The 43,848-nt window shown below is 30.9% G+C and carries 29 protein-coding genes, 1 tRNA gene and 2 riboswitches (1 of these 32 cut by a window edge); of the genes, 2 read left to right on the forward strand and 28 right to left on the reverse strand.

The features are described 5' to 3' along the window. The 28 genes from ACY2RW_RS11330 to ACY2RW_RS11465 form a co-directional block, all read right to left on the reverse strand. Positions 1 to 685: the 5' portion of a prephenate dehydratase gene (locus tag ACY2RW_RS11330; protein WP_490122843.1), read on the reverse strand. It extends 143 nt beyond the left edge of the window; 685 of the gene's 828 nt are visible here — the first part of the coding sequence; the start codon lies at positions 683 to 685; its stop codon lies beyond the left edge, outside the window. Between the two features lie 302 nt (positions 686 to 987). Beyond that, positions 988 to 2,484 (reverse strand): aminotransferase class V-fold PLP-dependent enzyme, encoded by a 1,497-nt coding sequence (locus ACY2RW_RS11335; protein WP_490122844.1) that lies wholly within the window; start codon positions 2,482 to 2,484, stop codon positions 988 to 990. A 49-nt stretch (positions 2,485 to 2,533) separates the two neighbouring features. Then, entirely contained in the window at positions 2,534 to 4,564 is a 2,031-nt protein-coding gene (locus ACY2RW_RS11340) for a protein-disulfide reductase DsbD family protein (protein WP_490122845.1), read from the reverse strand. 92 nt (positions 4,565 to 4,656) lie between these two features. Beyond that, entirely contained in the window at positions 4,657 to 6,939 is a 2,283-nt protein-coding gene (tamL, locus tag ACY2RW_RS11345; RefSeq protein WP_490122871.1) for a translocation and assembly module lipoprotein TamL, read from the reverse strand. After that, positions 6,939 to 8,762: a translocation/assembly module TamB domain-containing protein gene (locus ACY2RW_RS11350; RefSeq protein WP_490122846.1), complete on the reverse strand. Its 1,824-nt coding sequence runs from the start codon at positions 8,760 to 8,762 to the stop codon at positions 6,939 to 6,941. Before ACY2RW_RS11350 ends, tamL begins: the two co-directional genes overlap by 1 nt. A gap of 255 nt (positions 8,763 to 9,017) precedes the next feature. Then, entirely contained in the window at positions 9,018 to 11,402 is a 2,385-nt protein-coding gene (locus ACY2RW_RS11355; RefSeq protein ID WP_490122847.1) for a hypothetical protein, read from the reverse strand. Positions 11,403 to 12,126: 724 nt separating this feature from the next. Further along, a tRNA-Asp gene (locus ACY2RW_RS11360) sits at positions 12,127 to 12,200 on the reverse strand. Positions 12,201 to 12,262: 62 nt separating this feature from the next. Then, positions 12,263 to 13,183, reverse strand: coding sequence for a DUF58 domain-containing protein (locus tag ACY2RW_RS11365; RefSeq protein WP_490122848.1), 921 nt, complete (start codon positions 13,181 to 13,183; stop codon positions 12,263 to 12,265). A 1-nt stretch (position 13,184) separates the two neighbouring features. Next, positions 13,185 to 15,743 carry a M1 family metallopeptidase gene (locus tag ACY2RW_RS11370; RefSeq protein ID WP_490122849.1) on the reverse strand — a complete coding sequence of 853 codons (2,559 nt, stop codon included), beginning with the start codon at positions 15,741 to 15,743 and terminating at the stop codon, positions 13,185 to 13,187. Between the two features lie 245 nt (positions 15,744 to 15,988). Continuing rightward, positions 15,989 to 16,306, reverse strand: coding sequence for a thioredoxin (trxA, locus tag ACY2RW_RS11375; protein WP_490122850.1), 318 nt, complete (start codon positions 16,304 to 16,306; stop codon positions 15,989 to 15,991). Positions 16,307 to 16,484: 178 nt separating this feature from the next. Further along, on the reverse strand, positions 16,485 to 17,441 hold the full coding sequence (metF, locus tag ACY2RW_RS11380; RefSeq protein ID WP_490122851.1) for a methylenetetrahydrofolate reductase [NAD(P)H]: 957 nt from the start codon (positions 17,439 to 17,441) through the stop codon (positions 16,485 to 16,487). A gap of 201 nt (positions 17,442 to 17,642) precedes the next feature. After that, positions 17,643 to 20,336 (reverse strand): methionine synthase, encoded by a 2,694-nt coding sequence (gene metH / locus ACY2RW_RS11385; RefSeq protein WP_490122872.1) that lies wholly within the window; start codon positions 20,334 to 20,336, stop codon positions 17,643 to 17,645. A 140-nt stretch (positions 20,337 to 20,476) separates the two neighbouring features. Beyond that, positions 20,477 to 21,511 carry a homocysteine S-methyltransferase family protein gene (locus ACY2RW_RS11390; RefSeq protein ID WP_490122852.1) on the reverse strand — a complete coding sequence of 345 codons (1,035 nt, stop codon included), beginning with the start codon at positions 21,509 to 21,511 and terminating at the stop codon, positions 20,477 to 20,479. A 159-nt stretch (positions 21,512 to 21,670) separates the two neighbouring features. After that, positions 21,671 to 21,793, reverse strand: a riboswitch (SAM riboswitch). A gap of 182 nt (positions 21,794 to 21,975) precedes the next feature. Next, entirely contained in the window at positions 21,976 to 22,863 is an 888-nt protein-coding gene (cysM, locus tag ACY2RW_RS11395) for a cysteine synthase CysM (RefSeq protein WP_490122853.1), read from the reverse strand. 1 nt (position 22,864) lies between these two features. Continuing rightward, positions 22,865 to 23,620 carry a serine O-acetyltransferase EpsC gene (gene epsC, locus ACY2RW_RS11400; protein WP_490122854.1) on the reverse strand — a complete coding sequence of 252 codons (756 nt, stop codon included), beginning with the start codon at positions 23,618 to 23,620 and terminating at the stop codon, positions 22,865 to 22,867. Positions 23,621 to 23,629: 9 nt separating this feature from the next. Next, on the reverse strand, positions 23,630 to 23,959 hold the full coding sequence (locus tag ACY2RW_RS11405) for a 2Fe-2S iron-sulfur cluster-binding protein (protein WP_490122855.1): 330 nt from the start codon (positions 23,957 to 23,959) through the stop codon (positions 23,630 to 23,632). A gap of 117 nt (positions 23,960 to 24,076) precedes the next feature. Then, positions 24,077 to 25,132: an NAD(P)/FAD-dependent oxidoreductase gene (locus ACY2RW_RS11410; RefSeq protein ID WP_490122856.1), complete on the reverse strand. Its 1,056-nt coding sequence runs from the start codon at positions 25,130 to 25,132 to the stop codon at positions 24,077 to 24,079. 135 nt (positions 25,133 to 25,267) lie between these two features. Then, entirely contained in the window at positions 25,268 to 25,840 is a 573-nt protein-coding gene (locus ACY2RW_RS11415) for a precorrin-2 dehydrogenase/sirohydrochlorin ferrochelatase family protein (protein ID WP_490122857.1), read from the reverse strand. A 4-nt stretch (positions 25,841 to 25,844) separates the two neighbouring features. Then, positions 25,845 to 26,615, reverse strand: coding sequence for a uroporphyrinogen-III C-methyltransferase (gene cobA, locus ACY2RW_RS11420; RefSeq protein ID WP_490122858.1), 771 nt, complete (start codon positions 26,613 to 26,615; stop codon positions 25,845 to 25,847). A 10-nt stretch (positions 26,616 to 26,625) separates the two neighbouring features. Beyond that, a complete protein-coding gene (locus ACY2RW_RS11425) occupies positions 26,626 to 28,728 on the reverse strand; it encodes a HEPN domain-containing protein (RefSeq protein WP_490122859.1) in 2,103 nt (700 codons plus the stop codon). Positions 28,729 to 28,858: 130 nt separating this feature from the next. After that, entirely contained in the window at positions 28,859 to 30,130 is a 1,272-nt protein-coding gene (locus ACY2RW_RS11430; protein ID WP_490122860.1) for a sulfate adenylyltransferase subunit 1, read from the reverse strand. 105 nt (positions 30,131 to 30,235) lie between these two features. Then, positions 30,236 to 31,141, reverse strand: a complete 906-nt coding sequence (cysD, locus tag ACY2RW_RS11435) for a sulfate adenylyltransferase subunit CysD (protein ID WP_490122861.1) — start codon at positions 31,139 to 31,141, stop codon at positions 30,236 to 30,238. A 13-nt stretch (positions 31,142 to 31,154) separates the two neighbouring features. After that, positions 31,155 to 31,781 carry a phosphoadenosine phosphosulfate reductase domain-containing protein gene (locus ACY2RW_RS11440; protein WP_490122862.1) on the reverse strand — a complete coding sequence of 209 codons (627 nt, stop codon included), beginning with the start codon at positions 31,779 to 31,781 and terminating at the stop codon, positions 31,155 to 31,157. Continuing rightward, on the reverse strand, positions 31,769 to 32,032 hold the full coding sequence (locus ACY2RW_RS11445; protein WP_490122863.1) for a DUF2061 domain-containing protein: 264 nt from the start codon (positions 32,030 to 32,032) through the stop codon (positions 31,769 to 31,771). The genes ACY2RW_RS11440 and ACY2RW_RS11445 overlap by 13 nt, the downstream gene beginning before the upstream one ends. Positions 32,033 to 32,243: 211 nt before the next feature. Then, positions 32,244 to 32,657: an RrF2 family transcriptional regulator gene (locus tag ACY2RW_RS11450; protein WP_490122864.1), complete on the reverse strand. Its 414-nt coding sequence runs from the start codon at positions 32,655 to 32,657 to the stop codon at positions 32,244 to 32,246. Between the two features lie 27 nt (positions 32,658 to 32,684). Beyond that, positions 32,685 to 33,860, reverse strand: a complete 1,176-nt coding sequence (locus ACY2RW_RS11455; RefSeq protein ID WP_490122865.1) for an O-succinylhomoserine sulfhydrylase — start codon at positions 33,858 to 33,860, stop codon at positions 32,685 to 32,687. 193 nt (positions 33,861 to 34,053) lie between these two features. After that, the gene (thrA, locus tag ACY2RW_RS11460; RefSeq protein WP_490122866.1) at positions 34,054 to 37,455 is read right to left on the reverse strand and encodes a bifunctional aspartate kinase/homoserine dehydrogenase I; all 3,402 of its coding nucleotides are present in this window, start codon (positions 37,453 to 37,455) and stop codon (positions 34,054 to 34,056) included. A 98-nt stretch (positions 37,456 to 37,553) separates the two neighbouring features. After that, a complete protein-coding gene (locus ACY2RW_RS11465; RefSeq protein ID WP_490122867.1) occupies positions 37,554 to 38,828 on the reverse strand; it encodes an O-acetylhomoserine aminocarboxypropyltransferase/cysteine synthase family protein in 1,275 nt (424 codons plus the stop codon). A gap of 119 nt (positions 38,829 to 38,947) precedes the next feature. Further along, positions 38,948 to 39,112, reverse strand: a riboswitch (SAM riboswitch). Positions 39,113 to 39,537: 425 nt separating this feature from the next. On the opposite strand from ACY2RW_RS11465, the gene metK reads away from it, so the two are divergent. Together metK and ACY2RW_RS11475 are read left to right on the forward strand one after the other, a co-directional pair. Then, positions 39,538 to 40,794 (forward strand): methionine adenosyltransferase, encoded by a 1,257-nt coding sequence (metK, locus tag ACY2RW_RS11470; protein WP_490122868.1) that lies wholly within the window; start codon positions 39,538 to 39,540, stop codon positions 40,792 to 40,794. Positions 40,795 to 41,088: 294 nt separating this feature from the next. Then, a complete protein-coding gene (locus tag ACY2RW_RS11475) occupies positions 41,089 to 43,581 on the forward strand; it encodes a zinc-dependent metalloprotease (protein WP_490122873.1) in 2,493 nt (830 codons plus the stop codon). The last annotated feature ends 267 nt before the right edge of the window (positions 43,582 to 43,848 follow it).

A 43,848-nucleotide genomic window follows, 5' to 3' on the forward strand; every position in this document is an offset into this window, starting at 1 on the left:
CTGGTAAAGATTGAATTTTAGTTAAGTTCATTTTACAATCACTCAACACATTTAAAATGGCAGCCAAACTTCCTCTTTTATGGTTCAGTTGAAATTTTAAAGATGCTTTATTTACATCTTCATTCAATATTGGTTTTTCTGTTTTTACAATTACAAAACGTGTAGAATTGTCTTTTATCGTCTGAATTTCATCTTCAACAATTACCAAATCAAAAATTTCTGCAGCTATTTTTGGTGCAATTGCAGCTATTCCTTTTAAATTTTCTTTGGAGATTCTTTTGGCAACTTCTGCAGTATCTACATCTTCTACTAATTTAATATGAGGATGTTTTTTAAAGAACTCTTTACATTGTAATAATGCCATTGGGTGAGACCAAACTTCTTTAATATTAGCTATATCTTGACCTTTTAAAGCCATTAAATGGTGATGAATATTTAAATATTCTTCTGCAATGATGTGTAAATTGTTATTATCAATCAACGCATAATTAGGAATGATAGAACCAGCAATGGTGTTTTCTAAGGCCATGACTCCATAGGTTGATGAATTATCTAACAGACTATCTACCAAAACATCAAAAGACATACATTCTTTTAACTGAATGTGGTCTCCGTAAAAGTTGCGTGCCACTTTATGATGGTTTGAGCCTTCTGCACCTTGTATGGCAATTGTTTTTTTATCCATTTTACATCAAAAAAAAAGCCTCGAAGTAAATTCGAGACTTTATATATTTTATATGTTATTTAACAGCATGATACAAAGTCTCTCCTCTTATTAAAAAAATAAAAGTAAAAATAGAAACGTGTCCAAGTTGTGTTTAACATCTTAATTCTCTTGCTTTGAGCAACAAATCTAAAGATTAAATTGATATAAACAAATTATATCTCCTCTTTTATAAAAGATTTGACAATTTGATAAAAACTTATTAGAATTTAGTTACTGGTTTATTATAATTCTCAAAAAAACCAATTTTAAAACGGTAAAGTCTAAATTTTAAACCATTCTTTTACCAACTGTTTTTCAATTGGCTCTACTGTTTTATGGTAATAATCGTTTTTAATTGGGTCATATTCATAGTCTTTAGACCATTCTTTAATATTATCTGATAATTTATGTAAAGATTCACAGATAAAATGCAACTCTTCTGATGTAATAGTTGGATGAATAGACAAACGAACCCAACCTGGTTTTTGTGTGTTGCAACCGTGTAAAATTTCGTCCTTAATTCTGTTGGAAGTTTCTTGATCTACATTTAGTAAAAAATGTCCATACGTCCCTGCACAAGAACAACCTCCTCTGGTTTGAATTCCGAATCTATCATTCAATAATTTTACGACTAAATTAAAGTGATATTTTTCGAAATAGAAAGAAAAGATACTCAACCTATCTTTATGATTCGGTGCTAAAATTTTTACTTCTGGTAAGCTTTCTAAAGTTTTAAAAACAATTGTATTAATTTCATCTTCTCTTTTTTTAATATTATCAACACCCATTTTTTCTTTCAACTGAACAGATAAAGCAATTTTAATTGTCTGTAAAAAACCTGGTGTTCCTCCATCTTCTCTGGTTTCTACATCATCAAAATAATCGTGTTCTCCCCAAGGATTTGTATAACTTACTGTACCACCTCCTGGATTATCTGGAATGGTGTTTTTATACAATTTTTTATTAAAAATTAAGACTCCAGCACTTCCTGGACCTCCTAAAAATTTATGTGGAGAAAAGAAAATAGCATCTAAATACTCCTCTTCATTTTCTGGATGCATATCAATATCTACATAAGGTGCACAACAAGCAAAATCCACAAAACACAATCCATTATATTTATGAATCATTTTGGCAACTTCATGATAAGGTGTTTTAATACCTGTTACATTAGAACAAGAAGTTATTGATGCAATTTTTATATTTCTATGCTGATGTTTTTGAATGCATTTTTCAAACTCTTTTAAGCATAACAAACCTTCATCATCACAAGGTACCACTTCTACATCTGCAATGGTTTCTAACCAAGAAGTTTGATTTGAGTGATGCTCCATGTGCGATACAAAAACAATTGGTCTTAGTTCTTCTGGAATAGTGGTGTGTTCTTTTAAGTTTTCTGCAACTTTTAATCCTAAAATTCGTTGGAATTTATTAACAACTCCAGTCATTCCAGAACCTGTTGTAATTAAAACATCATCATCTGTTGCATTAACATGTTTTTTAATAATTTTACGAGCTTCATGATAAGCCAACGTCATTGCAGCTCCAGAAGTTGAAGTTTCTGTATGTGTGTTGGCAACAAAAGGGCCAAATTGATTTAATAATTTATCTTCTATGGGCGCATATAATCTTCCGCTTGCGGTCCAATCTGTATAAATCAGTTTTTGCTCTCCATAAGGAGACTGAAAGGTTTGATTGATACCTACAATATTTTTTCTAAATTGATTAAAATATTGCTCTAAATCTGATTTTACTTTATTTTCTTTTGCTGAAATCATACTTATAAAAGATTTACAAAATCTACACTCAAAAGTAAGCATTTAAAATTTACTCTTTCTTCATATTCTTAAAAACCTCTAATCCACATTCTAAAAACTGTGCGTACTTACTTTCATCTGGTGTATAGCCAACAGCCTGATTTAAAATTTTTGTACCATCAGCATTTAATAAAACATAATATGGTTGCGAATTTGTTTTAAAGAATTGTGTTTGAAAATTTGCCCATTTATGACCGTAATTTTCTAATTTTCTTGTACCTCCATTGACTCTATTTACTAAAATTTGTTCTTCTTTTGGCAGTTGTTTTTTATCATCTACGTACAAAGAAATTAAAACATAATCGTTTCTTAAATAGTTGTCTATTTTTGCAATTGGCCAAACGTGTTCTTCCATTTTCCTGCAATTTACACACGCATAACCTGTAAAATCTAACAAAATTGGTTTGTTTACTTTTTTAGCATAAGCAATACCTGTTTTTAAATCTTTAAAGCAGTCTAAATTGTTAGGACACTCATTTGGATACAGAAAACTATAGCCAACTGGAGGTGCTAAACCACTTAATAAAGTTAAAGGCGTAAACGTATTTGTTTCTTTATTTACTCTAAAACCAGAAGCTAAATAAATAACAAAGGATGCTACTAAAATACCTCCTGCAATTCTTGAAAATGATAGTTTCTTTATTGGAGAATCGTGTGGAAACTTAATTTTACCAAATAAATACAATGCTAAACCTGCAAAAATTAAAATCCATAAAATTAAGAAAGGTTCTATTTTTAGGATATTCCAATGTGCAACTAAATCTGCATTTGATAAGAATTTAAAGGCTAAAGCTAGTTCTAAAAATCCTAAGATTACTTTTGTTGTATTTAGCCAACCTCCAGATTTTGGCAAAGCATTCATCATATTAGGAAACATTGCAAACAAAGCAAATGGCAATCCTAAAGAAACTCCAAAACCAGCCATACCTGCTGTTAATTGCCAAGCACCACCATCTGCAGTTAAAGAACCTGCTAAAAGAGAACCTAAAATTGGGCCTGTACATGAAAAAGAAACAATTGCAAGTGTTAATGCCATAAAAAAGATGCCTACAAAACCACCAGAACTTTCTGCTTCTGTTGTTTTTGAAGTCCAGCTTGATGGTAATGTTAACTCATAATAACCAAAGAATGAAAATGCGAAAAACACAAAAATGGCAAAGAAAATAACGTTGAGCCAAATGTTGGTTGAAATCTCATTAAGGATATCTGGGTTTACAGAATCTAATAAATGAAAAGGTATACTTAATATAATATAAACTGCAAAAATAAAGAAACCATATAATAATGCTTTAGATATTCCTGCACTTCTATTTTGTCCGCTTTTTTTGGTAAAAAAACTAACTGTTAAAGGTATCATAGGAAACACACAAGGAGTAAGTAAGGCTAATAAACCTCCTAAAAAACCTAATCCGAAAATGCTCCATAAAGATTTTCCTCCACTTTGAATTTCTGATGAATTTGAAATTACTTCATTTTCACATTTGATTGAAGAAAATGTTAAATCGTTTGTGTTTAAACCATAAAGTAAGTTGTTTGTAATTTTATTATCTACAACAACAACTGGAGGTGCTTTGTTTACATTAGCTGTTTGTGTTTTTCTCAATTTAAAAACCAAATCAATTTCTGTGGGAGCTAAACATTTAGTATCATCACACACCATAAATTCTACACTCCCATTTATCGTATTTACAGATTTATCAATCTTTACATTTTGTTTAAAAACGGCTTTGTCTTCAAAAAACTTTATTTCCATCCCAAAAACAGGATCATCTATAGTATGTCCTTCGTCTTCAGTAGTTTTTCCTTCTAAATTTATTTTTCCGTTAGAAACATCATACGTAAAAGTAGTAGGAACTGGGCCATCTTCTGGAACAGATTGTGAGTATAAATGCCAACCTTCTTCAATGGTTGCTTCAGATACTAAAATGTATTCTGTTTCCGAAATTTTCTCTATTGATGTAGTCCATTCTACTGGGTCTTCTATTTGTGAGAAAGCACTGGCTGTAATAAGTAGCCATAAAAGTGTGATGTATTTTTTCATAAATGAAATTAAGTGCGTCTGAAATTGTTTTCAAAGATACTTAATTCATTAAAACAGAGTTTAAAAAAGTGTAATTTTAAGATATAATTAGGTTAAAAAGAATACCCAATTGCAAAATTTAAAACGGGTTCATCAATCCTAAAATCAAAACGCTTTCCTTCTGGTAAAGCTGGGTCATGAAATGGTGCTGCTAAATCAAAACGAATTACAAAACCTTGTATATCTACTCGCAAGCCTACTCCTGCACCCATTCCTAACTGATTGATAAAATCTGATGTAAATTTATCTTGCCCATTAAATGCTGGGTTTCCTACTGAATTCCATACATTTCCTGCATCTGCAAAGACAGCTCCTTTAAAAAATGAGAATAATGGAAAACGATATTCTACATTCGCTTCTAATCGAATATTACCAGTTCTGTCAAAAAAGGAAGTTGTGTTCTGATTGGTTGTTCCATTATAAATTCCTGGCCCTAAAGATCTAATATTAAAAGCTCTTACACTATAAGGACCTCCAGAAAAATATTGTTTTACAAACGGAACTACATCTGAATTACCATAAGCATACCCATAACCAGCAAAAAATCGGGTTGCAATTGTTTGTTCTTTATTTTTTCCAAAATTAAAATGATATCTAAAATCTACATCTGCTTTTGCATATTGTGCATATTCCAACCCTAAAAACTGTTTAGGTTCTCCTGCATTTTTTTCTTTCCCAAACAAACTAATGGAGTTTCCTGCTACATCTAAAGTAGAATTTACATAAAATTGATGCATTTTGTTAGACAACATCTCATTATATGTAAATGAAAAAGTAAGTCCAGAAATAAACTGTTGTTCAAAACTTCTTTCTAAAAATGGATTGTTTTTTAGAATTTCTTCAAAATCTGCTGTTGTATTTGATAAGCGAGTGTAATTTACAGAAATTGGATTAATTTCATAAGTAATGTACCTATTTGCATTCCAAACATAACCAAACTGAGCTGTTCCAGAAAGTAGTGTGTATAATTGGCTTCTACTCAAGTAAGTTGCACTAAAACTTGTAATTGTTTTTGGTATAGAATACTCAAAAAAGTCTTCGTTAAAAGAAAAAGGGGCTATTACTCTTGGAAAAATTAATTCTGTTTTTAAACCCAATTCCAAACTACTTAACCCTGCATTATTACCAGATGCTACCTGCGTTTCGTAACCAATAGTAGAACTAACATTTAAAGTTTCTCCTCCTTTAAATAAATTTCTATTGCTAAATGTTAACCCCAAAGTAGGCACAGCAAAATTATTTGATTTTGTTACAGCTTGCAACTCAGCTCTAATTGCACGTTTTGTTAGTGGTGATAAATATATATTCGCCTCTAAAGCACCTACATTATCTTTTGCAATAGTATCTATTTCTTTATATTGGATGTTAACATACTTATATGCTCCAATTGATGACAAACGTCTTGCTGTATTTTTAGATGTTATTGGATTGTATTTTTCTCCTTCTTTTAAGGTGATAAAATCATCTAAATATTTGGGTTTGAAAAAGATTTTATCTTGATAATAATTTTTAAGCCTATAACGTAAAGATTTGTTAGAAGCAGAATCTTTTAAATTATAATTTGGATAAATATTGATGTTTTTTACAACATAAGGTATTGTTGCTTTTTGGGGTACTTTTGCTTTTAACCTTAAAAACAAATCGAATTTTTTATTTTTATACTGATTTGTATCTGCCTCAAAGATTAAAAAATTAGGGTTAAAATTATAATAACCGTCTTTTTTTAATTCTTTATCAATTCTTTCTCTCTCTAACTTTAGATTACTTAAATCAAATCGCATATTTTTACTAAATGGAGACGTTTTTGTTAGGTTTTTAATGGCTTCATAAATTGGCGAAACCATACTATCTATTTTATAGTTTGCCATTTTATATGGTGCTGGTATTTTTAATTTATATAAAACTGCAGCTCTTTTTTCTTTTTCTACAAATGAAGATGCAACTGTACTATAAAAAAAACCATTATTTTCTAACCTATTTCTTAAAATATCTTCTACTTCTAAAGGCTCTACATCCGATTGATAAACTGGTTCTTGACCAAACTTTTTATATAACCATCTATTGATAAAATTTGGATTTTCTTTTTGGTTTTTATAGTAATAGTACAATCCTAAATGCATTCCTAAAAATTTAGAATTGGGTTCTGGACGTAAAACAGTTTTTAAATTTTCTTTTAACCTGTTTACTTTTAAAACAGAAGAATCTGCTTCTAATTCTAATTTTGCGCCAGTATACAAACGCTTTCCTTCTGGAATAAATTTATTAATACTGCAAGAGTATAACGTTAATAGCGTTAGTAGTAAAAGGATATATTTATACAAAATGGGTTTCAAAATTAGTTCTTTTTCTTTTCTATACTTTTATTTATTTTCTCTTCTTTTTCTTTTATTTTTTCTTTAGCAGCTTTCTTTTTTTCTGTTTGTTTTTTGTTTTGAGCTTTAAAAATAGCATCCCAAAGCTCTCTAAATTCATTAAATTCTTGGGTAAAAACCAACGCGATTCCACTTACAATGGTTTGCCCATCAATTACATTTTCGAATTCACTTTTTCTAAATCCTTTTAAACGATACCTACCATCTTCTGTAATTTTATATTCTAGACTTACATTACCAATTAATGGAGCAGCTTCTTCTGTAGTGTTACTTCCTTGCAAATTTACATCACTACCAACTCTTACAATTAATCGCTCGTTAAATAATTTTTTCTGAGCAGTTACCCCTAATTGTGTTCTATCTGAAGCCGAAGTTCCTTGATAGTCTGTATAGCTATTTAAATCGAAATTAAGTTCTATACCAGATTTACCTAAAATTTTATCTGAAAACGCGTTTAATTGTCCAGAAACTGCATCGTTTAAATTATCTCTAGCAATGGTTGCAAAACCTCCTGCACTTCCATCACTACCAGAGTTTGGATAAAATCTATTTAACACTAATAGAGAAAATACTTGTTTATTTAACTCTTCTTCTTGTTGATTTACTTGTTGTACTCTACCATAAACTTGTCCACCAATAGCACCTCTATCTTCTTCTGGCATTGCCAAATTAAAAGAAATTTTTGGTTGCAATAAATCTCCATCAATATTTAAATATACATTAAATGGTAGCACTTGCTTAAAACGATTTTTTACAGAAGGGTCTTCATCAGAAATTTGAGCTGCCATTAAAGGTGCAGCTGTTGTTTCTATATTATAAATTGCACTTACATTTAACCTTGCATCAAAAGGATCTCCTGACCAAGAAATTTGGCCTCCAGGTGCTAAATTAAACCTTCTGTTTACTAAACCATATAAATTTAATTCGTAATGCCCATCTGCAATTTCATAAACTCCTGTTAATGTAACCCTTCCATTTGGTATCATATTAAAAATAAAATCTCCATCTCCAGAAACTTTAAAATTATCTCCTGTGGTTTCGTCTATAACAACAGTTACAGCTGCTTCTTTATTTATTTTGAGTTTGGTAAAAATATCAAACCCTCTTATAATGGCAGTTTGCTCTTCTGTTTGAGTTAAAATAGCATCTGGGTTTTCGCGGTTTACAAAAACGACTACTTCATCTCTTCTTTCTATATTTGCGTAACTTGATGGCAACACATAGGTTACATTTGTATCTGAACCAATTGTTACATTTGCAGTAAGTTTTGGTACTTGTAAGTCTCCTGTTAAATCTGCATTTGCATTAAAAGTTGCAATACCATAAAGTGTTGGATTATCTTCTTTTTTTGCATTTAATACCCTAAAATTATCTGCTTCTAATTGTAAATTAAAACTAGGGTTGATAAAACTTTCTGTTTTTATATCTCCAGAAAGCACTAACTTATTTTTCTTTGCATCTAAAACTGTGAATTTAGAGAGATATAATCCGTTATTATCTGCATTTATTTTTTCATCTTTTAAGGTAAAGGAAGTATTTAATTTGGTAATATTAAAATTGGCATTTTTAAAGTTTATATTTCCATTATACTTGGGTTTAGATGTTTTTCCTGTTACTTTAAAAGAACCCGAAAAACTACCATTAGCTTCTTTAATTTCTCCTAAAGAAAGTGTATTTAAAGCTTTCATTTTAAACTCATTTATTATTAAATCTAAGTTTAAATTTGCATCATTATTCGCAACAAAATAATCACCAGTTAAATCTAAATCTACATCACCTTCTTTCAATTTTGCATTAAAATCATATTTACTACCTCCTAAAGATTTTGCATCAATGGTTAATTTACCAAAATTAGTTTCTAAAAATTTTAGCTGATTTACATTTAAATTTGCAAGAATTCCTGTGTCTGAAAAAGGTTGTTCTAAAATAAAGTTACCATTTAAAATACCTGTTGTTAACTCTTTTTCTGGATTTAGATAATTAAAAACTTCACTAATTTTAAAATTACTGTACTCTAAAGCAATATGTTCTTTAGTTACTTTTTATAGTTGGTCTGTTATATTTATAGATTGATTGCCTTTTGATATTTTAAAATCTTTAAATAAAAGTTTGTTATTATTTTCAAAAACAACTTCATTATCAATAGGAATTGCCCAAGCTTGTTTGTTTAATATCAAATTTTCTGGGTTGACAGAAAATTTTAAACGATTACGATTACCTGTAATTTTTGCATTTACATTCATCAAGGTTTGTTCATTGTGATAACCTGAAAAATTTAAAGAAAGTTGGTTTTTGGTTTGGTTACCAGTTATTACAGTTTTTGGAACATCTAAAGGGTTTGCTTTTATATTTTTAAAGCCTAATTTAAAGTTGAAGTTTTCTTTATCCGTTTGCATTGTAAATGCCAAACTATCAATTTCATTGTCATTATAATTGATATGAGGTGCTGTAATTTTTGCGTTTAGCTTTCTTTTTGCTTCATTAAAATTAAGAGAAGCATTGATTGTATCTATATCTTTTACATTTACCAAAAATACATCTTTTAAAAGTGGAGTTTGAGCAATCTTTGCTTCAAATTTTAAGTCTACAGGGTTTTTAATGGTATCTGCAAGAACTGCATCTCTATAAAAATAACTAAAAACATGTTTTTGCAAAGACTTACTAAATGATTGAGGATCTGTATTAGATTCTAATTTTACATCAATCATTTTATTTTTTAAAGTTACAGAGGTTGTATCTTTAGCTACAAACCCTTTTGCTAAAATGGGACCTAGTAAAAAAGTTCTGTTATCGTAAACTACTGCTCCATTTTTTACATTTGCATCTATTTGATATTTTTCTAAATTTCCTTTAAAATTTAATGAAATATCCATACCCGTTTTTACATTTCTTTGCATTATGCCCAAGCCTTGCAAATTTGCTCCTATTACATCAATATCTAATTCTGCTTGTGTGTTTATGGTATCTAATTGTATAGCACTTTTTAGTTTTAAATTTAAATTATCGTCTTTATAATTAGAAGTTATCTCTCCTTTTCCGTTTCTAAAAGCACCTTTTAATTGTAAATCTTTTACATTGTAATCATTTAACTTAAATTTAGAAACTGTCGCGTTTAAAGTTGCATCCAGATTATTGAGTGTTTTTCCTTTTCCTTTAGAGCTAATTTTAATACTTAATTCTCCGAAATCATTATTTTTTAAAAGATTATTTATTTTGTAGTTTTTTATATTGATGTTGGTATTAAAGTTAATATTTTCTTTATTACTAAAAGCTCCACTTAAGGTGATTATACCTTGAGATGATTCCAATTTTAAATCTGTTGAAATTTCTTTTACACCTCCATTTATATTACCAGTTAATACCATTTCTTTTGGTAACTGAACTCCTAAACTTTCTTCATTTAAAAACTTTAAGACATCTTTTTTTATTGTTTTTGCTCTAAAATTAGGAATTTCTATCTCTAATAAATCTAAATTTGTACTATTATATATTTTACCTTCTAAAGAAATTTTAGTTGTGTTGCCCCAATTAACTGCACCTTTAGACACTGTAATTTCAGATAGCGTTCCATCTGCATACATTGTTGCTAGAATTGGCTTTTCGCTTATTTTTTTTAGGTAATTATTATTTTTTAACGTGGGTAAAAACTTTAATAGTTCATTTACATTTAATTGAATAACAGGTAAATTTACATTTACTTTTGTAGACTCAGGAACATTTATTAATTGAGAAATTGAATTGTAATTCATTTCTAAATCTCCTATAATCTTATTTTTATTTAAAGAAAATTTTAAATCGCTAATGGCTATCTTTTTTTCTGATATTTTACCATTAAACTTTAACTGATTCATATTTAATCCAGAACTTTCTTTAAAGTTAAAAGTGCTAACATTTATATTAGCTTGCTTCTCTTTGTAAAGAATATCAAATGCTTTTAAATTTAAATTCTGAACTGCTATTGCGTTTGGATTAAAAGTATTATTACTAATAGTAGTATTATTTGCTCGATAAGTTATCTGATTATTTTCTAAATCTACCTCTTTAACATTTGCTGTAAATTGTGGCCAGACAAATTTATTATTATATTGAGGTGCATTTACAGGTTTATTATTTGATATAGAGTTTACAACTACTTTGGAGTTTTTTAGCCCTAAAACATCCACATTAAAAATAGATTCTTTTAAATTAATTTGTGCATTTTCTGAATAAAAATCAGCAAGATTTAAATTTGCTAAAATATTGGCTTCTGCAGACTCATAAAAAATATCAGAATTTGTAATTTTAATATTTTTTGCACTTAAATTTGGTAAAGGAACTTCTTCTGTAGAAATAACTAAGGCTGGTTTTTGAATGTACTTTATGTTTGAATTTTTAAGTAACAAATCATTCGCATTAAAAATCATGCTTTCTAAGTCTGTGGATTTCATTTTGGCTTTTAAAAACCCTACTTTATAGCTGCTTTCAATTCCTAGAGGAACATCTTCATACACCACATTAATGTCTTTAAACTGTACACTACCTATAACAATATTTGGTGATGATTTAGATAGCGAGTCTGCCTTAACTTTATTTGAGCTTTTGGTTGCAAAAACATCCAGTAAAAATTGAAAATTAAACCCAGCAGTGGTATCTTTTCTAATAACATTTGCTCTTAAACCATTTAATTTTAAATTTTCTACACCTAATTCGGTTCCTTTGATAATTCCCCAAAGTGGGAAATCCGCTTCTAAAAATTTTGAGTAAATTAAAGTATCACCTTTTTTATCATCTAAAAAAAGTCCTTCTACTTTTAGATTTCCATCAAAAGTTAAATATGCTTTTTCAATTTCAACTTTTGTGTTTGTTTTATTTGAAATGTAACTGGTAGCTTTATTTATAATAATATTTTGTCCCCAAGAACTTCTTATAAAAAGAAGAATAAGAAGTAAAAAAATAATTAGCCAAAAAAAATGCGAAGTAGTCTTCTTAGAAAACGATATTTCTTTTTTGTTTTTTTTTGAGTAGACACGTTAGGTTATTTAGTTAGTAAAATTACAACAACAAAGATATTAGTATTAACTTTTTTAATAATAACTTTAACTTTATTGAAGTTATTTTAATTTTACGAAAAATAATTAAACAAAAAAAGCATCTCAATTGAGATGCTTTCTGCGGTCTGGACGGGACTCGAACCCGCGACCCCCTGCGTGACAGGCAGGTATTCTAACCAGCTGAACTACCAGACCGTTGCTTATAGCGGATGCAAATATAATACAGATTTTTAGATAACCAAATATAAAAATGAAATTTATTTCATTTTTTTTCGGCTTACTAAATATTTTGTGAGAATTTCATTAAATCCAGAATGAATATCTACAGGAACATAATCTATTTGATATTGTAAACATTTATTTTTCAATTCTTTAAAATAATTCCCTACAATTTCTTTATATTTTTCTTGGACGTTTTCTGCATAAACATTTATTTCTTCTCCTGTTTCTACGTCTACAAATTTTTTGGGAACCTTATCAAAATCAAAATTTAATTCTGTTTTTCCGTCAAATGTGTGAAAAAGTACAACTTCGTGTTTGTTGTATTTTAAATGACGTAATGCTTCAAAAAGTGCTTCGTCTTCTTTTGAAGTTTGAAACATATCTGTAAACAAAAAAATTAAAGAACGTCTGTGAATCTTTTCTGCAATTTCATGTAAATATTTATAGGTATTTGTAGTTGCCTCAGATTCTGAAGTTAGCAATTGTTCCAATTGATGCAACAACATTTTTCTATGTCGCTCACTTCCTTTTTCTGGAGCATAATATTCATAAGAATCTGCATAAATACTCAACCCAACTGCATCTCTTTGTCTTTTTAAAATTTCCATTAATGAAGCTGCTGCAACAGCAGAAAAACCAACTTTATTTAAATTCTCTATAGACTGTTTTTTTACTATTGGATAGTGCATGGAAGCAGAATTATCAACTATAATATGACAGTGTAAATTGGTTTCTTCTTCGTACTTTTTGGTATATAACTTTTCTGTTTTTGCGAATAATTTCCAATCTATATGTCTTGTACTTTCTCCTTTATTGTACAATTTATGTTCAGAAAACTCAACAGAAAATCCATGAAATGGACTTTTGTGCATTCCTGTTATAAAACCTTCTACCACCTGTTTAGCAAGAATGTCTAAGTTTTTTATTTCTGATAATTTTACTTCGGATAAATTCATGCTATTTTTTGATGTCTTGAGCTCTTGTTAAATTATCTGTTGTCTGCAACAATTTCTTTAACAAAATAGGATTATAATTTGGATTATCTGCTAAAAACTCTTGCAAAATAGCATTTGCTTCTTTTGACGAATAATTTCCGATAGAACTTGCCAACCATCCTTTTGGGAAGAAAATGTCACCTGTTAATTGGACTTCTTCTAGTGTTGACAAAATTGATTTTAAATGTTTAGTTGATGATTTTTGCCTTAAAGGATGATGTATATTATTTAAAGCAGTTTGCACCCAAGATTCTTTTTCTCTATTCTCTTTTTGCAATAGCGATTTCATAAATTCATCGCGTACTTTTTCATCACTTGAAAGTGATGGTAATAACCATTTAAAACGTGCTAATCTATCTGGATTTGAAATTCGTAATTGTTGTTTCTCTAAAATTTCTGATGCTTTTGGATGGTTAAAAATTGCTAATTGCATTGCTAAAGAAGTGTAATCATTTTCATTTAAAAAAAGGTTTTTAATCTTTTTCTCTTTTATCCAAATTTGATATAAGTTCTCTTTTCCTTGTTGAGAAATAGCTAAAGATTGATACAAACTAAAAAGTGTTCTTTTTATATTTTTTGGCAACTCATTTTCTAACAAATTAAAAATTGTGGTTTCTGTTTTATTCTGAATATTTTTTTGTTCTTTATCATTTAAAAAAGTCCAAAATATGTTTTGAAGTCTACCAGATAAATAGTTTGTAATTAATTCATTTTCTTCAACTTGAATAGCGTTTAAATAAACTTCATAGGCTTCTAAAGGAGAAACTTTTCCATTCAGCATATTCTCATATAAATTGATGAATTGATACCCTCTTGAAACTTCATCTTTAATATCTTTATAAGAAAAAATCTCTTCTTTGTAAATAGGAAAAACGCCATAGCCAAATCCGTTTGTGTTGTATAAAACTTGTCTTGGTTTAAAATCTTTAGTGCCAGAAGTAATATCAAAAGATTTTCCCATATTTTTGATTCCTATGATTTTTTCATAACCTCGTGCATCTATCAATTTAATTTTAAAGGATTGTGTCCAGATTTTATCAGAACCGTCTTCAGCTTTTTGATGAATCACAAACTTGGTTACATTTCCTTTTTCATTGGTTTCAATTTCTTCATAAAAAACGGGTCTTCCTGATGAGTTTACCCAAACATCACTCCAACTTTTAATATCTCCAGCAGATTTTTTAACTAAAATTGATACCAACTCATTCCAATCTGCGTTTGAGTTTTGATATGTTTTTATATATTCTTGAATTCCTTCTTGAAAAGCCTCTTTACCCAACAAATATTCCAACTGACGCATCATAATTGGTGCTTTGTTATAAATAATTCTTCCATATAAAGAACCTGCATTTTTTAAATTATCTAAATTTTGTCTGATTGCATTTGTGCCTTTTGTTCTGTCTTCAGAATAGGCACTTGGGTAGTGAGACATCATAAAACTTAAGGTGTGATTTACCTCTGCATATACAGGATTCACTATTTTATCTGCCATAAAATTGGCAAAAACTTCTTTCATCCAAACATCATTAAACCATTTCATGGTCACCAAATCTCCAAACCACATGTGTGAGGTTTCGTGCGCAATTAGTTTTGCTCTTCCTAACTTTCTATTTTGAGTTGCATTTTTATCTAAAAACAACGATGATTGTCTGTACTGAATTGCACCTACATGCTCCATTCCTCCATATTGAAAAGGTGGAATCGCTGCAAAATCCATCTTTTGAAAAGGAAATTTAACAGCTGTGTAATCTTCTAAAAAATCGATTGAATTTTGATGAATTTTAAACACTTCACCAACACTTTCATCAATCTTTTCTTTATTATTTTCTCTGTATAGAAATCGCATATCAAAGGCTCCTGGATTTTTGGTTTCTTCTGTAAATTTTCCTGCTACAAAAGAAAATAAATACGTACTCATTAAATCTGAAGTTGCAAACGTATGTTCTGTAAAACCATCAATTTCTAAGCTACTTTCTTCAAAACCACCTGCTAACACTTTCCATTCTTTTGGTGCTGTAATTCGTAGATTATATTTGGCTTTTATATCTGGTTGATCAAAACAAGGAAACAGCGTACTTGCCCTATCAGGAACTAATAATGTGTATAAAAACTCATCATTTCTGTTCAGTGATGTTTCTCCTGCATCAAAAAAGAGTTCTATGGTATTTTCTCTTAAAACTAATTTTGATTTATCAATAATTAAATGTTCTTTTTGATGATTTATTTCTGATTTTTCACCATTAATCTTAATCGATTTTAATTTTGAAGCATCTTCATTAAAATCTAAAAAAACATCATTATTTAAATCTTTTATAGTAACAATTATTTCTAATCTTGAAGAAATTGGTTTTGTTTTCTCTTTAGGGATTTTAAAGTGTAAATTATAGACAACATCTGCAATTTGTTGTTTTCTATATTTGGCTAATTCGAAAGAAATTCCTTTTTCTAATTTTAATTCTTCTTGTTTTTTTGAGCAAGAAATTAAAAAAAGGAAACAAAATAAATATAATACATTCTTCATTAGATGATTTTATTAATTAAATTCTGCAAAAGAGCAAAGTTATTCTATTTACAATCTTAAGAAATAACTTTGCCATTTCTAGTAAGGATTGAGAAAATTATATTGAGACCCTGCAAAAAGGCAGGGTTAGTTCAACTTGCAATTTTTAAAATTAGCTTTGCTAATTCTAAAAATTGAGTTTCACTAAAATAAAAAAAGGTTTGACGTTAGCCAAACCTTTATGATATTATAAAATGTTAATACTACTAAAGAGCAGCATCAATTTTACCTGTATACACATTTTTTGGAGCAACTCCTACTTGCTTGTCTACTACTTCTCCGTTTTTAAAGATTAAAACAGTTGGTATATTTCTTACTCCATATTTAGCTGCAAATTCTTGGTTAGCATCAACATCAACCTTACCTACTACTGCTTTCCCTTCATATTCTGAGTGAATTTCATCAACAATTGGCCCCACCATTCTACAAGGTCCACACCAAGCAGCCCAAAAATCTACTAATACTGGTTTGTCTGATTTTAATACTACTTCATCAAAAGTTGCGTCTGTTATTTCTAATGCCATTTTATATTTTTTAAATTGTTATCTTAAATTTTTGATATACAAAAGTAATTATTTTATTTACTTTTAGTAATCTAAAAAAATTACTTTTTACTATTAGTCTATCAATAGTTTTTATAAAGGTCTAACAAAACTTAAAATATAAATGTAGATTCTTGCCTACACAGGAATAACAAAATACTTAAAACAACTCAGAAGCTATTGCATGAATATTATCGCTTTTTCCCATAGAATAATAGTGTAAAACTGGCACACCAGCTGCTAATAGTTCTTTGGATTGTTGTATGGCAAACTCAATACCAACTTGACGAACCTCTTTATTTGTTTTACAATTTTCTACTTCATTAATTAATTCTTCTGGAATATCTATTCGAAATACCTGAGGTAATAATTGCAAGTGACGCTTTACTGCAATTGGCTTAATTCCTGGAATAATTGGTACATTTATTCCCACTTTTTTTGCAGCTTCTACAAACGCAAAATACTTTTTATTATCAAAAAACATCTGAGTTACTACATAATCTGCACCAGCATCTACTTTCTCTTTCAAACGTTTTAAATCCGTTTGTAAAGAAGGAGCTTCTAAATGTTTTTCTGGATAACCTGCAACTCCTATACAAAAATCTGCTTTATTAGACGCTTCTACAACATCGTGTAAATACTTTCCACAATTTAAATTTTGAATTTGCGAAACCAAATCTTTTGCATATTGGTTTCCTCCTTCATTTGGTGTAAAATATTTTTGATGACTCATAGCATCACCTCTTAACGCCATTACATTATCTATTCCTAAATAATGGCAATCTACCAAAACGTACTCTGTTTCCTCTTTTGTAAAACCTCCACACAACACATGTGGCACAGTATCTACGTCATATTTGTGCTTAATGGCTGCACAAATTCCCACAGTTCCTGGGCGCATTCTGGTTATTTTTCTATCTAACAAACCATTGCCTTTATCTATATAAACATATTCTTCTCTGGAAGTTGTAACATCTATAAAAGGTGGTTTAAACTCCATTAAAGGATCTATATTATTATATAAATCTTGAATGTTATTTCCTTTTTTTGGCGGAATAATTTCAAACGAAAACAATGTTTTTCCGTCTGCGTTTTTTATGTGATCTGTAATCTTCATTTATGCTGAACTTGTTTCAGTATCTAGTTTATATTTTTTATTTGTGCGTTACCTAAAGGTCGCGCTTTACGTTTTATCCCTGAAACAAGTTCAGGGGATGCCACTTCAATCGCTAACGCAACTTGTTTGCCAACGAATGTCTTTCTTTTACAAATTTATTTTTTTAAACACCTACAAGGTTTTTGAAACCTTGCAGGAGAATTAATTCGCTAAATTAGGATGCAGCCATTTTCTTGCTTTCTCTTTTGTTATTCCTTTTCTTTCTGAATAATCAGTAAGTTGGTCATCTGTAATTTTACCCAAACCAAAATATTTTGCTTCTTTGTTGGCAAAATAATACCCAGAAACTGCTGCTGCTGGCCACATTGCCAAACTTTCTGTTAAGGTTACTCCTATGTTTTCTTCTACTTTTAATAAATTCCAAATGGTTTCTTTTTCTAAATGATCTGGACATGCAGGATAACCTGGAGCTGGCCTAATTCCTTTGTAATTTTCTTTTATTAAATCATCATTGGTTAACTCTTCATCAGCAGAATACCCCCAATGTTTTGTTCTTATTTGTTTGTGTAAATACTCTGCAAATGCTTCTGCAAATCTATCTGCAATGGCTTGTGCCATTATTGCATTATAATCGTCTTCTTTGGCTTTGTAACTTTCTGCTAATTCTTGTGCTCCGAAAATACCAACACAAAATGCACCTATATAATCTGTTTTATTGGTTTCTTTTGGAGCAATAAAATCGGCTAAAGCATGGTTTGGAATTCCTTCTCTTTTCTTTAATTGCTGACGTAAAGTTCTAAAAACAACTTTATTGTTTTGAGATTTCTCGACGTTGCTCGAAATGACGTTTTTATTTCTATTTGGCTTTATTGAAACCTCAATATCATCTTCATTAATTGAATTTGCTTCAAACAAGCCAAAAACTGCTTTGGGTTTTAAAGATTGATTTGCGATAATTTCTGCAATCATTTGTTGCGCTTCTTCATACATTATAGATGCTTCTTCTCCAACAACTTTGTCTGTTAGAATGTCAGGAAATTTACCATGCAAATCCCAACTTCTAAAAAACGGACTCCAATCTATAAAAGGTAACAATTCTTTTAAACTCAATTGTTTTAAAACTTGAATTCCTAATTCGTTTGGCTTTTTAATTTCTGAAGTTTCCCAATCAATTTTATATTTACGTTTGCGAGCTTCATCAATAGAAATGTATGATTTTTCTTTACCTCGTTTTAAAAACTTGGTTCTGAATTCGTCATAATCTTTTTTTAGTTTAGCAGTATATAAATGACTTGATTTTTTGTTTAATAAATCTCCAACCACAGTTACTGCTCTACTTGCATCATTTACATGCACCACTGCATTTTTATATTGGGTATCAATCTTAACTGCTGTATGCGCTTTGGAGGTTGTTGCACCACCAATTAGCAAAGGCAACTCAAAATTTTGACGTTGCATTTCTTTGGCTAAATAGACCATTTCGTCTAAAGAAGGTGTTATTAATCCACTTAAACCAATCGCATCTACGCGTTCATCTATAGCAGTTTGAATGATTTTTTCTGGTGGAACCATAACTCCTAAATCTACAATTTCGTAATTATTACAAGCCAACACCACACTTACAATGTTTTTACCAATATCGTGCACATCACCCTTAACAGTTGCCATTAAAATTTTACCAACTGGTTCTGATTTATCGGATTTTGCTGCCTCAATAAATGGGTTTAAATACGCAACCGCTTTTTTCATTACACGCGCAGATTTCACCACTTGTGGTAAGAACATTTTACCTGCTCCAAACAAATCTCCAACCACATTCATCCCAATCATTAAATGCCCTTCAATTACTTCAATTGGTGCTGTAGCTTCTTGTCTTGCTTGCTCTACATCTTCTATAATAAACGCATCTATTCCTTTTACCAAAGCGTGGGTAATTCTGTCTTGTAACGGATTTTCTCTCCAAGATAAATCTGCTGTTTTCTCTTTTGAAGTTCCTTTTACAGTTTCTGCAAAATCAAGTAAACGTTCTGTAGCATCATCACGTCTATCTAAAATTACATCTTCTACGTACTCTAATAAATCCTTTGGAATATCATCATATACTTCTAACATTGCAGGATTTACAATTCCTATATTCATCCCATTTTGAATGGCATAATATAGAAATACTGAGTGCATTGCTTCTCTAACTGTATTGTTTCCTCTAAATGAAAATGATACATTACTCACACCTCCACTCACAGAAACGTTAGGCAAATTTTCTCTAACCCATTTTGTAGCTTCGATAAAATCGATAGCATTTTTTCTGTGTTCTTCCATTCCTGTTGCTACAGGAAAAATATTCAAATCGAAAATGATGTCTTCACTCGCAAAACCAACTTTGTTTACTAAAATATCGTAAGAACGTTTTGCAATTTCAATTCTTCGTTCGTAATTATCTGCTTGTCCAACTTCATCAAAAGCCATTACAATTACTGCTGCTCCATAACGTTTTATTTGTGTAGCTTCCCAGATGAATTTTTCTTCACCTTCTTTTAAAGAAATAGAATTTACCACACATTTACCTTGCACCACTTGTAAACCAGCTTCTATGATTTCCCATTTTGAGGAATCAATCATAATAGGCACTCTACAGATATCTGGTTCTGCAGCAATTAAGTTTAAAAAACGAACCATTGCTTCTTTTCCATCAATCAAACCATCATCCATATTAATATCGATAATTTGAGCACCACCATCTACTTGATGCCTTGCAATATCTAAGGCTTCATCAAATTTTTCTTCTTTGATTAAGCGTAAAAACTTACGCGAACCTGCAACATTTGTTCGTTCTCCAACATTGATAAAGTTGCTTTGAGACGTAATTATCAATGGTTCTAAACCAGATAATTTCATGTATTTACGCCCCTCTCCAACCTCTCCCCAAAGGGAAGAGGCTTTTGTGAAGTTCTTATTTTTATCTTTTTCGCTCATTTTAAAAATGAAGTAAGTTTAAATTGGTTTTTATGTTTTAGCTTATACAGAAAAACAGGATTTTAAAGAGTGCTGTACTTCCCTTCCCTTTGGGAAGGGATTGAGGGATGGGCTCTTGGTTTATATTTAGCAGCAATATTTGCTATCACTTTTATATGCTCTGGACTTGTACCACAACAACCTCCAATAATATTGATCAAATTTTTCTTTAAATACTCTTCTATTTGCTCTCCCATTTCTTCTGGAGTTTCATCATACTCACCAAAAGCATTTGGTAACCCTGCATTTGGATGTGCAGAAATTGCAAACTCAGTTTTATTCGCAATTGCTTCTAAATGTGGTTGTAATAAATTGGCTCCTAAAGCACAATTGAATCCAACAGATAAAAGAGGTATATGAGAAACAGAAATTAAAAAAGCTTCTGCTGTTTGCCCTGATAATGTTCTTCCTGAAGCATCAGTAATTGTTCCACTTAACATAATAGGAACTTCAATATTACGTTCTTCTTTAACTTGCTCTATCGCAAATAAAGCCGCTTTTGCATTTAAGGTATCAAAAACCGTTTCTACCAGTAATAAATCTGCACCTCCATCCAATAACGCCTCTGTTTGCTGCTTGTAGGCGATTCTTAACTCGTTAAAAGTTACTGCTCTATACCCAGGGTCATTTACATCTGGAGACATGCTTGCTGTTCTGTTTGTTGGGCCAATAGAACCTGCTACAAAACGTGGTTTGTGTGGTTCTTTTGCTGTAAATTCATTGGCAACTTCTTTGGCAATTTTTGCAGATTGATAATTTAATTCATACACCAAATCTTCCATTTGATAATCTGCCATTGCAATTGTAGTACCAGAAAACGTATTGGTTTCTACAATATCTGCGCCCACTTCAAAATACTTTCCGTGAATGGTTTTGATAGCTTCAGGCTGTGTAAGTGATAGCAAATCGTTATTACCTTGCAAAGGTGTTGGATAGTCTTTAAAGCGTTCTCCTCTAAAATCTTCTTCTGTAAATTTATATGCTTGTAGCATAGTACCCATAGCACCATCTAAAACTAAAATTCTTTCTTGTAAAGCTTTGTAAATGTTAATAGACATTTTTATTTTTTTAATACCTACAAGGTTTTTAAAACCTTGCAGGAATATTATAAATGTCATCAGGAAAAGTGAAGTGTTTTTCGCTGTTATCTTTCGAAAATAAAATTCAAAAATTGTACTTTAAAAAATTTCTCGACTGCGCTCGAAATGACAATTTTTACTTTATGTTCGTAGAATGTAGCACCTTCTTTTAAAAAGATGCTGAAATAAATTCAGCATTTGCTTTGCAAAGGGTTGCTAAGGTTTCAACGGGTCTAATCCCTCTACCTTTCGTGATAACGTATTAATAAGTTTATGAACTAAATTCGCAACAAAGTAACGAACTTTTTTTATGATTTAATAATGAATATTGATTTTCTTTAAAACTATTGTTAGAATAATAAGTTATTGATACAATTTTTCTTAATTTCTCAGAAAAATCATTCAAACTGATACTCTTTAACAGATTTTCATAAAATTGATAGTTATTCGAAGATATCTGATGATAAGTATCTATCTCCTCTATCGCAAATAATTGCAACTATAACTCCTTTGTCTATTGAATTTGCAACTTTTAAAGCTGTTGCAACAGCACCTCCACTACTCATTCCTGCAAAAATACCTTCTTCTTTTGCCAAACGAATGGTCATTTCTTTAGCTTCTTCTTCATCAACTTCTAAAATTTGGTCTATTTTATTTGCTTTAAAAATAGCTGGCAAATATTCTTGTCTCCATTTTCTAATTCCAGGAATTCTTGCTCCATCTTTAGGTTGTGCTCCAATAATTTGAATGTCTTCATTTTTTCCTTTTAAAAAATCGGAAACTCCTGTTATGGTTCCAGTAGTTCCCATAGCAGAAACAAAATGGGTAACTTGCCCCTCTGTATCTCTCCAAATTTCTGGCCCTGTTGTATTGTAATGTGCTTTAGGGTTGTCTAAATTATCAAACTGGTTTAAACGAAAATATCCTTTCTTGTATTTTAGTTTTAGTGCATAATCAATAGCACCTTCCATACCTTTGTCTGCAGGAGTTAAAATAACTTTTGCACCATAAGCACGCATTGTTTTTACTCTTTCTATAGTTGAGTTTTCTGGCATTGTAATAACCATATTTACGCCCAAAACTTTTGCCATTAATGCTAATGCAATACCTGTATTACCACTTGTAGCTTCTACTAAAGTATCTCCTTTTTTTATGTTTTTTCTTTTGATAGCTTCAGAAATCATATAGTAAGCTGCTCTGTCTTTTACACTTCCACCAGGATTATTTCCTTCTAATTTAAGCAGTAAGGTTACTCCTTCTTTTTTGAAAATATTTTGAGCTTCCACCAAAGGTGTATTTCCAACAAAATCTATGATACTTTTTGTGTTCATTTTATTTTCTTTTAGTAATAAAATTATTTGATTCTACAGTAACCACTGAGTTTTTTGAGATAGATTCTGTTATACAAACGTTCGCTCCAATAATTGAGTTTTCTCCGATAATAACATCTCCTCCTAAAATGGTTGCGTTTGCATAAATAACAACATCACTTTCTATTGTTGGGTGTCTTTTAGTAGATGCTAAACTCTTTTTTACTTGAATTCCGCCTAAAGTAACCCCTTGAAAAATCTGTACATTATCTTTAATCACAGTGGTTTCTCCAATAACAATTCCAGTAGCATGATCTATAAAAAATGACTCCCCTATTTCTGCTCCTGGATGTATATCTGTTCCTGTTAAACTGTGTGCAAACTCGCTCATTACTCTTGGTAAAACAGGAACATTTAACTTTAAGAGTTGATGACTTAACCTGTAAACCGCAATCGCATAAAAACCTGGATATGCTAAATAAACTTCTTCTAAACTTTTTGCAGCTGGATCATTTTGGTAGGCTGCTCTTGCATCTAAATCTAATTTATGTCTTATACTAATAAAATTATTCTCGAAATTATTCCATAAGTATTCTCCATTATCTACAGATAATCTATCTAAAATTTTTAAAAACTGAAGCCTTGTTTTTACTCCGCTTTCAGACAGATGAGAAGCGTCAAACAAATTGTTAATTAACTGTTTGGTAAACACTCCTACAGCATCTCTTAAACACATGCTATAGTTTTTAAAAATTATTTTTTCTTGTACTTCTTTCATCAATACAACTTATGCTTCTGGAGCCAACTCTACTTCTAATCCATCTATTTCTGGTGTCATTTGAATTTGACAACCTAATCTACTATTGTCTTCTACGTAAAATGCTTCTGCTAACATTGCATCTTCATCATCTGTCATTTCTGGCAATTCATGATCAGATTTTACATAACATTGGCATGAGGCACACATTGCCATTCCTCCACAAATACCAATGGTTCCTTCTTCTGCCAATTCGTAAGAACGGACAACTTCCATTAGATTCATTGCCATATCTGTTGGTGCAACTACCTCATGTGTTACTCCATTTCTGTCTGTTATTTTTATATTGATGTCTAGCATTATTTTGGTTGATATTTTTGGCTTCTGGTTAATAAATAGAAAAAATCTAAAATAAATTAAAAAAAATGATTGGATGAATTTGATACTAAAAACTAACAACCAAAAGCTACAAACTAATTATTGAATTGCTTTTACAACTGCTTTTGGTGCTTCTTTTCTTGTACCGTCAAAACCATCTACACCACCTACTGTTGTATATTTCATCACATACTTTTTGTCTGGAAAAATTCTTTTATAGGCACTTTGACACATTAACGTTGCTTCATGAAAACCACATAAAATCAATTTTAATTTTCCTGGATATGTATTTACGTCTCCTATAGCATAAATTCCTGGAACGTTGGTTTGATAATCTAAAGCATTGTTTACTTTAATGGCGTTTTTCTCGATTTCTAACCCCCAGTTGGCAATTGGACCTAATTTTGGTGATAGTCCAAAAAGCGGAATAAAATGGTCTGTATCTACAATAAAAGCTTCTTCTCCTTTTTTCTCTACTGCAACACCAGTAACTTTATCTGTACCAATAATCCCTTTTACTTCTGCTGGAGTTATTAAATTTATTTTACCTAAATTCTTTAATTCTTGTACTTTTTCTACAGAATCTAAAGCACCTCTAAATTCGTTTCTTCTATGAATTAAAGTTACTTCTGATGCTACGTCTGACAAGAAAATTGCCCAATCTAAAGCAGAATCTCCACCACCAGAAATTACTACTTTTTTGTTTCTGTAGATTTCTGGTTCTTTAATAATATACTCAACACCTTTATCTTCGAAATCTGCAATATTTGGAATTAGTGGTTTTCGAGGTTCAAAAGAACCTAAACCACCTGCAATTGCTACTATTTTTGCGTGGTGTTTTGTGCCTTTATTAGTGGTTACAATAAATGTACCATCATCTTGCTTATCTATAGTATCTGCTCTTTCTCCTAGTGTAAAACCAGGTTTAAATTGCTTTGTTTGCTCTAATAATTTGTCTGTTAAATCTCCTGCTAAAATTTCTGGATAAGCAGGAATATCATAAATTGGTTTTTTGGGATAAATTTCTGAACATTGACCTCCTGGTTGTGGTAATGCATCTATTAAATGACATTTTAATTTTAATAAACCTGCTTCAAAAACAGTAAATAATCCTGTTGGTCCTGCACCAATAATTAGTATGTCTGTTGTAATCATCTTGTTTATAGTACTTATATTATTTAAATTTTGTTGAGATTTCTCAACTTCGCAAAAAATACGTTTAAAATGACAAATTTTTTGTCATCTTGAGCGAAATGTAATGAAATTGAAAGATCTTTTTTTACTGTAAACTTATTCAACCAAACTTTTTGTGAATTCGTTTAGCTTTTCTACTTTTTCTTCAAAGTTTCCTTTGATGGTTTTTCTATATTTATTTAAATTCTTTACTAAATCATCAATGTTTTCTGGAATGACTTCCTCAAAAAATTGACGTAATCTTTTGGCTGTTGTTGGCGATTTTCCGTTTGTTGAAATGGCAATTTTTACATTGCCCTTGGTTACAATTCCTCCCATATAAAAATCGCAATATGGTGGATTATCTGCAACATTTACCAACTTTGCTTCTACCCTACAATCTGACCAAACTTGAACATTTACTTCAGGTACATTTGTAGTTGCTACAACAATATGTTTGCCTTGTAAATATTTTTTTTGATATACATCTTCTATTAATGTAACTTTTCCTTTTTTTGACAAATTTACAGTATCTTCTCTAAACATTGGCGAAACCATTGTTACATTTGCATCTGGACTCGATTTTAACAAAAATGTTAACTTTTCTTCTGCCACAAAACCACCACCAACAATTAAAAAATTTAGGTTTTTTGTTTTTAAAAAAATTGGATATAAGTTATTTCTTTCCATTTAATTACACCTGTAATTCTTTCGAATATTCTTGTTGCACATTTGCTAATACTGCTCTATGATTTACGACTTCACCCAAAACTATAATTGCTGGATTGCTTAATTCTTGTTTTTCAACAACCTCTAAAATAGTATTTACCGTTCCAATTCCTACTTTTTCTCTAATTGTTGTTCCATCCTGTATGATAGCTACAGGTAAATTATTTTTACCTTCTTTTTGAAATATTTTAATAATTTCTGGTAATTTTCCCATTCCCATTAACACCACAACTGTTGCATTCGATTTTGCTGCCAGAGCTACATCATTTGACAACTTATGTTCTTTGGTTGTGCCAGTAATTACCCAAAAACTTTCTGAGTTCCCACGCTTTGTTAGTGGAATATTTTGGTATGCTGGAACTGCCAAAGAAGAGGAAATACCTGGAACCATTGCTGTTTCGATACCGTAATTTGCAGCATATTCCATTTCTTCTGCACCTCTTCCAAAAATAAATGGATCTCCTCCTTTTAAACGAACTACATGTCCATTTGATTTTGCACGAGCAACAATCAATTCGTTAATTTGTTCTTGTTGATACCTGTAACAACCTCTTCTTTTTCCTACAAAAATCTGCTCTGCTTCTGGGTTGATATATGCTAATAATTCTTCGTTTACCAAAGCATCATATAAAACAACATCTGCCTTTTTTAAAACTTTAATCGCTTTTAATGTAATTAAATCTACGTCTCCTGGACCAGCACCTACTACTGTTAATTTTGGCTTTTTAAAATTCATTTTCTCTTTTTTAAATAGCCTTTTCAGCAATTGATGTTTCTACTTCTCTATACGCTCTTACTTTTTGTAAAAAATTATTTGCATCATTTATATATTTTAATGCAAACTCTTGCTTGGGTGCAAATTTATTAATTTGATAAATCAAATCCGAAAAAGAAGTTTGTAAATCTATCTTTTTTGATGAAATAAAGAACTCATCAAATTTAGATATAATATTTGCGTGTGTATTTGTTTTCTGATTTTCTGATAATAACAGCGCTTTTGCAGAATTTACAATAGATTGATATGCATAATAAATGGCTCCTGAATATACTTTGTTATTATATGCTTCTTTTGCGTTGTCTATTTTCTCTTCACTTTCAAAAAATAAAGTGGCAATTAAATCGATAACGACACCTGCACATTCTCCAACTCCAATAGCTTTTACATATTTTTGTTGTTCTCCCCAATCAATAAAATCTTCTTGCGTTAAATTGGTAACATCTTGCAAATCGTTTAAGAAATTATAGAAATACTTTTCTCCTTTTTCTTTATAATAATGTACAAATTCTTTTCCGTTTGCATTTGCTTCAAAATCATTTAAAATTCTACGCAACGCTTCAGGACCTCTTCTACTTGGTACTTTTACAACTTTATCTGCAAAAAGTGCATTTCCATTTCCTAAATTCCCTCCACCCAACAACACTTGCAATGCTGGTGCCACTAATTTATCCGGAGTTCTTACTGTCATTCCTTGGAAACCAATATTTGCCATATTGTGTTGTCCACAAGCATTCATACAACCACTAATTTTAATTACTAAATCTTGGTTTTTTAAATACTGAGGATATTCTGCAGCAATAACTCTTTCTAACTCTGCTGCAATTCCTGTACTACTTGCAATACCTAAATTACAGGTATCTGTACCTGGACAAGCTGTAATATCTACAGCCTTATTATAACCTGCTTCTACAAATCCTAATTTTTCTAATTCTTGATAGAAATAAGGTACTAATTCTTCCTTCACAAAAGGAATTACAATATTTTGACGTAAAGTTAAACGCACTTCTCCTGCTGCATAATTCTCAACTAAATCTGCCAATAATCGTGCTTTATCTGTGTAAAAATCTCCTAATAAAACTTTTATCCCAATTGCAACATAACCTTCCTGTTTTTGAGGAATGATGTTTGTTGACTTCCACAAATTAAAAGCTGCTTGGTTTTTAATAGTAACTTCTGGAGCTTCAACAGCAACTGGTTTTGAAGCCACATACCCATCAGCATCAATAGCCACAGATTTAAACTCAATTGCTTTTTGTTCTTGTTCAATTAACTCTCTAAACGCATCTAAACCAATATCTTTTACTAAGAATTTCATTCTTGCTTTGGCTCTACTTTTACGCTCACCATATCTATCAAAAATTCTTAAAACTCCTTCCATCACTGGAATGATTTTATCTGATGGTAAAAAATCATATAACATATCTGCGTGTCTTGGTTGAGAACCTAAACCTCCTGCAACCATCACTTTAAAACCTCTTACACCATCTTGAATTTTAGCAATATATCCTAAATCGTGTAAATAAGATAAGCCTGTATCTTCATCTGTAGAAGAAAAAGAAACTTTGAATTTACGCCCCATTTCTTGACAAATTGGGTTACGTAAAAAGAACTTGTACAATGCATCTGCATAAGGAGAAACATCAAAAGGCTCATTTACATCTATACCTGCAGTTTCTGATGCAGTTACGTTTCTAACCACGTTACCACAAGCTTCACGCAAAGTAACATCATCACGTTCTAATTCTGCCCACAACTCTGGAGTTCTGTTCAAATCTACATAATGAATTTGAATATCTTGACGTGTTGTAATATGCAATCTTCCTCTTGAATATTCGTCAGAAACTTCAGAAACCCTACGTAATTGATTGCTCTTTAATTTACCATAAGGTATTTTGATACGAATCATTTGAACGCCTTCTTGACGCTGACCATATACACCTCTTGCTAAACGTAAACTTCTAAATTTTTCTTCATCTATTTGTAGGTTATTGAAAGCTGCAATTTTATCTGCTAATTCAATAATATCTTTTTCTACAACTGGATTTTCTATTTCTGTTCTAAAACTTTGCATTTTCCCATCCCAACCTTCCCAAAGGGAAGGAGTTTTTACGGTTTTTTTTTAAATTAATATCTTCTTTTTTTACTTACTCTTTTTTTGAAACTTTGCAGGAATTTTGCTTTTTCATTTTTTAGCAAACAAGCTAATTCCCCCTTTGGGGGTTAGGGGGATTGATAAATCCTACACCAACTGTATTGTTTGTTTTTGGGTTGATTAAAATGAATGAACCATTTGATTTATTGTCTTTGTAGGCATCAAAAGATAAGGGTCTACTCAATTTTAATTGAATGTCTCCAATTTGGTTCAATTCTAATGCTGATGGACTTTCTTCTATTCCTGAAAAATCCGTTTTTATAATACTATTTAACTGCATAATTTTTGCTTGTGCATCATTTACACCATGTTTGATGTAATATTTTTGTGATGCTTGCAATGGCTCTTTATCCATCCAGCAAATTGTAGCATCTAATTGTTTTGCAATGGTTGGCTGTTCATCAACTTTTACTAACATATCACCTCTACTTACATTTACATTATCTGCTAATGTGATGGTTACAGAGCTTCCTCTTTTTGCTTTTTGATATTCTTTATCAAAAAAGTTGATACTTTTTATTTTTGATTTTGTTAAAGATGGTAATACTGTAACCTCATCACCTACTGCAAAATCTCCTCCATAAATCTTACCTGCATAACCTCTATAATCATGGTACTCCTCAGTTTTTGGTCTGATTACTGTTTGCACTGGAAAACGCGTTTGAGATTCATCGTTAATATCATCAGCATCTAACCTTTCCAAATGGTGCATTAAGGTTTCACCTTGATACCAATCCATATTATCAGACTTATCTACAACATTATCACCTTTTAATGCGGATAAAGGAATGAAAGTTAAATTCTGACCTTTATACTCACTTTTACTCGCTAAATACTCAATTTCTCCTTTAATTTGATTGAATTTTTCTTCTGAAAAATCAACTAAATCCATTTTATTTACAGCAATTACAACATCTTTAATTCGTAATAAATTATTGATAAAAAAGTGTCTGTACGTTTGTTCTACAACTCCATTTCTTGCATCAATTAACACAATAGAAGCTTGTGCTGTAGAAGCACCTGTAACCATATTTCTGGTATATTCTATATGTCCTGGAGTATCTGCAATAATGAAACTTTTAGAAGGTGTAGAAAAATAAATATGCGCTACATCAATAGTAATTCCTTGTTCTCTTTCTGCTACTAAACCATCTGTTGCTAAAGAAAAATCTAAATAATCAAATCCTCTTTGACTACTTTTTTCTTCTATGGCTTCTAATTTATCATCAGTTAATGATTTTGTATCGTATAAAATACGACCAATTAAGGTACTTTTACCATCATCTACACTACCTGCTGTTGCTATTTTTAATACTTTCATAATCCCATCCTAACCTTCCCAAAGAGAAGGAACTCTTGTGTGAGTATCTTTTTTTAAATTATTATTTTGATTTAACACCTACAAGGTTTTTAAAACCTTGCAGGATTAAAAATACCCTTGTTGTTTACGTTTTTCCATTGCTGCTTCAGAACGTTTATCATCTATTCTTGCACCTCTTTCAGAAATGGATGAATCTCTAATTTCTTCTACCACTTTTACAATATCTACTGCATCAGAAAGTACTGCTGCTGTACAACTCATATCTCCTACAGTTCTAAAACGCACCATTCTTTCTACCACTTCTTCCTCTTCATCTCTATACACAACTTCATCGTCTGCAGACCAAATCATTCCATCTCTAACAAATGTTTTTCTTTTGTGTGCAAAATAGATGGAAGGAATTTCAATTTTTTCATTTTCGATATATGACCAAACGTCTAATTCTGTCCAGTTAGAAATTGGAAAAACACGGACATTCTGACCTAAATCAATTCGACCATTTAACATATCGAATACCTCTGGGCGTTGGTTTTTCTCGTCCCATTGCCCAAAATCATCTCTAACAGAAAAGATTCTTTCTTTAGCTCTTGCTTTTTCTTCATCTCTTCTTGCTCCACCAATACAAGCATCAAAACCAAACTCTTCAATAGCATCTAACAACGTTTCAGTTTGCAACATATTTCTACTTGCATATCTACCAGTTTCTTCTTTTACTCTACCAGAATCGATATTGTCTTGGACATTTCTTACGATTAATTCAACCCCTAATTCTTCAACCAATCTGTCTCTAAATTCAATCGTTTCTGGAAAGTTATGACCCGTATCTATATGCATTAAAGGGAAAGGAATTTTTGCAGGATAAAACGCTTTTTGCGCCAAACGCACTAAGGTAATACTATCTTTTCCTCCAGAAAATAATAGCACTGGTTTTTCAAACTGCGCTACTACTTCTCTAAAAATATAAATGGCTTCACTTTCTAAAGCATCTACTTGTATTGTTTCTTGACTCATAATATATTGTCTTTTAGATATGTAATCCACATTCGCGGTTACTCTCTACTTTTGTTGGATCGAAATATGTAAATTCGTTTGGCAAACCTTTTTCTTCTAAATAAGCATCTAATTGTTCATCAGACCAATTGTAAAAAGGACTTACTTTAATGATGCCATCTTTACTTTGAGAAACGACATCAATACTATTTCTAAAAGCGGTTTGTCCTTTTCTTAAGTTTGTAAACCAAACATCTGGTTGATGCTCTTTCATTGCTCTTGCAAACGGCTCTAACTTTACTTGCTGTGTAAAAACAACGTGTTTTGGGTCATCTATAGATGGAACTCCTAACACAACATTTCTATGAGCCGCAGTTTGTTTTGGTGAATATAATTGGATATTTAAATCTAATGTTTTAATAATTTCTTCTGCGTGCTTATAGGTTTGTACAGTATTATAACCTGTATCACACCAAATTACTTTGATGTCTTTTTTTACCTCTGTAACTGCATTTAAAATTGCCACTTCATAAGGCCTAAAATTGGTTGTAATTACTGGGTTTTTAGAAAAAGAAATTGCCCAAGCAATTATTTCTGTTGGACTTTTGTCTTTTAATTCTTTATTTATCTTATCTAAATTTAGGCTCACTATTTTCCCCATTTTATTTTATTCCAGATTCTTTCATGAAAAAAGTATAAAACTAATTTTGTTATAAAATCTATTGATGCTATTGATGTAGCTAAAGCTATTTCTCCTGTTAAAATATAAGAAACTACTAATGTATCAAGAGTACCTAATACTCTCCAGCTTAATGCTTTTAATACACTACGTAAAGGTTTTTCGGAATTTTTATCTTCTTCAAAACCTTTATGCTGTGATTTTTTGCTAAAAATGATTTGGTTTAAAATCATAAATACTTATTCAAATAATTACCCTACTTAATTAATAGGGTATGCAAACATACATCATTTACAGACAAAAAGTCGATTAAAAAACTTAAAAATTACTTAAACCCTATAGATTTAGTAGATTAATAAAAAAAGCATCTAATTATTGAGAATTTATAATTACTATAAGCTTTTAGTTAAAGAATAATTTTAAAAGTTCTTTTAGCAGTAAAAATTAGCACTTACACAAATCTGCCAATGAAGTATTCCTAAAAATCTGAAGTGTACTATCTCTAACTTCTAACATTAAATTGTGGACTGCACAAGCGTTTTCATCTGGGCAATCGTCACATTTTTCGTAGAAATTTAAACTTACGCAAGGCACCATAGATATTGGTCCTTCTAAAATTCTCATAATGGAAGTCATTGGGATTTCTGATGGCTCTTTTAATAAATAATAACCTCCACCTTTTCCTTTTTTAGAACCCAAAATTCCGTTTTTACGAAGCGTTAAAAGAATGCTTTCCAAAAATTTAAGTGAAATGTTTTCGCTATTAGAAATTGTAGCGATTTGAACAGGTGTTTTGTTTTCCTGTTTCGCTAAATAGGTAAGTGCCTTAATTCCGTATTTTGTTTTTTTAGACAGCATTCAACAAAATTACATAAATAAATGTAATTATTTAGCACTCAAAGCTTGTTGTATATCTTGTATAATATCTTCTACATTTTCTAAACCAACAGAAACTCTTACCAATCCATTTGTAATACCAACTTGTAATCTATCTTCTTCTGACAAACGCCCATGAGTTGTAGATGATGGATGTGTAACAATAGTTCTTGTATCTCCTAAATTTGCAGATAATGAACACATTTTTATACTATCAAGAAACTTTCTTCCAGCTTCTATACCACCTTTAATTTCAAAAGCGACTATATTTCCTCCTAATTTCATTTGTTTTTTAGCAACTTCATATTGTGGATGCGATTTTAAAAATGGATACTTTACCAACTCCACATTTTCATTGCTTTCTAAAAACTGAGCAACTTTTAAAGCGTTATCACAATGTTTTTCTACTCTTATAGATAACGTTTCTAAACTTTTAGATAAAACCCAAGCGTTAAAAGGCGACATTGCTGGTCCTGTATTTCTTGCAAACAAATAAATTTCTCTCATCAAATCTTTGTTACCAACTGTAACTCCACCTAAAACCCTTCCTTGTCCATCAATTAATTTTGTTGCAGAGTGGATGACCAAATCTGCTCCAAATTTTATAGGCTGCTGAATGTAAGGAGTTGCAAAGCAATTATCAACAATAAAAATTAAATTGTGTTTTTGGGCGATGTTACCAATCAACTCTAAATCTAAAATATCAACAGCCGGATTTGTTGGAGTCTCTATATAAAGAATCTTAGTGTTTTCTTTAATCAAACTTTCAACAATATCAACTTCATCAACCTTAAAATATGATGTTTCAATATTCCATTTTGGTAAAAACTTGGTAAACATGCTGTGTGTAGAGCCAAAAACTGATCGACAAGAAACCACATGATCTCCAGCATTTAACAAAGCTGCAAAAGTGGAAAAAATAGCAGACATTCCAGTTGCAAAAGCATAACCAGCTTCTGCACCTTCCATAGTAACAATTTTATCTACAAATTCTGTTGTATTCGGATTTGTAAACCTACTATATAAATTACGTTGTTTTTCTTCTGCAAAAGAAGCTCGCATTTCTTCTGCATCATCAAAAACAAAACTTGAGGTTAGGTACAAAGGTGTTGAATGTTCAGAAAATTGTGTTCTTTCTGTTTGAGTTCTTATGGCTTGTGTTTCAAAATTTTTTGGTTGATTCATTCTTCCTTTTTATTATCCTGCAAGGTCTTAAAGACCTTGTAGGTATTATTTTTTTATACACCTACAAGGTTTTTGAAACCTTGCAGGAGAAAATATTTACTTTTTATCAGTCAGTTTTTTTCTTGACTGAGATACTGCCAACAGAAAACTGCTTACTTTTTATACTGAAACGAGTTCAGCATGACACTTCGTGTCAATTATTATGTTTTGCTAATCTTAAAATGTCTCCAAATACGCCTCTTGCTGTTACACTTGCTCCTGCTCCTGCTCCTTGAATTACAATGGGTTGCTCTCCATAAGATTCTGTATAAATCTCAAAAATGGCATCAGATCCTTGTAAAGAACCTAAGGGTGTACTTTTGGCTGTTGACACTAATTTTACTTCTAAATTTCCTTTTTCTTTGGATAAATCTCCACTCAATTCACCAATATAACGCAAAACGTGATTTGGTTTTTGATTTTCTTTTAGAGCTTGATATTCATCATTTAACATCTCTAAATTACCAAGAAAATCATTAACAGAACCTTCTCTTAAATTTTCTGGAATTAGATTTTTTATCTTTACTTCGTTAAACTCGTTTTCTAAATCTAATTCTCTTGCTAAAATTAGTAATTTTCTTGCAACATCATTTCCTCCTAAATCTTCTCTTGGGTCTGGTTCTGTAAATCCTTTGTCAATGGCTTCTTGTAAAACCTCTGAAAAAGGTACATCTTTTGCAGAAAAATTATTGAATAAATAACTTAAACTTCCTGAAAAAACACCTCTTATTTTAGTGATATTTTCTCCTGATTCGTGTAACAAACGAATGGTATCTATCAAAGGTAAACCTGCTCCAACATTGGTTTCGTACAAATATTGTTTTTTGTATTCTTTTAACTTGGCTCTTAATTCTTTATAAAAATCGAAAGACAAGGTATTTGCAATTTTATTACAAGAAACCAAGTCGAAACCTGCTTCTACTAAAGGAATATAATTACTTACAAAATTGATACTTGCAGTATTATCAACTGCAATTAAATTTTCGAAATGATGTGCTTTTGCAAAGTTGATAATATCTTGAACGGATGTGTTTTCATCACCATTTTCTAACAAGTTTTCTTTCCAGTTTTGGTCAACTCCATTTTTGTTTAGCAGTACTTTTTTTGAATTTGCCACAGAAAAAACATTCAGTTGTAATTTTCTTCTATCTAATACAGAAGCTGTGTTTTCAATAATTTGGTCTATTAGAGTTCCACCCACCAAACCTTTTCCAAAAATGGCAATATTTATTTTCTTGGTTACTCCAAAAACCTGTCCGTGAATTACATTTACAGCCTTGTATAATTCCTCTTTCTTTACTACCAAACTCACATTTTTACCAGAAACTGTATTATTAAACAAAACTGGTACTATCTGGTTTTTAATTAATGCATTGTAAGGCAAATGAAACTCACTTAAATCTTGACCAATAATAGAAATTACTGCTACATTATTTATAATAGAAATTTGATTTACATCTTGAGAATAAAAGTCATTTTCAAATTCTTTTTCTAAAGCAGTAACAGCTTCTTGGGCTTTATCTGCATCTATTATCAACCCAATTCCTCTTTCTGAAGACCCTTGAGAAATAATACTTACACTAATATTTTTATCACTTAAAGCTCTAAAAATTCGAGCATCTACACCAACTTTTCCTAACAGACCTCTTCCTTCAAAATTTAGTAAAGCTACGTTGTTAATTGTTGAAATAGATTTAATCCCTTTTGTAGACGATTCTGAAGTAATTAAAGTTCCTTTATCTTGCTTATTAAATGTGTTTAAAATACGAAGATTGATGTTTTTTTCAATTAAAGGGATAATTGTTTTTGCGTGTAAAATAGTGGCTCCAAAATTGGCCAATTCATTTGCTTCTGAGAATGATAATTGCTCAATTTTCTTTGCATCTGCAACCAAATCTGGATTTGCTGTATAAATTCCACTAACGTGCGTGTAATTTTGCAACTCATCTGCATCTAAATAATTTGCAAATAATGCTGCTGTATAATTACTCCCATTTCTTCCTAAAGTAGTCGTTTCTCCTTTTTTATTGGCTGCAATAAAACCAGTTACAATACTTATTGCATCCTTATTTTTTTTGAAATATGCAATGACATTTTCTTTAGAGACAGCAGTAATAGGTTGTGCATTACCAAAATTTTCATCAGTAATTATTAAAGTTCTTGAATCAACAGGATTTGCACTTATTTGTTGTTTATTTAATAGACTTGCTACTACTTTTACTGCCAATAATTCTCCTTGCGCTAAAACCTCATCTTTGATTTTTTGACTGTAATCGCCTAATAAAGAAACACCTTCAAAAATGGTTTCTAATTTTGAAAATTCTTGAGATAAATCAACAGAATTATTAGGTGCTAATTGATATTCTTTAAACTTTTCAAACTTATCTTTATATTCCTTTTTAGCAGCAGCTTTCTTTAAAATAGATTCTAAATCGTTGGTTGAGTTCCCTCTTGCAGAAGCAACAACCGTAATTTTTTGACCATTTTTATATTTGTTAGCAATAATTTCTATGGCATTTTCTATGCCTTTTCCATTGGCTAAAGACTTTCCTCCAAATTTTATAATTTTCATCTTCTTTGCTCTGTAATCTTTATTAAAAATTGGTTCAATTATTTTTTCTAGTTGGTCATATTCTATCAAAAAAGCATCATGACCATGCACAGAATTAATTTCGTTGTACGTAACATTTTCTTTTGTTAACGCTAATTTTTTATAGGTTTCTCGGTTTTCTTGAGCAGTAAAAAATAAATCAGAATCTACACCAATGATGTGGATATTAGCTTCTATCTGGTCTAAGATTTCGATATTCTTTTTCCCTCCATTTGTAACATCAATTGTTTTTAGCAATTGATTCATCAACTTATAAGAAGACAATTGATAACGTTCTTGTAGCTTTTTTCCATGATGTAATAACCAACTTTCTACATTAAAAAAGTTAGAATCTTCATTTTTAGAACGATGAAAACGTTCTTTAAAAGACTCTGGTGTTCTATAACACAACATTGCATGCATTCTTGCATCGTGCACAGGATTACTAGAATTCACCAAAAATTGTTCTTGAATCTGACAATTGGCAATTAACCAATCTGTAGATTTCCAATCGGTTGCAACTGGAATAAAATATTGAGTTAAGTTATTCTTTAAAACCACCATTTCCCAAGCAATTCCTCCTCCTAAAGAACCACCAATAAATGCAAATAATTGATTTATTTTTAACCTAGACAATCCTTCTAAAAAAATTCTTGCAACATCTCTAGCTATAAAATCCTTGTAATTATCTATTAAAAAACCATCAAAACCATTTCCTGGAATATTAAAAGATAGAATTGTGTAAATATCTGTATTTATAGCTTTTTCTTTACCAACAATATCTTGCCACCAACCTTTTTTACCACCAACTTCGCTATTACCTGTTAATGCATGGTTGATTAAAACCACAGGAGCTGTACCTAATTCTTTTCCAAAAACTTGATAACTCAAATTGATTTCAGGAATAGTTGTACCATTTTCTGTGGTAAAATCGTTTATTTTGATATGTTGTAATTCGTGTTTCAAATATCTTAGAGATTTGTCTGTTCGAGCGCAGTCGAGAACTTTAAACTCGACTGCAAAAAGACCTTTCGACTGCGCTCAAGGTGACATTCTTAAATTAGTTATATTTCTGAAAAAGCAGCTTTTAAATCTGCTTTTAAGTCTTCTAAATCTTCAATACCAACAGACAATCTAATTAAATCTTGAATAACACCTGCACTTGCTTGTTGCGTTTCATCTAACTGTTGATGTGTAGTGCTTGCTGGATGAATAATTAAAGATTTTGTATCACCAATATTTGCTAATAAAGAGAATACTTTTGTTTTGTCTGCGATAGTTTTTGCTGCTTCATATCCTCCTTTATGACCAAAAGTTACAATTCCACTTTGACCATTTGGCAAATATTTATCAGCTAAAGATTTGTATTTACTACTTTTTAAACCTGGGTAATTTACCCAAGCAACTTCTTCTTGTGCCTCTAACCATTTTGCCAATGCCAAAGCATTTTCTGAATGTTGTTTGATACGAACTGGTAAAGTTTCTAAACCTTGAATGATGTTGAATGCGTTTGTTGGACTTAATGCTCCACCAAAATCACGCAATCCTTCTAAAATTAATTTAAAAGTGTACGATGCTGCCCCTAAAGCTTCATGATATTTTAAACCATGATAACCTGCTGAAGGTTCTGTAAATTCTGGAAATTTTCCATTTGCCCAGTTAAAAGTTCCAGCATCTATTATTGCACCACCTAAAGAAGTTCCTTGACCTCCAATATATTTTGTTAGCGAATGAATTACAATATTTGCGCCGTGTTTAATAGGGTTTAATAAAACTGGTGTTGCTACTGTATTATCAACAATAAAAGGCACTTCTGCTTTTTTAGCATGTGTAGAAATTGCTTCTAAATCTAATACATCTAATTTAGGATTTCCTAAAGATTCTACAAAAAATGCTCTTGTATTTTCTTGTACTGCTTTACCAAAATTATCTGGGTCAGAAGCATCTACAAATGTAGTTGTAATACCTAATCTTGGTAAAGTAACATTTAACAAGTTGTAGGTTCCTCCATACAAACTACTTGAAGCCACAATATGGTCTCCAGCTTTTAAAAGTGTTAACAATCCTGTTGCAATTGCTGCTGTTCCAGAAGCAAAAACTACGGCTCCAATTCCGCCTTCTACAGCTGCTAAACGTTCTTGCAAAATTTGATTTGTAGGATTGTTTAAACGCGTGTAAATGAAACCTAATTCTTTTAAAGAAAATAAATTTGCTGCGTGGTCAGAATCGTTAAAAACATACGATGTTGTTTGATAAATAGGAACAGCTCTTGCTCCTCCATTTGCTGTAACATCATGTCCTGCGTGCAACGCGTTTGTTGCTAATTTGTGTGTACTCATTTTTCTATTTTTTTTGAGTTAATAAATAAATCAAAAGTCAAATGCATCAAAAATTTGATGTACTTACTAGAAAAATGTTATTAAGAAAATAGAATTTTCCAGAATAGGAAAATGCTGTTTTGTTATCTATCCTTTTCTCTTCTTAGAGGTTCTGAAACTAATTCAGAACAAGGGTAGAATTTAGCACCTTCTTTGAAAAGATGCTGAAATGAATTCAGCATTTGCTTCGCAAAGGGTTGCTAAGGTTTCAAAGGGTCTAATCCCTCCACCTTTCTTGATAACATTTCAATAAGTTATTGAACTTTGTGAGTGCAAATATTGCAACAGAAAAGTTTAGTATCCAAATAAAAAGTGGTTTATTTTTTATTTAATATTGAATTCGCATTTTATTTCACATTGTATTAACCATTTTACAAAATCATTTACTTTTAAACTCTAAAATTGATTTTTTAATGATGCCATCAAAAATAATTATTATAAAAAAATGTTTGTATTAAATTTTATAATGTAAATTTGCATTCGAATTTAAGAGGAAAAATTTGAACTGATTGCAACCTCTTGTGCTGGACTTGTTTCAGTACCTAACTTGAAAACGAATTTCTAGAATGAGATTCTGAAACAAGTTCAGAATAAAAATGCTAAAGCAGTAAATTTCTACTTCTTTTAGCGACCAAGCAATCAATTTATAATAATATTAAACATAATTAATATGTCATATTTATTTACCTCAGAAAGTGTTTCTGAAGGACATCCAGACAAAGTTGCAGATCAAATATCTGATGCTTTAATAGATAATTTTTTAGCTTTTGATAAATCTAGTAAAGTTGCTTGTGAAACTTTAGTTACAACTGGGCAAGTAGTATTAGCTGGAGAAGTAAAATCTAAAACCTATTTAGACGTTCAAAAAATTGCAAGAGACGTTATTAATAAAATTGGTTACACAAAAAGCGAATATATGTTTGATGGAAATTCTTGTGGTGTTTTCTCTGCAATCCATGAACAATCTCCAGACATTAACCAAGGTGTAGATAGAGCAAACCCAGAAGAACAAGGTGCAGGAGATCAAGGAATGATGTTTGGTTATGCAACAGATGAGACCGAAAACTATATGCCTTTGGCTTTAGAGTTGTCTCACAGATTGTTAATTGAATTGGCTGAATTACGTAGAGAAAATAAAGACATTAACTATTTACGTCCAGATGCAAAATCTCAAGTAACCATAGAGTATTCTGATGATAATGTTCCACAAAGAATTGATGCTATCGTAATTTCTACACAGCATGATGATTTTGATGCTTCTGAAGCAGTGATGTTAGCAAAAATTAAAAAAGATATTGTCGAGATTTTAATTCCTAGAGTTGTTGCAAAATTACCTGCTGCAATTCAAAAATTATTTACAGATAATATTACCTATCATATTAACCCAACTGGAATTTTTGTTATTGGAGGTCCTCATGGAGATACAGGTTTAACTGGAAGAAAAATTATTGTTGATACTTATGGTGGAAAAGGAGCTCATGGTGGAGGTGCATTTTCTGGAAAAGATCCTTCTAAAGTTGATAGGTCTGGAGCGTATGCAACAAGACATATTGCAAAAAATTTAGTAGCTGCTGGTTTATGTAAAGAAGTTTTAGTGCAAGTTTCTTATGCTATTGGAGTTGCAAAACCTACGAGTATTAATGTTGAAACTTATGGAACTGCAAATGTAGATTTGACAGATGGTGAAATCAGTAAAAAAGTAGAAGAAATTTTTGATATGCGCCCTTATTTTATAGAAAAACGTTTAAAATTAAGAACGCCAATATATTCTGAAACTGCTGCTTATGGACACATGGGAAGAACACCAGAAATAAAAACAGTTACGTTTACAAATCCTATGGGAGAAACCGTTTCTGAAGAGATAGAAACATTTACTTGGGAAAAACTAGATTATGTAGATGCTGTAAAACAAGCTTTCAAAATTTAAAAAACACTTAAAATATAATTTTATTTAGAGGTTGTCTGAAAAGTTAATTTATCTGTCATTTTGAGTCTTTTGTCTTCGCTCAAGACAGGCTTTGTCTAAAAATCTATGTAATTGATTTTGAGTAAATAAGATTTCTCCATTACAGTCGAAATGACAAATTTTAATACTTTTCAGACAGCCTCTTTTTTATGTACAAAAATTAACATAAAACTCCATTTCTCTTTAACAAATATTTAAGAGTTGTTCTTTTAGGCTTTGCTTAACTTCGAGCACAATTCAAATAAAACACTTATGATGACAAAAAAAATACTTTTGCGATTACTTTTAGTTGCTTTTGTTTTTGGTTTTTCAACTGAAGTTGATGCTCAATTTTGGAAGAAAAAGAAAAAAGAAGCTCCAAAAACGGCTCAGAAACCAAAACCAAAACCCAAAAAAGGAGGCATTCTGCCTTATAATAAAGTGGTTACAAAAGATCACAAAACAGACGAAGGGTTATTTAAAGTACACAAAAAAGAAAGTACGTATCTTTTTGAAATACCAGACTCTCTATTAAGAAGAGAAATGTTAATGGTTACTAGAATTGCTAAAACTGCAAGTAATATTGGTTTTGGTGGTGGAAAAACAAATACGCAAGTTTTACGTTGGGAGAAAAAAAATAAAAACATTCTTTTAAGAGTTGTCTCTCATAATGTAGTTGCTGATACAATTTTGCCTGTTCATGAAGCTGTTGTAAACTCAAACTTAGAACCAATCTTATTTTCTTTTCCAATAAAAGCTTTTAGTAAAGATTCTACAGCTACAGTTATAGATGCTACTTCTTTGTTTTCTACAGATGTAAAACCATTAGGTTTTCCTAGTTTTTATAGAAAATTTTATCAAGCTACTAGAATGGATAAAACTCGCTCTTATATAGATAGAGTTAGTAGTTATCCTAAAAATATAGAAATAAGACACGTAAAAACCTATTTTGCTAACAAAGCTCCCTCTAACAGTGCATTGGGTTCTATTACTTTAGAAATGAGCAATTCTATGGTTTTATTACCAAAAGTTCCTATGAAACGTCGTTATTTTGATGAAAGAGTTGGTTGGTTTGCAAGAGGACAAACTGATTATGGTTTAAAAGACCAGAAAAGTAAAACTGTTACATATTTAGATAGATGGAGACTTGAGGTAAAAGATGAAGACATTGCTAAATTTAATAGAGGTGAGTTAGTTGAACCTAAAAAACAAATTGTTTATTATGTAGATAGAGCTACACCAAAAGAATGGGTGCCTTACATAAAACAAGGTATTAATGATTGGCAAGTTGCTTTTGAAGCTGCCGGTTTTAAAAATGCTATTATCGCTAAAGACCCACCAACAAAAGAAGAAGATCCAGATTGGTCTCCAGAAGATGTACGTTATTCTGTAGTAAGATATTTAGCTTCTCCAATACCAAATGCAAACGGTCCTCACGTAAGTGATCCAAGATCTGGAGAAATTTTAGAATCTGATATTAACTGGTATCATAATGTAATGACATTATTACACAACTGGTTCTTTATCCAAACTGCAGCCATAAATCCAGATGCGCGTGGAAATAGCTTTAAAACAGAAGTTATGGGACGTTTAATTCGTTTTGTTTCTTCTCATGAAGTTGGCCATACATTGGGATTGCCACACAATATGGGTAGTTCTGTTGCATATCCTGTAGACTCTTTACGTTCTGCAACTTTTACTCAAAAATATGGTACTGCACCATCTATAATGGATTATGCTCGTTTTAATTACATTGCACAGCCAGAAGATAAAGGAGTTGCTTTAATGCCAAATATTGGTATTTATGATAAATACGCTATTGCTTGGGGTTATAGACCTATTTTAAATACAGATGCAAAAGCAGAAAAACCAATTTTAGATTCTTGGATTTTAAAACATGCTGGTAATCCTATGTATAGATTTGGGCATCAACAAGCTGGTGGTGTTGTAGATCCAAGTTCTCAAACTGAAGATTTAGGAGACAATGCAATGAAAGCTTCTATGTATGGGATTAAAAATTTAAAAAGAATTTTACCAAATTTAGAAAAATGGACATCAGAAAAAGGTCAAAATTATGACGAATTATCTACTATGTATGGACAGTTGCTAAGCCAATTTAACAGATATATGGGACATGTAACTGCAAATGTTGGTGGTGTTTATGAATATTATAAAACATCAGATCAAGCTGGTGCAGTTTATACACATGTAGATAAAGCAACACAAAAAGAAGCCTTACAATTTGTAATAAATGAATTATTTAAAACTCCATCTTGGATGTTAGATAAAAACATTTTTAGCAAAACAGAGTTTTCTGGTTCTGTAGAAAGAGTTCGTGGTTTACAAGCCAGAACCTTAAACAATATGCTAGATGCTGGAAGAATGGCACGTATGATTGAAAATGAAACTTTAAATGGCACGAAAGCATACTCTTTAGTAAATATGATGAGCGATTTAAGAAAAGGTGTTTGGTCAGAAATTTATTCTGGTAGATCTATAGATACTTACAGAAGAAACTTACAAAGAGTTTATTTAGACAGATTAGACTACCTTTTAAATAAGGCTAAAAATCAAAGAGGTGCTAATAGAGGATACTTTAAACAAAGTGGTATTACTATTAATCAATCTGATGTAAAATCTGTTGCAAGAGGAGAATTAAAACGTATTCAAAAAGATGCAAGAGCAGCTTCTAACAGAGGTAACACTTTAACTCGTTATCACCTAAAAGATGTTGTAGATAGAATAGATATGATTTTAGATCCTAAATAATTTAACTGTAAAATTATATTAGTTACAAAGAGGCTGTCTAAAAAGTCAAAAAATTAACTACTTGTCATATTGAGCTTGTCAAAATACAATTGATAATCAATGAATTATAAAACTTCGACAAAGCCTGTCTTGAGCAAAGTCGAAAGGCTCAGTTTGACATACTTAATTACTTTTTAGACAGCCTCTTTTTTGGCTTAATGGCAAAAAATGGTTGGTAAAAACCTCTGAATCCCTTTGTAATACTGATTAAATTAAAAGTTTATTGAA

The organism is Polaribacter sp. 2305UL8-11 (assembly GCF_058147165.1).

Excerpts from the sequence above, each read along its gene's own strand:
- ACY2RW_RS11335 (WP_490122844.1), bottom strand. The coding sequence starts at position 2,484 with ATGATTTCAGCAAAAGAAAATAAAGTAAAATCAGATTTAGAGCAATAT.
- ACY2RW_RS11340 (WP_490122845.1), bottom strand. The coding sequence starts at position 4,564 with ATGAAAAAATACATCACACTTTTATGGCTACTTATTACAGCCAGTGCT.
- ACY2RW_RS11355 (WP_490122847.1), bottom strand. The coding sequence starts at position 11,402 with ATGAAATCCACAGACTTAGAAAGCATGATTTTTAATGCGAATGATTTG.
- ACY2RW_RS11365 (WP_490122848.1), bottom strand. The coding sequence starts at position 13,183 with ATGAATTTATCCGAAGTAAAATTATCAGAAATAAAAAACTTAGACATT.
- ACY2RW_RS11370 (WP_490122849.1), bottom strand. The coding sequence starts at position 15,743 with ATGAAGAATGTATTATATTTATTTTGTTTCCTTTTTTTAATTTCTTGC.
- trxA (WP_490122850.1), bottom strand. The coding sequence starts at position 16,306 with ATGGCATTAGAAATAACAGACGCAACTTTTGATGAAGTAGTATTAAAA.
- metF (WP_490122851.1), bottom strand. The coding sequence starts at position 17,441 with ATGAAGATTACAGATCACATAAAAAACGCAGACGGAAAAACATTGTTT.
- metH (WP_490122872.1), bottom strand. The coding sequence starts at position 20,336 with ATGAAATTATCTGGTTTAGAACCATTGATAATTACGTCTCAAAGCAAC.
- ACY2RW_RS11390 (WP_490122852.1), bottom strand. The coding sequence starts at position 21,511 with ATGTCTATTAACATTTACAAAGCTTTACAAGAAAGAATTTTAGTTTTA.
- cysM (WP_490122853.1), bottom strand. The coding sequence starts at position 22,863 with ATGAACACAAAAAGTATCATAGATTTTGTTGGAAATACACCTTTGGTG.
- epsC (WP_490122854.1), bottom strand. The coding sequence starts at position 23,620 with ATGAAAGAAGTACAAGAAAAAATAATTTTTAAAAACTATAGCATGTGT.
- ACY2RW_RS11405 (WP_490122855.1), bottom strand. The coding sequence starts at position 23,959 with ATGCTAGACATCAATATAAAAATAACAGACAGAAATGGAGTAACACAT.
- ACY2RW_RS11410 (WP_490122856.1), bottom strand. The coding sequence starts at position 25,132 with ATGATTACAACAGACATACTAATTATTGGTGCAGGACCAACAGGATTA.
- ACY2RW_RS11415 (WP_490122857.1), bottom strand. The coding sequence starts at position 25,840 with ATGGAAAGAAATAACTTATATCCAATTTTTTTAAAAACAAAAAACCTA.
- cobA (WP_490122858.1), bottom strand. The coding sequence starts at position 26,615 with ATGAATTTTAAAAAGCCAAAATTAACAGTAGTAGGTGCTGGTCCAGGA.
- ACY2RW_RS11425 (WP_490122859.1), bottom strand. The coding sequence starts at position 28,728 with ATGCAAAGTTTTAGAACAGAAATAGAAAATCCAGTTGTAGAAAAAGAT.
- ACY2RW_RS11430 (WP_490122860.1), bottom strand. The coding sequence starts at position 30,130 with ATGAAAGTATTAAAAATAGCAACAGCAGGTAGTGTAGATGATGGTAAA.
- cysD (WP_490122861.1), bottom strand. The coding sequence starts at position 31,141 with ATGAGTCAAGAAACAATACAAGTAGATGCTTTAGAAAGTGAAGCCATT.
- ACY2RW_RS11440 (WP_490122862.1), bottom strand. The coding sequence starts at position 31,781 with ATGGGGAAAATAGTGAGCCTAAATTTAGATAAGATAAATAAAGAATTA.
- ACY2RW_RS11445 (WP_490122863.1), bottom strand. The coding sequence starts at position 32,032 with ATGATTTTAAACCAAATCATTTTTAGCAAAAAATCACAGCATAAAGGT.
- ACY2RW_RS11450 (WP_490122864.1), bottom strand. The coding sequence starts at position 32,657 with ATGCTGTCTAAAAAAACAAAATACGGAATTAAGGCACTTACCTATTTA.
- ACY2RW_RS11455 (WP_490122865.1), bottom strand. The coding sequence starts at position 33,860 with ATGAATCAACCAAAAAATTTTGAAACACAAGCCATAAGAACTCAAACA.
- ACY2RW_RS11465 (WP_490122867.1), bottom strand. The coding sequence starts at position 38,828 with ATGAGTACACACAAATTAGCAACAAACGCGTTGCACGCAGGACATGAT.
- metK (WP_490122868.1), top strand. The coding sequence starts at position 39,538 with ATGTCATATTTATTTACCTCAGAAAGTGTTTCTGAAGGACATCCAGAC.
- ACY2RW_RS11475 (WP_490122873.1), top strand. The coding sequence starts at position 41,089 with ATGACAAAAAAAATACTTTTGCGATTACTTTTAGTTGCTTTTGTTTTT.